At 61.9% G+C, this 57496-nt stretch carries 51 protein-coding genes, 1 rRNA gene and 1 pseudogene (1 of these 53 cut by a window edge); 31 read left to right on the top strand and 22 right to left on the bottom strand.

Features of this window, described 5'->3' with window-relative positions; genetic code table 11:
* From QQL64_RS12075 to QQL64_RS12060, 4 genes are all read left to right on the top strand, one after another.
* Positions 1-195: the final stretch of an SIS domain-containing protein gene (locus tag QQL64_RS12075; protein ID WP_284399909.1), read on the top strand. The gene continues 840 nt to the left of window position 1, outside the view; 195 of the gene's 1035 nt are visible here — the last part of the coding sequence; its start codon lies off the left edge, out of view; its stop codon occupies positions 193-195.
* Complete coding sequence (gene nagA / locus QQL64_RS12070) at positions 195-1355, top strand: N-acetylglucosamine-6-phosphate deacetylase (RefSeq protein WP_284399907.1); 1161 nt, start codon at positions 195-197, stop codon at positions 1353-1355. The genes QQL64_RS12075 and nagA overlap by 1 nt, the downstream gene beginning before the upstream one ends.
* A gap of 119 nt (positions 1356-1474) precedes the next feature.
* Entirely contained in the window at positions 1475-3325 is a 1851-nt protein-coding gene (locus tag QQL64_RS12065) for a M1 family metallopeptidase (RefSeq protein ID WP_284399905.1), read from the top strand.
* Positions 3326-3490: 165 nt separating this feature from the next.
* On the top strand, positions 3491-4480 hold the full coding sequence (locus tag QQL64_RS12060; RefSeq protein ID WP_284399901.1) for an alpha/beta fold hydrolase: 990 nt from the start codon (positions 3491-3493) through the stop codon (positions 4478-4480).
* 113 nt (positions 4481-4593) lie between these two features.
* Here QQL64_RS12060 and QQL64_RS12055 read toward each other — a convergent pair whose 3' ends face one another.
* From QQL64_RS12055 to ttcA, 5 genes are all read right to left on the bottom strand, one after another.
* Positions 4594-5172: a methyltransferase family protein gene (locus QQL64_RS12055; RefSeq protein WP_284399898.1), complete on the bottom strand. Its 579-nt coding sequence runs from the start codon at positions 5170-5172 to the stop codon at positions 4594-4596.
* A 58-nt stretch (positions 5173-5230) separates the two neighbouring features.
* The gene (locus tag QQL64_RS12050; protein ID WP_284399896.1) at positions 5231-5998 is read right to left on the bottom strand and encodes a M48 family metallopeptidase; all 768 of its coding nucleotides are present in this window, start codon (positions 5996-5998) and stop codon (positions 5231-5233) included.
* Between the two features lie 128 nt (positions 5999-6126).
* Positions 6127-7044 (bottom strand): recombination-associated protein RdgC, encoded by a 918-nt coding sequence (locus QQL64_RS12045; protein ID WP_284399894.1) that lies wholly within the window; start codon positions 7042-7044, stop codon positions 6127-6129.
* A 117-nt stretch (positions 7045-7161) separates the two neighbouring features.
* A complete protein-coding gene (locus QQL64_RS12040) occupies positions 7162-8361 on the bottom strand; it encodes an amino acid aminotransferase (protein ID WP_284399892.1) in 1200 nt (399 codons plus the stop codon).
* A gap of 57 nt (positions 8362-8418) precedes the next feature.
* Complete coding sequence (gene ttcA, locus QQL64_RS12035; RefSeq protein WP_284399890.1) at positions 8419-9303, bottom strand: tRNA 2-thiocytidine(32) synthetase TtcA; 885 nt, start codon at positions 9301-9303, stop codon at positions 8419-8421.
* Between the two features lie 104 nt (positions 9304-9407).
* Here ttcA and QQL64_RS12030 point away from each other — a divergent pair, with 104 nt between their 5' ends.
* Both QQL64_RS12030 and QQL64_RS12025 read left to right on the top strand, forming a co-directional pair.
* Entirely contained in the window at positions 9408-9614 is a 207-nt protein-coding gene (locus tag QQL64_RS12030; protein ID WP_284399889.1) for a YdcH family protein, read from the top strand.
* 5 nt (positions 9615-9619) lie between these two features.
* A complete protein-coding gene (locus tag QQL64_RS12025) occupies positions 9620-10216 on the top strand; it encodes a GNAT family N-acetyltransferase (RefSeq protein WP_284399888.1) in 597 nt (198 codons plus the stop codon).
* Here the strand turns inward: QQL64_RS12025 and pssA are convergent.
* Positions 10213-11589, bottom strand: a complete 1377-nt coding sequence (gene pssA, locus QQL64_RS12020; protein ID WP_404600983.1) for a CDP-diacylglycerol--serine O-phosphatidyltransferase — start codon at positions 11587-11589, stop codon at positions 10213-10215. The two genes, QQL64_RS12025 and pssA, sit on opposite strands and share 4 nt — an antisense overlap.
* Positions 11590-12141: 552 nt before the next feature.
* Here pssA and QQL64_RS12015 point away from each other — a divergent pair.
* The 10 genes from QQL64_RS12015 (at position 12142) to ilvA (ending at position 24296) form a co-directional block, all read left to right on the top strand.
* Positions 12142-13749, top strand: a complete 1608-nt coding sequence (locus tag QQL64_RS12015) for a 2-isopropylmalate synthase (protein WP_284399886.1) — start codon at positions 12142-12144, stop codon at positions 13747-13749.
* On the top strand, positions 13746-14684 hold the full coding sequence (locus tag QQL64_RS12010; protein ID WP_284399885.1) for a branched-chain amino acid transaminase: 939 nt from the start codon (positions 13746-13748) through the stop codon (positions 14682-14684). The genes QQL64_RS12015 and QQL64_RS12010 overlap by 4 nt, the downstream gene beginning before the upstream one ends.
* Positions 14681-16093, top strand: a complete 1413-nt coding sequence (gene leuC / locus QQL64_RS12005) for a 3-isopropylmalate dehydratase large subunit (protein WP_284399883.1) — start codon at positions 14681-14683, stop codon at positions 16091-16093. The genes QQL64_RS12010 and leuC overlap by 4 nt, the downstream gene beginning before the upstream one ends.
* Positions 16090-16674 carry a 3-isopropylmalate dehydratase small subunit gene (gene leuD, locus QQL64_RS12000; RefSeq protein WP_284399881.1) on the top strand — a complete coding sequence of 195 codons (585 nt, stop codon included), beginning with the start codon at positions 16090-16092 and terminating at the stop codon, positions 16672-16674. Before leuC ends, leuD begins: the two co-directional genes overlap by 4 nt.
* Positions 16671-17762: a 3-isopropylmalate dehydrogenase gene (leuB, locus tag QQL64_RS11995; protein ID WP_284399879.1), complete on the top strand. Its 1092-nt coding sequence runs from the start codon at positions 16671-16673 to the stop codon at positions 17760-17762. Before leuD ends, leuB begins: the two co-directional genes overlap by 4 nt.
* Before the next feature lie 11 nt (positions 17763-17773).
* Complete coding sequence (gene ilvD, locus QQL64_RS11990) at positions 17774-19489, top strand: dihydroxy-acid dehydratase (RefSeq protein ID WP_284400310.1); 1716 nt, start codon at positions 17774-17776, stop codon at positions 19487-19489.
* Positions 19486-20502 (top strand): ketol-acid reductoisomerase, encoded by a 1017-nt coding sequence (gene ilvC, locus QQL64_RS11985; RefSeq protein WP_284399876.1) that lies wholly within the window; start codon positions 19486-19488, stop codon positions 20500-20502. The genes ilvD and ilvC overlap by 4 nt, the downstream gene beginning before the upstream one ends.
* A gap of 105 nt (positions 20503-20607) precedes the next feature.
* Positions 20608-22470 carry a biosynthetic-type acetolactate synthase large subunit gene (gene ilvB, locus QQL64_RS11980; RefSeq protein ID WP_284399874.1) on the top strand — a complete coding sequence of 621 codons (1863 nt, stop codon included), beginning with the start codon at positions 20608-20610 and terminating at the stop codon, positions 22468-22470.
* 24 nt (positions 22471-22494) lie between these two features.
* Positions 22495-22734: an acetolactate synthase small subunit gene (gene ilvN, locus QQL64_RS11975; RefSeq protein ID WP_284399869.1), complete on the top strand. Its 240-nt coding sequence runs from the start codon at positions 22495-22497 to the stop codon at positions 22732-22734.
* Complete coding sequence (gene ilvA, locus QQL64_RS11970) at positions 22731-24296, top strand: threonine ammonia-lyase, biosynthetic (RefSeq protein WP_404600982.1); 1566 nt, start codon at positions 22731-22733, stop codon at positions 24294-24296. The genes ilvN and ilvA overlap by 4 nt, the downstream gene beginning before the upstream one ends.
* Before the next feature lie 14 nt (positions 24297-24310).
* Here ilvA and QQL64_RS11965 read toward each other — a convergent pair whose 3' ends face one another.
* Positions 24311-24691, bottom strand: a complete 381-nt coding sequence (locus QQL64_RS11965) for a VOC family protein (RefSeq protein WP_284399867.1) — start codon at positions 24689-24691, stop codon at positions 24311-24313.
* Between the two features lie 265 nt (positions 24692-24956).
* Here QQL64_RS11965 and ubiA point away from each other — a divergent pair, with 265 nt between their 5' ends.
* The gene (gene ubiA, locus QQL64_RS11960) at positions 24957-25850 is read left to right on the top strand and encodes a 4-hydroxybenzoate octaprenyltransferase (protein WP_404600995.1); all 894 of its coding nucleotides are present in this window, start codon (positions 24957-24959) and stop codon (positions 25848-25850) included.
* Between the two features lie 3 nt (positions 25851-25853).
* Here the strand turns inward: ubiA and QQL64_RS11955 are convergent, their stop codons facing one another.
* Positions 25854-26567 (bottom strand): ComF family protein, encoded by a 714-nt coding sequence (locus QQL64_RS11955; protein WP_284399860.1) that lies wholly within the window; start codon positions 26565-26567, stop codon positions 25854-25856.
* 15 nt (positions 26568-26582) lie between these two features.
* Entirely contained in the window at positions 26583-26789 is a 207-nt protein-coding gene (locus QQL64_RS11950) for a hypothetical protein (protein WP_284399858.1), read from the bottom strand.
* A 147-nt stretch (positions 26790-26936) separates the two neighbouring features.
* Between QQL64_RS11950 and bioB the strand changes: the two genes are divergently transcribed.
* From bioB to QQL64_RS11920, 6 genes and pseudogenes are all read left to right on the top strand, one after another.
* The gene (bioB, locus tag QQL64_RS11945; RefSeq protein ID WP_284399855.1) at positions 26937-27980 is read left to right on the top strand and encodes a biotin synthase BioB; all 1044 of its coding nucleotides are present in this window, start codon (positions 26937-26939) and stop codon (positions 27978-27980) included.
* Positions 27967-29151 carry an 8-amino-7-oxononanoate synthase gene (bioF, locus tag QQL64_RS11940; protein ID WP_284400303.1) on the top strand — a complete coding sequence of 395 codons (1185 nt, stop codon included), beginning with the start codon at positions 27967-27969 and terminating at the stop codon, positions 29149-29151. The genes bioB and bioF overlap by 14 nt, the downstream gene beginning before the upstream one ends.
* Before the next feature lie 28 nt (positions 29152-29179).
* Positions 29180-29923, top strand: a pseudogene (locus QQL64_RS11935) (sulfurtransferase); the annotation flags it as partial.
* Positions 29924-30117: 194 nt separating this feature from the next.
* Positions 30118-30891, top strand: a complete 774-nt coding sequence (gene bioH, locus QQL64_RS11930; protein WP_284399851.1) for a pimeloyl-ACP methyl ester esterase BioH — start codon at positions 30118-30120, stop codon at positions 30889-30891.
* Positions 30888-31769, top strand: a complete 882-nt coding sequence (gene bioC, locus QQL64_RS11925; protein ID WP_284399848.1) for a malonyl-ACP O-methyltransferase BioC — start codon at positions 30888-30890, stop codon at positions 31767-31769. Before bioH ends, bioC begins: the two co-directional genes overlap by 4 nt.
* Positions 31770-31875: 106 nt before the next feature.
* On the top strand, positions 31876-32586 hold the full coding sequence (locus QQL64_RS11920; protein ID WP_284399846.1) for a DUF899 family protein: 711 nt from the start codon (positions 31876-31878) through the stop codon (positions 32584-32586).
* A gap of 45 nt (positions 32587-32631) precedes the next feature.
* Here the strand turns inward: QQL64_RS11920 and lptA are convergent, their stop codons facing one another.
* The 6 genes from lptA to QQL64_RS11890 form a co-directional block, all read right to left on the bottom strand.
* Positions 32632-33219 (bottom strand): lipopolysaccharide transport periplasmic protein LptA, encoded by a 588-nt coding sequence (gene lptA / locus QQL64_RS11915; protein WP_284399844.1) that lies wholly within the window; start codon positions 33217-33219, stop codon positions 32632-32634.
* Complete coding sequence (locus tag QQL64_RS11910) at positions 33216-33800, bottom strand: DNA-3-methyladenine glycosylase I (protein WP_284399842.1); 585 nt, start codon at positions 33798-33800, stop codon at positions 33216-33218. The genes lptA and QQL64_RS11910 overlap by 4 nt, the downstream gene beginning before the upstream one ends.
* A 70-nt stretch (positions 33801-33870) precedes the next feature.
* Positions 33871-34614 carry an MHYT domain-containing protein gene (locus QQL64_RS11905; protein WP_284399838.1) on the bottom strand — a complete coding sequence of 248 codons (744 nt, stop codon included), beginning with the start codon at positions 34612-34614 and terminating at the stop codon, positions 33871-33873.
* A 26-nt stretch (positions 34615-34640) separates the two neighbouring features.
* The gene (locus QQL64_RS11900) at positions 34641-35444 is read right to left on the bottom strand and encodes a hypothetical protein (RefSeq protein WP_284399833.1); all 804 of its coding nucleotides are present in this window, start codon (positions 35442-35444) and stop codon (positions 34641-34643) included.
* Between the two features lie 212 nt (positions 35445-35656).
* Positions 35657-36607: a threonine ammonia-lyase gene (locus QQL64_RS11895; RefSeq protein ID WP_284399831.1), complete on the bottom strand. Its 951-nt coding sequence runs from the start codon at positions 36605-36607 to the stop codon at positions 35657-35659.
* The gene (locus QQL64_RS11890) at positions 36604-37611 is read right to left on the bottom strand and encodes an aldose 1-epimerase (RefSeq protein WP_284399828.1); all 1008 of its coding nucleotides are present in this window, start codon (positions 37609-37611) and stop codon (positions 36604-36606) included. The genes QQL64_RS11895 and QQL64_RS11890 overlap by 4 nt, the downstream gene beginning before the upstream one ends.
* A gap of 65 nt (positions 37612-37676) precedes the next feature.
* Here QQL64_RS11890 and pepN point away from each other — a divergent pair, with 65 nt between their 5' ends.
* The gene (pepN, locus tag QQL64_RS11885; protein WP_284399825.1) at positions 37677-40322 is read left to right on the top strand and encodes an aminopeptidase N; all 2646 of its coding nucleotides are present in this window, start codon (positions 37677-37679) and stop codon (positions 40320-40322) included.
* Positions 40323-40399: 77 nt separating this feature from the next.
* Here the strand turns inward: pepN and QQL64_RS11880 are convergent, their stop codons facing one another.
* Positions 40400-40585 (bottom strand): hypothetical protein, encoded by a 186-nt coding sequence (locus QQL64_RS11880; RefSeq protein WP_284399822.1) that lies wholly within the window; start codon positions 40583-40585, stop codon positions 40400-40402.
* A gap of 535 nt (positions 40586-41120) precedes the next feature.
* On the opposite strand from QQL64_RS11880, the gene mnmG reads away from it, so the two are divergent.
* From mnmG to QQL64_RS11860, 4 genes are all read left to right on the top strand, one after another.
* On the top strand, positions 41121-42998 hold the full coding sequence (gene mnmG / locus QQL64_RS11875) for a tRNA uridine-5-carboxymethylaminomethyl(34) synthesis enzyme MnmG (RefSeq protein WP_284399820.1): 1878 nt from the start codon (positions 41121-41123) through the stop codon (positions 42996-42998).
* 71 nt (positions 42999-43069) lie between these two features.
* Entirely contained in the window at positions 43070-43834 is a 765-nt protein-coding gene (locus QQL64_RS11870; RefSeq protein WP_284399817.1) for an RDD family protein, read from the top strand.
* A 166-nt stretch (positions 43835-44000) separates the two neighbouring features.
* Positions 44001-46331 carry a Tex family protein gene (locus QQL64_RS11865; protein ID WP_284399813.1) on the top strand — a complete coding sequence of 777 codons (2331 nt, stop codon included), beginning with the start codon at positions 44001-44003 and terminating at the stop codon, positions 46329-46331.
* A gap of 173 nt (positions 46332-46504) precedes the next feature.
* Positions 46505-48355, top strand: a complete 1851-nt coding sequence (locus QQL64_RS11860) for an autotransporter outer membrane beta-barrel domain-containing protein (protein WP_284399809.1) — start codon at positions 46505-46507, stop codon at positions 48353-48355.
* 76 nt (positions 48356-48431) lie between these two features.
* On the opposite strand, the gene QQL64_RS11855 is transcribed toward QQL64_RS11860, so the two are convergent.
* Positions 48432-49295 (bottom strand): YbaY family lipoprotein, encoded by an 864-nt coding sequence (locus QQL64_RS11855; protein WP_284399806.1) that lies wholly within the window; start codon positions 49293-49295, stop codon positions 48432-48434.
* A 487-nt stretch (positions 49296-49782) separates the two neighbouring features.
* On the opposite strand from QQL64_RS11855, the gene QQL64_RS11850 reads away from it, so the two are divergent.
* On the top strand, positions 49783-50361 hold the full coding sequence (locus tag QQL64_RS11850; protein WP_284399805.1) for a helix-turn-helix domain-containing protein: 579 nt from the start codon (positions 49783-49785) through the stop codon (positions 50359-50361).
* A 73-nt stretch (positions 50362-50434) separates the two neighbouring features.
* On the opposite strand, the gene glyS is transcribed toward QQL64_RS11850, so the two are convergent.
* Both glyS and glyQ read right to left on the bottom strand, forming a co-directional pair.
* A complete protein-coding gene (gene glyS / locus QQL64_RS11845) occupies positions 50435-52582 on the bottom strand; it encodes a glycine--tRNA ligase subunit beta (protein WP_284399804.1) in 2148 nt (715 codons plus the stop codon).
* Positions 52579-53505 carry a glycine--tRNA ligase subunit alpha gene (gene glyQ, locus QQL64_RS11840; RefSeq protein WP_284399803.1) on the bottom strand — a complete coding sequence of 309 codons (927 nt, stop codon included), beginning with the start codon at positions 53503-53505 and terminating at the stop codon, positions 52579-52581. Before glyQ ends, glyS begins: the two co-directional genes overlap by 4 nt.
* 98 nt (positions 53506-53603) lie before the next feature.
* On the opposite strand from glyQ, the gene tfpB reads away from it, so the two are divergent.
* Positions 53604-55427, top strand: coding sequence for a type IV pilus assembly ATPase TfpB (gene tfpB, locus QQL64_RS11835; RefSeq protein WP_284399801.1), 1824 nt, complete (start codon positions 53604-53606; stop codon positions 55425-55427).
* A gap of 30 nt (positions 55428-55457) precedes the next feature.
* Positions 55458-56186 carry a glutamine amidotransferase gene (locus QQL64_RS11830; RefSeq protein WP_284399798.1) on the top strand — a complete coding sequence of 243 codons (729 nt, stop codon included), beginning with the start codon at positions 55458-55460 and terminating at the stop codon, positions 56184-56186.
* Positions 56187-56193: 7 nt separating this feature from the next.
* On the opposite strand, the gene QQL64_RS11825 is transcribed toward QQL64_RS11830, so the two are convergent.
* The 3 genes from QQL64_RS11825 to rrf form a co-directional block, all read right to left on the bottom strand.
* Positions 56194-56517 carry a DUF1820 family protein gene (locus QQL64_RS11825; protein WP_284399797.1) on the bottom strand — a complete coding sequence of 108 codons (324 nt, stop codon included), beginning with the start codon at positions 56515-56517 and terminating at the stop codon, positions 56194-56196.
* 9 nt (positions 56518-56526) lie between these two features.
* A complete protein-coding gene (locus QQL64_RS11820; RefSeq protein WP_284399795.1) occupies positions 56527-57210 on the bottom strand; it encodes a rhomboid family intramembrane serine protease in 684 nt (227 codons plus the stop codon).
* 206 nt (positions 57211-57416) lie between these two features.
* Positions 57417-57496 (bottom strand): 5S ribosomal RNA (rrf, locus tag QQL64_RS18270); the annotation flags it as partial.

The raw sequence follows: 57496 nt of genomic DNA, 5'->3' as shown, positions 1-57496 counted from the left end.
GGCGTGCGCGTGTGGGTCGCTGCACCCGGCGTGGAAGGCGCCGACGCCCTGCCGCTACCCACCGGTATCGAACCTATCGTGACGCCGCTACTCGCCGTGCAGAGTTTTTATCGCGCCGCTAGCGCGCTTGCGCTTGCGCGCGGTTACGATCCGGACGTACCGCCGCATCTGCGCAAGGTCACGGAGACCGTGTAATGCCCGCGAATCCGCTGATTGCTCTGGTCAATGGACGCGTGCTCGGCGATCACGGTCCGCGCGAAGGCCTGGCCGTGCTGGTGCGTGGCAAGCGCATTGTCGCCATCGTCGCGCACGACGATGCGCGCATGGCCGACGCGCAACGACATGATCTGCAAGGTCGCCTGCTGCTGCCTGGCTTTATCGATGTGCAAGTGAATGGCGGGGGTGGCCTGTTGTTCAACGATGCGCCGACGGTGGAAACGCTGCGCGGCATCGCCGAAGCACATCGCAAGTACGGCACTACCGGCATGCTGCCCACGCTGATTACCGATACTGCCGAGCAAATGCACGCCGCACTCGCCGCGGTAGATGAGGCGATCGAGCAGCACATTCCCGGCATTCTAGGTATTCACGTGGAAGGCCCTTTTCTTGCCACAGCGCGCAAGGGTATCCATAACGCCAATCTGTTCCGTCAGCCCGACGCCAGCGATATCGAAGTGCTTACCGCACCGCATCGCGGCGCAGTGATGCTTACGCTGGCACCGGATCAGGTTCCCCCGTCGATCATCGCGCGTTTGAGCGAAGCCGGCGTCATCGTCGTGGCCGGCCATACCGGCGCTGACTACGCCACTACGCGCGCCGCGCTCGACGCTGGCGTGTGCGGCTTCACGCATCTGTACAACGCGATGACACCACTGAGCAGCCGCGATCCAGGCGTGGTCGGTGCGGCGCTTGACGATCCGCACAGCTGGTGCGGTTTGATCGTTGACGGTCATCACGTGCACCCGGCGACGTTGCGCGTAGCGATCGCAGCGAAAGCGAGCGGTAAATGCGTGCTTGTCACCGATGCGATGCCGCCCGTAGGCAGCGACCGGCCCGATTACGTACTCAATGGGCAGACCATCGTGATGCGCGACGGCATTTGCCAAAGCGAGGACGGCGTGTTGGCCGGTTCCGCGCTCGACATGGCTGGCGCCGTGCGCAATACGGTAGAACTGCTGGGAATACCGTTAGCGGAAGCCTCGCGCATGGCGAGTAGTTATCCGGCGGAGTGGATCGGGCTCGGCCGCACGCATGGGCGGATTGCAGCAGGCTATCGCGCGGATTTCGCGGTTTTGGACGACTCGCTGACCGTGCACGAGACATGGGTGGGCGGCGCGATTTATCCCGTGGGCTAATGGGATGAGGTGGGTTGGGGAGAGCGTTAGCGAACCCCGGCCTTGTACCTTCGCCATAGGCCGGGAGCCAGGCGGGAGTGGCATACTCGCCGCTCCCTATTCCCCTCGGAAGCCGCACGATGTTCCCGCTCCGTACCCTGGCCCTGGGCGCCCTGCTGTTGCCTTTGGCAGCCTACGCCAACGATCCCTATTCCTACGCCCAGCCGGACGAGGTGCGCGTCACCCATCTGGACCTGACGCTGAAGATTGATTTCCCGCACCGCCAGCTCGATGGCCAGGCCACGCTGACGCTGGACTGGAAGGATCCCAAAGCCACAGCACTGACCCTGGACACGCGCGATCTGAACATCGCCAGCGTGGAAGCGGTCGATGCCAAGGGCAAGACGTCACCGCTGCAGTACGCGTTGGCGCCGCGCGACAAGCAACTGGGTAGCGAGCTGACCATCCAGACGCCGCAGCGTCCGCATGAAGTGCGCATCGTCTATACCACCTCGCCGGACGCCTCCGGCCTGCAGTGGCTGCCCCCCGCGCAGACGGCGGACAAGAAGCAGCCCTTCATGTTCTCGCAATCGGAATCCATCCACGCACGCTCCTGGGTGCCGCTGCAGGATTCGCCGGCGATCCGTTTCACGTATGACGCCCATGTCACCGCACCACAGGATGCTCGCGTGGCGATGAGCGCGCCGAATAATCCCAAGCATCCGTTGAACGGCGATTTCAGCTTCAACCAGACGCATCCGATCCCCTCCTACCTGCTGGCGATCGCCGCGGGCGATCTTGCGGTGAAAGAAACCGGCCCGCGTTCGGCGGTGTATGCCGAGCCGTCGGTAGTCGGCAAGGCCGCGCACGAGTTCGAAGACACCGAGAAGATGATTCAGACGGCGGAGAAGTTGTACGGTCCCTACCGCTGGGGCCGCTACGACATCCTGGTGTTGCCGCCGAGCTTTCCGTACGGCGGCATGGAAAATCCCAACATGACCTTCGCCACGCCGACTGTGCTTGTCGGTGACAAGAGCTTGGTCTCGCTGGTAGCGCATGAGCTGGCGCACTCGTGGTCGGGCAACCTGGTGACGGCCGCGTCGTGGCGCGACATCTGGCTCAACGAAGGCGTGACCACCTATGTGCAGGGCCGCATCACCGAAGCGCTGTACGGCAAGCGTCAGGCCGACGAGGAAGCCCTGCTCGATATTCATACCTTGCAGAAGGAAGTCGGCACGCTGCCCGCAAACGCGCAGCGCCTTGCTCCCAAGCCAGGCGGTATCGATGCCGACGATTCGCTCTCCGACGTCGCCTACAACAAGGGCTCCTGGTTTCTGCGCACGCTGGAGCAGCGCTTCGGCCGCGATACGTTCGACAACTATCTGAAGGGCTACTTCAATCACTTCGCGTTCCAGAGCATTACCACCGAGCAGATGCTCGACTACCTGAAACCAAACCTGATCGACAAATACCCCGGCAAAATGAGCTGGGATGAAGCAAGGGAGTGGGTCTACGACGCCGGCATTCCGAAAAATGCACCGATCCCTGCTTCGCCGCGCTTCGACGCCATCGACAAGGAGCGCAGTGCCTTTCTAGCGGGCACGCTGACCGCCGACAAGCTCGATGCGAAGGGTTGGAACACGCAGGAATGGATGTACTTCCTGGACGGCCTGCCGGATGTGCCGCCGCTGGACAAAATGCAGGCGCTCGATGCCGCGTGGCATCTCACCGGTACGCCGAATGCGGAAATCGGCATGCGTTGGTACGTTCACGCCATTGCCGCGGGCGACAAGGCCGCGTGGCCGGACGCCGCCGAACATATGACGCGCATCGGCCGTCTGTACCTGACGATGCCGGTCTATGCCGCGCTGAGCAAGACGCCGGACGGTCTTGCTTTCGCCGAACAGGTGTATGCCAAAGCGAAGGATGGTTATCACCCGCTGACACAGCAGGCTGTCGAGGCATTGTTTGCGAAGGCCTCAAAGAAGTAAGCGCTTTAGCCCCTCTCCCTTTGGGAGAGGGGTTGGGGTGAGGGTGCGGAGCTTGCGCGATATTGAAGTTTCCCGCTTCTAGGCTCCGCTCGTACCCTCATCCGCCCCTTCGGGGCACCTTCTCCCGGTGGGAGAAGGATTCACAACCTGCATCCGGCACTAGCTATGACCACATCCGCATTGAACCCATCTCGCCCCCTATGGCAACGCTTGCTGATACGTCGCCTGAAATTCCTCGGCATCGTTGCCGCGCTGCTGGTCGTTTCGCTAGGCGGCAGTTATCTGTTCGCGCCGCAATGGCTGCTCCAGGCCAACTCGATGCGCGAGGCGATGAATGCGCAGCTGGAAAAGCGTTCCGTGCAGGCCGGCGATACGCAGTGGGTGTATTACGAAGGTGGCCAAGGGCCGACCATCGTCTTGCTGCACGGCTTTGCGGCACGCAAGGAAGTGTGGCTGAAGGTCGCGCCCATGCTCACCGCGCATTTCCACGTGATCATTCCCGACCTGCCGGGTTGGGGCGAGTCCTCGCGCATTCCCAACGCCAGCTACAACATCGACAGCCAGGTCGCACGCTTCAACGATTTCGTGCAGACGCTGCACCTCCAGCACTTTCTGCTCGTAGGTCATTCAATGGGTGGCGCGATTGCCGGCGTGTATGCCGCTGAGCATCCGGATGATGTCAGCGAATTGGCGCTGATCGATTCGTTTGGCCTGAATTTCAAGGAAAACGACTTCGCCAAGGAAGCGCGGAGCGGCAAAGATCCCTTCATCTACGACGACCGTGCCGGCTTCCTGCGTGCCAATGCGTTGGCATTCGAGCATGTACCCAATATTCCAGGGCGCTTTATCGATGTGTTCGTGAAGGACAGCATCAAGAATCGCGCTTTCATCGAAAGCACCTTTCACGAATTGGACGAAGACTCTCAGGTGCTGTCGCTGCAGAGCCGCCTCGACAAGCTGACCATGCCGACGCTGGGTCTGTGGTGTCACGACGACAAGATCATCGATATCTCCGCACTGGACAGCCTGCGCAACGGCCTCACCCATGCGCCGGCGATCAGCACCAGTGTGCTCAATGGGTGCAATCACATGCCGCAGATGGAGAAGCCGCAGGAATTCGTACAAGTGCTGACCAGCTTCGCACTGGCGCACTGACAGTGCCCGCTTGCGCTAGATAAGCTTAAAACAACCTTTAAAACGTCATCCTGACGAAAGTCGGGATGACGTCGATTTATTTAGAGTGTCCGCCGAAATCAGGCCATGGGGAATCACAACACCCAAGGCACCAGCGCTTTGACGCGCTGCATGTACGCGCGATATTGCTCACCGAAGAGCTCGCACAACCAACGCTCTTCCATTCGCAGCTTGCGCCAGAACGAGGCCGCGACAATCGCAGTGGCGAGCAATCCGCGCCACTCCCCGATCGCCAGAGCGCTGCCGAGAAAGGCGAGCAACAAACCGGTGTAGATGGGGTGGCGCACGATGCTGTAAGGGCCACGGACGATCAGTTCGTGATCCTGTTTCAGCTGGACCACGCCACTCCAGTTGCGTCCGAGAATCACGCGCGCCCAGCAGGCGAAGGCGAGCCCTGCAAGCGTGAGGATGAAGCCAAGCCACACCACCCATTCGTCGGCCGGCATAAAGCGTTCGCGCAGCACGGTGCCGTTTAACCAGCCGGTATTCATCATCAACAGCACCGCGACGATCAGTGGCAAGCTGTATTTGCCAAAGCGCGACAGCGGGGATTCGACGCGCACGGCTTGTTTCACGTTCGCCGCGCTGATGCCCCAGTACATGAGCCACAGCAGCCACGCACCGCCAAACAGATACCCGAACGGAATCGACATCGCCATCCCCTTGCGTCGGAAAACTCTGTTTATCCCCAAGCGGCGGTGTGGCGCGCCATCAATCGGCGACGTCGGCGATCAGCCTGTCCAGTTCCGCCTTCAGCGTCGCACCATTCTGGCGCAGCCAGTCGCGCTGTTCGCGCCAGTCGGGGAAGATCGATTCCACGTGCGCCCAGAAGCGCGGCGAGTGGTTGCGTACTTTCAGATGGCAAAGCTCGTGTGCCAGCACGTAGCGCAGGGCTGCGGGCGGTGCGAGCGCGAGTGCGAGATCGAGATTGATGCGATCGCGCGTATCGAGGCTGCCCCACAAGCTTTTCATCGGGCGAATGCGTAGCGCAGTCGGCGCCAGACCAAGCTGCGGTACGTAGCCGGCCAGCCAGCGCGAGACATCACGGCGGATCTGATTTTCGAAATACGAAGCAAGCAGGCCGCGCGCGACCGGCAATGCACGGCTGTGCGGGCGCGGGATTTCCAGCGTCAGGCTGTTGTCGTAGGCGACAACACGCGGATAGACACCTTCGGCCCAATACAGCGTGGCTGTTTCACCGCGCAACGGAAAGTCGATGGGTGTGCCCACGCGCAATGGCGGCAGCGGTTCGACGAAGAGATTCAGTTCGTCGAGTTTCTTCTCCAACCAATCGGCGTTGTGACGTAGAAAGGCGTTGACTTGCGACGGATGCGTGCCTTGCGGATACGTGATGCGCGCGCCCTTGGGCGACACGGTCAAGCGCAGCCGTCGCGCCCGTGGGTGTGCTGCTTTGAGCACACGAATGGTGTTGCCGCTGAGTGTTGCCAACTCCAGCCAGTCGCCGTCGAGGTACGCCATGATTCTGCCTATCGGTACTACCGCCGGGGGCCAAAATGGCCCCCGAGCCCAGGCAGAATGTGGGGCGGCGACGCCATGCGCAAGGGCTTTTTGACCTGACCCCCGGGAAGCCCGATCTGGCGCGCGTCTCAATTCTCCTTGGGACGCGGGAGGCCGAACCATTCCTCGAGTTTGGCCAGCAAACGCTCCAATTCCAGGGTCAGCAGGGCAAACCGGGCGTCCAGCTCGGCGGCCGCGTCTTGCTGGCTGTCGCCCAGCTCGTCCAGCACGACATCGAGGAATTTCAGCTTGCGCAGCACCAGATCCTCGCCCAGCACGAAGCTCATGCGGTCATCGAACACCAGTCCCAGCTGGAACACTTGCTTGCCGTTGCGCAAATGCTCTTTTACTTCTTCGGCATCGAGATCCTGACGACGGCAACGCGCGATGGCACCGGTAGCAGTGGCCGGATCGCGCAGTTCGCATTCGTCGCCGAGTACGAGACCGCCCGGCAGCTTGCCGCTGGCGAGCCAGTCGGTCATCAACACGCGCGGACCCTCTTCCGGCGCGAGCGGTACGGCGGGAAAGCTGCCGAGCGCTTCGCGCACTTGCGTCAGCGCGTTCTCCGCTGCTTTACGGCTGGCGGTATCGAGCACCAGCCAGCCGTGCTTGCGGTCGACGTAAGCCGACATGCGCGAGCTGCGCACGAAGGCGCGCGGCAGCAGTTCGGTAAGCAGATCTTCTTTGATGCGCTTGCGCTCGCGACCGCCAACCTTGCGGCCTTCTTCCTCGGCGATTTTTTGCACTTTGCGTTGCAGCTCGTCGTTCACCACGGCCGCCGGCAGCAGTTTTTCTTCGCTGCCCACGGTGAGCAGCGTGCAGGCGTTCACAGCGTGCGTGAGCGCGGCCTCTTCGCCGCGACCGACCGGCGGCACGAAACCACGCGTGCCCATTTCCAGCGGACCACAGGGACGCAAGCGATGGTCGCCTAACGCCTCATCGAGGCGCTTCAGATCTTCGGCAACAGCGGGAGAAAAGCGGAATAGCGTGAGGTTGCGAAAAAACATGAAGGATCCGATTGAAGGGTCATGCCGTCGCCCCGGCGCAAACCGAGACCCAGTGACTTATCGGCAGACAAGACGCTGAGCCCCGGCCGTCGCCGGGGCGATGATATTTATGGAGGTTTAGCGGCTCACCGCAGCGACTGCAGCAACCACCGTATCGAGATTGGCGCGATTGAGCGCGGCCACGCAGATGCGGCCGGTGCCGATGGCGTAGATCGCATGTTCTTCGCGCAAACGATCCACTTGCGCCTTGCTCAGACCGGAGTACGAGAACATGCCCGCCTGCTTCTGGATAAAGCCGAATTGCGGCGCGCCGTTGGCGGCCAGCTTTTCCACCATGCCGGCACGCATCGCGTGAATGCGCTCGCGCATCTCGGTCAGCTCCTGCTCCCATACCGCACGCAGTTCCGTGCTGTTGAGCACGCCTGCCACCAGTGCGCCGCCATGCGTAGACGGACTGGAATATATCGAGCGGATGATGCGTTTGACCAGCGATTGCACGCGCAGCGCCTCGTCGCGGTTGGCGCCGACGATGGAAAGCGCACCCACGCGCTCGCCATACAACGAGAACGACTTGGAATAGGAATTGGCGACCACGAAGGATTCGATGCCCGATTCGGCGAACAGACGCACCGCTGCAGCATCCTCGTCGATACCCTTGTCGAAGCCCTGATAAGCCATGTCGATGAAGGGCAGCAGGCCGCGATCTTTCACCAGCGCCACCACTTGCTGCCATTGCTCGACGGTGAGATCCACGCCGGTGGGGTTATGACAGCAGGCATGCAGCAGCACGACGGTGCCAGGTTCCAGTTTGCCGAGGTCGGCCAGCATGCCTGCGAAATTGAGACCGTGTGTTGCCGCGTCGTAATAGGTGTAATCCACCACCTCGAAACCGGCGGCGTTGAATACCACGCGATGGTTTTCCCAGCTCGGGCTGCTGATCGCCACTTTCGCTTTCGGCAAAGCTTTCCGCAGCAAATCCGCACCCACGCGCAGCGCGCCGCTGCCGCCGACCGTCTGCGAGGTCGCCACGCGACCGGCCGCCAGCAGCGGGGAATCGGCGCCGAAAACCAGCTTCTGCGTCGCCTGGGTATACGCCGGCAGACCATCGATCGGCAGGTAGCCGCGCGGCTTCGCCTCACGCGCCAGCATCTCTTCCACATGGCGCACCGCGCGCAACAGCGGAATGCGGCCGGATTCGTCGTAATAGATGCCCACGCCCAAGTTGACCTTGCCCGGACGCGTATCGGCCACAAAAGCTTCGGTAAGTCCCAGGATCGGATCACCCGGGGTCATTTCAACAGATGCAAAGAGGGACACGGCTGTACTCGACAATGGGTAGATGGAGGTATGGACGTCCAGACGTCCGCCGGGATGCTAACGGTTGCTGTCGCCTTCGGTTCCGGCAAGCCAGCCATGCACGTCGACGCGCTGAGCACCTTCGCGAGCACCCAGCGCAGCGAAATCGAACAGCTGACGATCGGCCAACTGCGAGGGTGCCACATTACCCAGCGCGCGAAAAATGGTTTCGCTGCGCCCGGGGTGCTGGCGCTCCCACTCGTGCAACATGCGGCTGACGGCCTTGCGCTGCAGGTTCTCCTGCGAGCCGCAGAGATTACAGGGAATGATCGGAAACTGCCTGTGCGCGGCGTAGTCGGCGATATCGCTTTCTTTGCAGTACGCCAGCGGTCGGATCACCACATGACGTCCGTCGTCGGACCGCAGCTTGGGCGGCATCGCCTTCAAGCTGCCCTGATAGAACATGTTGAGGAAAAACGTACCCAGAATATCGTCGCGATGATGCCCCAGCGCGATCTTGGTGATGCCGTTGGCCGCCGCCCAGTGGTACAGCGCGCCGCGCCGCAGCCGCGAACACAGGCTGCACATGGTCTTGCCCTCGGGAATCACCCGAGTGACGGTGCTGTAGGTATCTTGTTCGATGATATGAAAGGGCACGCCGCGCTCGGTGAGATACTGCGGCAGCAGGTATTCGGGAAACCCCGGCTGCTTCTGATCGAGATTCACCGCGATCAACTGGAAACGCACCGGCGCCTTCGCCTGCAACGAGAGCAGGATGTCCAGCATGGTGTACGAGTCTTTGCCGCCCGAAAGGCACACCATGACCTTATCGCCGTCCTCGATCATGTTGAAGTCCGCGATCGCCTGACCGACCTGGTGGCGCAGGCGCTTGGCCAGCTTGCCGGCCTCGTAAGCCAGCTTGCGGGCAATATCGGGTTGGGCGACCTCGGGGGGAGCGGACATGGCGGTGGTATCGAACGGGCAAGCGGCTATTGTACCCGCCTCACCTGCCGCGATCTGGCGCGCTACAATCGGCGCTCTACCGCCGCCTTTGCGACTTGTCCGCCATGCAGGCCCAGGACCCGACTCAAATCGCCCATCTGCTGGCCGAACTCCGTCAGGAGCATCGCGACCTCGATGCAGCGATCGCGCAGCTGGCCGCGTCGATCGGCCGCGACGAGCTGCAGATCACCCGCATGAAGAAGCGCAAGCTGCTGTTGAAAGACAACATTGCGCGACTTGAAAGCAAGCTGATCCCCGACCTCGACGCCTGAATCCGATGCCGCTTACCCCGATTTCTCTACAGGACGATCACGTCCTGCTCGAACCCCTCGGCCTGCAGCACGCACCCGATCTCGAAGCCGCCGCGGCGGATGGCGAATTGTGGAAGCTTTGGTTTACCAGCGCGCCGGCACCCGGACAGGCGAAAGCCTATATCGAGAAGGCACTCGACGGCCTCGCCGCGAACAACATGCTGCCGTTCGCGGTGCGTGAGAAAAGCAGCGGAGACATCGTCGGCACTACCCGGTTCTATGACTTCGACCCTGCCCTCCCACGTATAGCGATTGGCTATACCTGGTATGCGAAACGCTGGCAGAAAAGCCATTTGAATACGGCCTGCAAGCGACTGCTGCTCGGATACGCGTTCGAAGCGCTGCAATGCGTCGCCGTGGAATTTCACACCGATGGCCGCAACCTCGATTCGCAGCGCGCGATCGAACGCCTCGGCGCGCACCGCGACGGCGTGCTGCGCGCCCACAAGCGCCGCCCGGATGGCACGCTCCGCGATACGGTGTGTTACTCCATCATTGCCAGCGAGTGGCCGGATGTGTCGCGCTGGCTGACTATGCGGCTGACGCGACTCAGCGCCCACTAAAGCAATCGATTGAGCAGGCGATCCAACCGCACCCGGCTAAGTCGCCGTAACAGTCTGCGCACCTCGGCCGGATAGCGACGAGGGTTATCCAACGCATGGTAGTCGTCCAGCCGCGCGGCATGGCTGCGCAGCGCGGCCCATTCGGCCTCGTGCCTCGCCGTGAGCAGACACGATGGGTCGCGCAACAGCAGCCCGTTTTCCAGATCCAGCGCCCACGCGCGAGGATTCAGATTGTTGCCGGTCAATACGGCGATCTCGTCGTCGATCAACAAACCCTTGAGGTGATAACTGTTGTCGCCATCGCGCCATAGCCAAAGGTTGAGCTGGCCGCGAGCGATATGCGTACGGTGGGCACGCGCAAACCGTCGCAGGTTGCTTTCGTAAAGATACGGCAGCAAACCAATCTTGCGAAAGGGCTCCTGCGGCGGGATGTAGAAATCGTTGGCGGTCTTGTCGCCGACCATGATGTCGATGACACAGCCGCGACGCAGCAGGTTGCCGAGCACCGCACGCACAGGACGCGGCAGATTGAAGTATGGCGTGAAGAGGATCACCCGCTGCCGAGCATCGCGCAGCAAGCTCAGGAGGGTATCGTTGAGCTGATTGTCGCTGCGGCCGAAACCGAGCAGCGGCGTAACCGCCACCGCACCTTCAGGTAGCGGTTCGCGCGGCACCTGGTAACGCGCGTGCTGCAGCTGTCGGCGCAGATGACGGATCGCATGCTGCAAATCGCGCGTAGCCGGTAACGGTCTTTGATCGACTCGCCTGACCGCTTCGTTGTCGCGCAGATGATCGTGCACGAAGGCGGCCATGCTGTCGGCCAGCCCGCCATGACGGATAAGGTGATAGCGATCGAGCCGATAACGTCCGTGCCGGGCAAGGTAGACGTCGTTGATGCTCGCCCCGCTGTACAACACGTCCTCATCGATCACGAAACCCTTCAGATGCAGTACGCCGAACAGCTCCCGGTTCTGCACCGGCACACCGTAAATCGGCACGTCATCACCAAACCGCGTCGCGTACTGGCGATAGAGCGCCGCGTTTCCTTCACTGGCATCCTTGCCGATCAGGCCGCGCCGGGCGCGGTGCCAGTCCACATAGATCTCCACCTCGAGCGATGGATGGTTTCTGCGGGCGGCATAGAGCGCATCGAGTACTTCACGGCCGGCGTCGTCATCCTGCAAGTACAAGGCAACGATCACGATGCGGCGCGTGGCCTGTGCGATCAGCTCGAGCAGGGTCCGGCGGAAGGCAATCGGATCGTCCAGCACCCGGATGCCGTCGGCGTGCACCGCAAACGCCTGCAAGGCCTCCCGTTTCGGCCGCATGAAACGGCCCAATGGCAGCAGGCGCAGGGGAAGACGACGAGGCATCAGTAGGTTTCGGGCGTTCATGACGCCATGGTAGCGGGTCGCTTACCGCGCCCAGAATTCTGCGCCAACAGGGCATCGTCGGCTTTGTGATGTCGCTTTTCGCTCGTCTGCGTTGCTTGATATTCGTAGAAGCACACGTCACCGGGAACATCGGCATTGGTTGCTAATGAAACGAATTGATACGAAATGCGTTGATACATATGGACGTCCATCCGTCCGTACGCGAACGAATTGGCATTCGGAAAATTTTTCATAAAAAAAAGATTGACACGTCGTTACAGCGTGCCTTAGGGTCGACGACATGCCGCAGCGCAACAGCCACCGTTATGTGACCCGTGCGATCCGTCCACCGACGGACATGGATCTGCTGCCCTTCGGTGGCCTGCTTCTTCTTCCCCTCGTACTCGTACTCCTTATTACCAACGGAGGTGCGGGCTGAGGGCGCGTGTCAAGGTAAAGCAAAACTAACCTAGATACCCCGAAGAACCCCGCACCCGATCAGGATGCGGGGTTTTTTGTTGCCCCTCGGCACCGCCCCAAACGGAGCCAGGCATGACCCCCGAAACAGCACAACCGAACGACAACGACCAAGGTGGAGAAAGCGCCGAAGATCGCGTACGCATCTTCGACACCACCTTGCGCGACGGCGAGCAAGCGCCCGGTTTTTCCATGGACCGGCGCGCGAAATTGTGCATGGCACAAGCGCTGGAAGCGCTAGGCGTGGATATCCTCGAAGCCGGTTTTCCGCAGGCTTCCCCGGACGATTTCGCCGCTGTCGAAGAAATCGCGCGCACGTTGCGCAACACCACGGTGTGCGCACTCGCACGCTGCCAGAACGGCGATATCGACACCTCTGCACGTGCACTCGAACGCGCACGGCACGCGCGCATCCACCTGTTTCTCTCCACCAGCCCGCTGCACCGCGAGCACAAGCTGGGCATGAGCAAGGCACAGGTGCTGGATACGGCTGTCGCGTCCATCGAGCGCGCCCGCAAATACTGCGCGGATGTCGAATTTTCCGCGGAAGATGCACTGCGCACCGAGCCGGAATTTCTGGTCGAAGTGTTCAGTGCCGCGATCGCCGCCGGCGCCACCACGCTCAACGCGCCTGACACGGTGGGCTACACCACGCCTGCCGAAATGGTGGAGTTGTTCACCTACCTGCGTCGCCACGTGCGCGATGCGCATAAGGCCGTGTTCTCCACGCATTGCCATGACGACCTGGGCATGGCCGTGGCCAACAGCCTGGCCGCAGTGAGTGCCGGCGCGCGGCAAGTGGAGTGCACCATCAATGGCATCGGCGAGCGCGCCGGCAATGCGGCGCTGGAAGAAATCGTGATGGCGCTGAAGGTGCGCGCCCCGCATTTCGGCCTCCATACGCGCATCGACACGCGCAAGCTGTATCCCACTTCGCGCCTGCTGACCCAGGTGACCGGCCAGGCCGTGCCGCGCAACAAGGCAGTCGTGGGCGAAAACGCGTTCGCGCACGAGTCGGGCATTCACCAGCACGGCATGCTCAAGCATCGCGGCACCTACGAAATCATGCGCCCGGAGGACGTCGGCATTGCCGCGACGACCCTGGTGCTCGGCAAGCATTCCGGCCGCCATGCGCTGCGTCAGCGTCTGGAAGCACTCGGCCACTCGTTGGACGACGCGGCCCTCGACGGCGTTTTCAAGCTTTTCAAAGCACTCGCCGATCGCAAACGCGATATTCGCGACGAGGATCTCGAGGCATTGGCCCTGGGCTTGGATCCGGATGCCACGGGCCCGTGGCGCCTCGATCAGCTCAACACCAGTTCGCACTTGGGTAGCAGCGCTTCGGCGACGGTAAAGCTGATCCATGACGACGGCCGCAAAGTCGGCGAAGCCGCCATCGGCGATGGTCCGGTGGACGCTGTGCTGCGTGCGATCGAGCGCGCCACCGGCACCGACATGGTGTTGACCCGTTTCCAGGTCCGCGCAATGAGCGAGGGCGGCGATGCGCAAGGCTATGCGCAACTCACCGCGCGCCACGCGAGGCACGACTGGAACGGCAGCAGCGTGAGCACCGACATCATCGAAGCGACCGCGCATGCCGCGCTCGCCATCGTCAATCGCATCGAACGGCAAGGCATCGAACGACACGCCAATGCCGCGCCATTGCAAGGAGTTTCCGTATGAGTACGCCCTTTCTTTGGCACAACGGGCGCATCAAGCCCTGGGCCGAAGCCACGGTCCACGTCAGCACGCATGCGCTGCATTACGGCTCATCCGTCTTCGAAGGCGAGCGCGTGTATGCCACGCCCGACGGTCCTGCGTATTTTCGCCTCGCCGATCACACGCGCCGCCTGTTCGAATCGGCGCGCGTGTACGAGATCGAGATCGGTTATAGCGAACAGCAGATCGATGAAGCCTGCCTGGAATTGATTCGCGCCAATCGGATGGCATCCGCTTATGTACGACCGATTGTCTTTCGCGGCGCCGGCGGGCTCGGCGTTCTCCCCAGGGACGGTGCGCCCGTCGACGTCGCGATCATGGCTTTGGAATGGGGTGCTTATCTCGGCGAGGCAGCCGAAGTCGGCGCGGACGTGTGTGTTTCGTCGTGGCATCGTCCGGCGCCCAACACGATCCCTAGCTGGGCGAAAGCAGGCGGTAACTACCTCAGCAGCCAACTGATCGGACTGGAGGCGCGCCGCGGCGGTTTTGACGAAGGTATCGCGCTGGGGCACAACGGTTTGCTCAGTGAAGGCGCAGGCGAAAACCTATTCCTGGTCAAGCGCGGCAAATTGCTTACGCCGCCCTCTAGCGCGGGCATTCTCGCCGGCATCACACGCGACACCGTCATCACGCTCGCCGGCGATCTTGGCCTTTCCGTCGAAGAACGCGATCTGCCGCGCGAAGCGCTCTACAGCGCCGACGAAGTGTTCATGACCGGCACGGCTGCGGAAATCACACCCGTACGTTCGGTCGACCGCAAGAACGTTGGCAGCGGCACACCTGGCCCGATCACGCGCGCGCTGCGCGATGCCTTCTTCGGTTTGTTCAACGGCCGCACGCAAGACCGTTACGGCTGGCTTACCCATGTAGAAACCAATCGCGCCGAGGAGGCCGCATGAGCGCGCGCACGCTATTTGAAAAAATCTGGGACGCTCATGTCGTCGCGACCGAAACCGTCGACACACCGGCGGTGCTCTACATCGACCTGCACTTGGTGCATGAAGTCACCTCACCGCAGGCTTTCAGCGAATTGCGCGAGCGTGACCTGAAACTGCGTCGTCCCGATCGCACGCTGGCTACGCTAGATCATTCCACCCCAACGTTGCCCGCGCAGGCAAACGGCGAACGCCCCTACGCGAACGCCGAAGCCAAAGCGCAGGTCGCGCAGCTGGAAACGAACTGTCGCGAATTCGGCGTAAAGCTCTATGGCTGGGATAGCAGCGATCGCGGCATCGTGCACGTGATCGGTCCCGAACTCGGCGCCACCCAGCCGGGCATGACGATTGTCTGCGGCGACAGCCACACCTCCACGCACGGTGCATTCGGTGCGCTGGCCTTCGGCATCGGCACCACCGAAGTCGGCCATGTCATGGCCACGCAATGCCTGCTGCAACGCAAACCGAAAACCTTCGCGATCCATGTCGACGGCAAACTGCCGCGCGGCGTGGGCGCGAAGGATCTGATCCTGCACATCATCGGCGAGATCGGCGTCGACGGCGGCACGGGCCACGTACTCGAGTATCGCGGCGCAGCCATCGAGGCCTTGTCGATGGAAGAGCGCATGACGATTTGCAACATGTCGATCGAAGCCGGCGCTCGTGCGGGATTGATCGCACCGGACGAAACCACCTTCGCCTGGTTGAAGGGACGTCCCAACGTACCGCAGGGCGCGGCATGGGACGCCGCCGTGCAGCGTTGGCGCGGCCTGCATAGCGACGTTGACGCGGTGTACGACCGCGAAGTGCGCATCGATGCCAGCCAAGTACGCCCCACGGTCACCTACGGCACGCATCCGGGCATGGCTATTGCGATGGACAAGCCCATCCCCGCCGCGCGCAACGCACAGGAACAACGTGCGCTGGATTACATGCAAGGCAAGCCGAACCAGCCGATGCAAGGCACCGCTGTCGACGTCGTATTCATCGGCAGCTGCACCAACTCGCGTCTGTCGGACCTGCGCGAAGCGGCGAATGTGCTGCGCGGCCGACACATCGCCAGCGGCGTGCGCATGCTGGTCGTGCCGGGCTCCGAAGCCGTGCGTCGCGATGCGGAACGCGAAGGCCTGCATGACGTGTTTCTCGCTGCCGGCGCGGAATGGCGCATACCGGGCTGTTCGATGTGCATCGCGATGAACGGCGATCTCGCACAACCGGGCCAGCTCGTCGTCAGCACGTCCAATCGCAACTTCGAAGGCCGCCAAGGCAAAGGTGCGCGCACCGTGCTGGCAAGCCCCGCTACGGCGGCCGCTTCCGCGATTGCCGGCGCGATTGCCGATCCACGCGAATACCTGACGGAGGCCGCCGCATGACATCCGTAACGCGCATTCATTCGCGCACCGCCGTGCTGGTCGACGAAAACATCGACACCGACCGCATCATCCCCGCGCGCTTTCTTACCACCACCGAACGCAGCGGCCTGGGCAAGCATTGCTTCCAGGATTGGCGCTACCTCCAGGACGGCAGCGACAACCCCGATTTCCCGCTCAACAAACCGGCAGCGCGCGGCTGCGGCATTCTCGTCGCCGGCCGCAACTTCGGCTGTGGCTCCTCGCGCGAACACGCACCGTGGGCGCTGCTCGACTATGGCATCCAAGCGGTGCTGTGCAGCGAGATCGCGGACATCTTCCGCGGCAACGCGCTGAAGAACGGCCTATTGGCCATCGTGCTCGACGACGCGGAGCACAACTGGCTGCTCAAAAACCCCGGCATCGAACTTTCCATCGACGTGCGTGAACAGGCCATCGAGCTGCCGGATGGCGGACGCATCCACTTTCAGCTGGAACCGTTCGCGCGGCATTGCCTGCTCAACGGTGTCGACCAGCTCGGCTTCCTGCTGCAACAGGCCGACGCAATCACTCATTACGAACAGCAACAGGAGAAAGCGGCATGAAGGCGCGCATCGTTACCCTGCCCGGCGACGGCGTAGGCCCGGAAGTTATCGAAGCGGCAGTCGCCGTACTGGAAGCCGTTGCGGAGCGCAGCGGTCATACGTTTGAGTTTGAAGCGCACGCCATCGGCGGTTGCGCGATCGACGCGACCGGCGAGCCGCTTCCGGCAGCCACGCTGGAAGCCTGCAAGCACGCCGATGCGGTGCTGCTCGGCGCGGTCGGCGGCCCGAAATGGTCCGATCCGCACGCACCCGTGCGTCCGGAACAGGGCCTGCTCGCACTGCGTGCCGCGCTCGGCGTCTTCGCCAATCTGCGTCCGCTGCAGGTGCATCCCGCACTGGCCTCGCTGTCGCCGTTGAAGAACGAGAAGTTGAAAAACGTTGACGTGCTGTTCGTGCGCGAACTTACCGGCGGCGCTTATTTCGGCGCCAAGACGCGCACCATCGATACCGCGACCGATGAGTGCAAGTACACCGTGGCCGAAGTCGAGCGCGTCACGCGCCGCGCGTTCGAGCTGGCGCGCGATCGCCGTCAGCAGGTGACGTCCGTGGACAAGGCCAATGTACTGGAAACCTCGCGTCTATGGCGCAGCACGGTGACGCGCATCGCCGCGGAGTATCCGGACGTAAAACTGGAACATCAGCTGGTCGATTCGATGGCGATGCTCTTGCTGACGCAGCCATCACGCTACGACGTGATCGTCACCGAGAATCTGTTTGGCGACATCCTCACCGACGAGGCCGCCGCGCTGGCCGGTTCACTCGGCCTGTTGCCATCCGCGTCGCTGGGTGAAGGCAAGGTTGGCTTGTACGAGCCAATTCACGGCTCGGCGCCGGACATCGCCGGACAGAGCGTCGCCAATCCGCTGGGCGCCATTCTTTCCGCAGCGCTGCTGCTGCGCCATTCGCTGGGACTGGACATCGAAGCGACGACCATCGAAGCCGCCGTCAGTCATGTGCTGACCAATGGTCCGCACAGCCGCGATATCGGCGGCAAGGCCAGCACCGGCGACATGCGCGATGCGGTGATCAAGGCGCTGGACGACGTGGCCACACCCGCCTTTTTGTGCGGTCTGCGCGCGTGCGGATGAGCGAGGGCATGATGCGTAGCGATCTGATCAAAACCGGCCCCGACCGTGCCCCGGCGCGCGCCATGTTGCGTGCTACCGGCCTGCAGGATAGCGATATCAGCAAGCCGCTGGTGGCGGTGGTGCACACCTGGTCCAATGTCAGCCCGTGCAATCTCAATCTGCGTGAATTGGCCGAGCATGCGGCGGCCGGCATTCGTGCGGCGGGCGGCACACCGATCGAGTTCAACACGATTGCCGTGACCGACGGCATTGCGATGGGCACGCCAGGCATGCGCGCATCGCTGATCAGTCGCGAAGTGATCACCGATTCGATCGAGTTGGCCGTCGATGGCCATTGCCTCGACGCGATGGTGGTGCTGTGCGGCTGCGACAAAACCATTCCCGCCGCGGCGATGGCGATGGCGCGCTTGAATATTCCCGCGGTCGCGCTGTATGGCGGAAGCATCGCGCACGGCACGCACAACAACCATCCGATCACCATCCAGCAGGTGTTCGAAGCCGTCGGCGCACACGGTGCGGGCAAGATCGACGATGCAGAACTGGCCGCGGTCGAAAAGGACGCCTGCCCCGGCGCCGGCGCCTGTGGCGGCCAGTTCACCGCCAACACGATGGCGATGGTGATGCAGGCCTTGGGCCTGTCGCCGATGGGCTTCAATGATATTCCCGCAACGCACCCGGCCAAGGCGCATGCAGCCTTCCGTTGCGGCGAGCTGGTGATGGATTGCCTGCGCCAGCAGCGCAAGCCACTCGGTATTCTCGACCGCACCGCGTTCCAAAACGCCGCACGCATGGTTGCTGCGACGGCGGGTTCGACCAATGCCGTGTTGCATTTGCTGGCGATTGCCCGCGAAGCCGGCGTGCCGTGGACGATCGAGGATTTCGAACCCGCCTCCGTGCACACGCCTGTGATTGCCGACCTGTTGCCGGGCGGTCGTTACACGGCTGTCGAGTTGTTTGGCGCTGGTGGTAGCGCACGCGTCGCGCAGGAATTGATCGCCGAAGGCATGCTCGAAGATCGTCCCACGGTTACCGGCCGCAGCCTGTACGAGGAATGCGCCGCTGCGCCGCGCGCCGAGAAACAGGACGTGGTGCATCCGGTGAAACAGCCGCTGAAACCGCGCGGAGGCTATTCGATCCTATACGGCAATCTCGCACCGGAAGGTTGCATCCTGAAACTTGCCGGCAAAGGCGCCAATCACTTCGAAGGTGTCGCGCGCGTTTTCGAAAGCGAGGAAGAAGCTTTCGCCGCGGTGCAGGGCGGCAAGATCAAACCCGGCGATGTGATCGTGATCCGCAACGAAGGCCCCGCCGGCGGCCCGGGCATGCGCGAAATGCTCGGCGTCACTGCTGCACTCGTGGGTCGCGGCCTCGGCAATGACGTCGGTCTCATTACCGACGGGCGCTTCTCCGGCGCCACGCATGGCTTCATGGTCGGCCACATCGCGCCCGAAGCGGCACGCGGCGGCCCCATTGCACTGCTGCACGACGGCGATCGCATCTTCATCGACGGCGACCGCCGTGAACTGCGCACCGACGCCGATCTTGAAAGCCGCCGCGCCGGCTGGAAAGCACCCGTTGCGAAAGTCACGCACGGCGCGCTTGCCAAGTACGCGCGTCTGGTCGGCTCCGCTTCCGACGGCGCCACCACCCATCCGAATACTGCCGTGTCCCCACGGCCGCAAGCACAACACACCACGACAAAGACCACCGCAGGAGTTACCGCATGAGCAGCACCGCCACCACCGATACGCTCGCCAAGGCGCGCATCGCCGTTCTCGGCTACGGCAGCCAGGGCCGCGCCCACGCCCTCAACCTCAAGAACTCCGGCCTGGATGTCGTGGTCGGTCTGCGCCCGAATGGTCCCACCTGGCACAAGGCCGTGGCCGACGGTTTCCACGTGGTCGAACCTGCCGAAGCCGTACGCGGCGCGGATCTGGTCGCCGTGCTGACGCCGGACATGGTGCAGCCCACGCTGTACAAGCAGTCGATCGAACCCAACATCAAAGCGGGTGCCGCGTTGCTGTTCGCACACGGTTTCAACGTGCACTTCAAGCAAATCGAGCCGCGTGCGGATATCGACGTCGTCCTGGTCGCACCGAAAGGTCCCGGCGCACTGGTGCGCAGCGAATACGAACGCGGTCGCGGCGTGCCCTGCGTCTACGCCGTGCATCAGGACCAGAGCGGTCACGCGGAAGAGAAGGCCAAGGCCTATGCGGCCGGCATCGGCGGTGCGCGTGCGATGCTGATCAAGACCGACTTCAAAGAAGAAACCGAAACCGATCTGTTCGGCGAACAGGCTGTGCTATGCGGCGGCGCCAGCGAACTGGTGCTGAAGGGTTTCGAAACCTTGGTCGAAGCCGGCTACCAGCCCGAGATCGCCTATTACGAAGTACTGCACGAACTGAAGCTGATCGTGGATTTGTTCTACGAAGGCGGCATCACTCGCATGCTCGAGTTCGTCTCGGAGACCGCGCAGTACGGCGACTACGTCAGCGGTCCACGCATCGTGGATGCCGCGACCAAAGAGCGCATGAAGGCTGTGCTGAAAGACATCCAGGACGGCACCTTCGCGCGCAACTGGATCGCCGAATACAACGCGGGTCTACCGAACTACAAACGGCTGAAGCAGGCGGACCTCGATCACCCGATCGAGCAAGTCGGCGCGAAGTTGCGCGCACGCATGCCGTGGTTGCAGACCGGCGCAAAGTCCGAACCCGCGCCATTGAAGAAGGTTGGTTAACCCCATGCGGCGCTCCCCCACGCCCCCATCCTCCGGCGGGGGAGCGCTGCATGGCTCTTATCGGCACATTCTGATCATCGCTAAGGGACCGTAGTGAACATGCCAATGCTGAAACCATCATTCGCAGCCGGCGCCGACATCGGCGCCGCGCGTCACCCACTGGCAGGAAAGAGCCTGAGTGGTGCGGATGTCCTCGTACAGGTATTGGCTGACGAAGGTGTCGACGTACTTTTTGGCTATTCCGGCGGCGCGATCCTGCCGGTCTACGATGCGGTGTTCCGTCACAACGCGGAACATTTAAAACCGGACGGTAGCGAACCGATGCCGCTGATCGTGCCGGCCAACGAGCAGGGAGCAGGTTTCATGGCGGCCGGCTACGCGCGCGCCTCGGGCAAGGTCGGCGTGGCGGTCGTCACCTCCGGCCCTGGCGCCACCAACATGGTGACCCCGGTGCGCGATTCGACGGCCGATTCGATTCCACTGGTCGTCATTTGCGGACAGGTCGCTACGCAGGCCATCGGCAGCGATGCGTTCCAGGAAGCACCGATCAGCAACATCATGGGCGCGTGCGCCAAGCATGTATTTCTGGTCACCGACGCCGCACAGCTGGAAGCGACGTTACGCACCGCATTTACCATCGCACGCAGCGGACGGCCTGGGCCGGTGGTGGTGGACGTACCCAAAGATGTGCAGAACGCCACCCTCCTTTTCGAGGGCCGGGGCGAATTGCCGCTGCCGGGCTATCGCGCCCGTTTGCGCGCCGTGGAGCAGGCGACGCTTAGCGATACCGAATGCGCAAACTTTTTTGTTGCGTTGTCGCGCGCGAAGCGTCCGCTTATCTACGCCGGAGGCGGCATTGTCGCCGGCGGCGCGGCACCCGCGCTGCGCGCCTTCGTCGAGGCGTTTGGGTTGCCCGTCACCACTACGTTGATGGGCATCGGCGGCTACGACACTACGGAACCGCTGGCGTTGCATATGCTTGGCATGCACGGTACGGCTTACGCCAACTATGCCGTGGAAGATTGCGACTTCCTGTTCGCCTTGGGCGCGCGTTTTGACGACCGCGTCGCTAGCGTGCCCACGCAGTTCGCACCACGCGCAAAATTTGTGGCACATATCGATATCGACCCAGCGGAAATCGACAAGGTCAAGCATGCCGATTGGCATCACGTAGGACCGCTCGATCGCGCGCTGCAGCGACTCACGCAGTACGGCAAAGCACATCTTCATCAGCCGGCGCCGAGCGAGTGGCATGCCCACGTACGCGCACTCAAGCAGACGTACGCCATGAACTACGACCGCGATAGCGCACTGATTCAGCCCAACGCGGTGCTGGAAGAGATCAATCGACATACCCAGGGGCGCGCGATCATCAGCACCGGTGTGGGCCAGCATCAGATGTGGGCGGCGCAATACCTCGACTTCTGCGCGCCACGTCATCTGCTGACCTCCGGTTCGATGGGCACGATGGGCTTCGGTCTACCCGCCGCAATCGGCGCGCAGTTCGCACGCCCCGATGCGCTGGTCATCGATATCGACGGCGATGCCAGCATCCGCATGAACCTCGGTGAGCTGGAAACCGTCACGACGTATGGCTTGCCGCTGAAGATCGTCGTGCTCAACAACGTCGGCGACGGCATGGTGCGGCAGTGGCAGAAGTTGTTCTTCAAGGGCCGCTTCGCGTCATCCGATAAAAGCCTTCATCGCAAGGATTTCGTGCGCGCCGCTGAGGCGGACGGTTTCGCATGGTCGCGTCGGCTGGAGCAGCGCGACGAGCTGGCCGCAACCATCGCCGAATTTTTAGCGTTCGACGGCCCGGCGTTCTTGGAAGTGATGATCGACCCGGATGCCGGCGTGTATCCCATGGTCGGTCCCGGAGCCAATTACTCGCAGATGATCACCGGCGATTTCATTCCCGCGCGCGAAGCCCCGCATCTGGGCGACACCGCGGCCACCGATAGCTTCTGACACCGACCGAACCTGGAATCTGCCATGCAACACACACTCTCCATTCTGCTGCAGAACGAAGCCGGCGCCCTGGTCCGCGTGGCCGGACTGTTTGCCGCGCGTGGTCACAACATCGATACGTTGACGGTCGCCGCTACCAACGATCCGGCGGTATCGCGCCTCACCCTGACGGTGCGCGGCGACGATGCCACGCTTACGCAGATCCTGCAGCAAACGCGCAAACTGGTCGATGTGCTGCAAGTTGAACATCCGGCACAGGCATGAACGCCAGGTTGGCGCAAAACGATAGCGATATGGCGCTTACGGCGGCGTCCGTATTACGCCTGGCCGAGGCCGCACGCGTTTACGAAGTCGCGCAAAACACCGCGCTGGAACCCGCTTCGCTGCTCTCGGCGCGGTTAGGCACATCCGTGTTGCTCAAGCGCGAGGATCAGCAACCGGTGTTTTCATTCAAACTGCGCGGCGCTTACAACCGCATGGCGCAGCTCGATGAGACGCAACGCGCACGCGGCGTCGTCGCCGCTTCGGCCGGCAATCACGCGCAGGGCGTAGCCTTGGCGGCATCGCGCCTGGGTATACGCGCCACTATCGTGATGCCGGTCACTGCGCCGCAAGTCAAGGTCGATGCCGTGCGTCGCTTTGGCGGCAGCTACACCGATGTTGTTCTTGCGGGTGATTCTTATAGCGAGGCGCAGGCCGAGGCCCTGCGTTTGCGTGAGGCGCTCGGCGCAACGTTTGTACACCCGTTCGATGACCTCGATGTGATCGCAGGCCAAGCAACCATCGCGCTCGAAATGCTGGCCCAACATCCCGGACCGCTGCACTCGGTGTTCGTTCCCATCGGCGGCGGCGGATTGATTGCCGGCATCGCGTCCGTGATCAAAGCGCGGCGACCGGAGGTACGCGTGATAGGTGTGCAGGCCAGCGATGCCGATTCGATGGCACGAGCGCTCGATGCAGGTACTCGCGTGGCGCTGGACGAGGTCGGCCTGTTTGCCGACGGCACGGCGGTCAAGCAGGTGGGTGCATTGACCTTCTCGCTATGCCAGCAATACGTCGACGATGTGCTGCGCGTGGATACCGATGCCATTTGTGCGGCGATTCGCGATATTTACCAGGATACCCGCAGCATTCCGGAACCTTCCGGCGCGCTGGCGCTCGCGGGACTCAAACAATACGTCGCTGCCCACGGCGCATGCAGCGGCTCGCTTGTGGCGATAGTCTCGGGCGCCAATATGAATTTCGATCGCCTGCGCTTCGTCGCTGAACGCGCGGAAGTCGGCGAACAACGCGAGGCGGTGTTTGCAGTCACCATTCCCGAGCAACGCGGCAGCTTCCGACGCTTCTGCAATGCGCTTGGCCAGCACTCGATTACCGAATTCAATTACCGCATCGGCGACGCCCATGCGGCGCATATTTTCGTGGGCATCCAGACCGCGCAACGTGGTGAGCGCGAGGCGCTGACCGATGCGTTCCGCGCCAATGATTTCGGCGTACTCGATCTTACCGACGACGAACTGGCCAAGCTGCACCTGCGCCACATGATCGGTGGCCGTTCGGCGCTTGCTCGCGATGAGCGGCTTTACCGCTTCGATTTTCCCGAACGCCCAGGCGCTTTGGCGCGTTTCCTGGAACGCATGCATCCGGACTGGAACATCAGCCTGTTCCATTACCGCAATCACGGCGCCGACTATGGACGGATTCTGGTCGGAATGCAGGTGCCACCCAACGAGCTTTCGCTGCTGCGCGATTTTCTCAACACGCTGGGCTATCCACACGTGGACGAAAGCGACAATCCCGCCTATCGATTGCTGCTGCGCGCGTAACGCATCCCGGCACGCTATGCGTGGCCGGCGAGCATCTCATCCATCGAACCACCGGCATCCAGTTCGAACACATGGTTGTCGTAGTCCATGAAATACAGCGCGGTATCCTTGCGCGCCATGAAATGCTCGACGTCGAACGTGGCGAGTTTGCCGGCACATGCCATCAGCTCGTCGTGGCTGACCTCGAGCGCGATGTGATCGCCGGTGCGGCAAGCAGGGCCGGTTCCCTGCACTATGACGAACCACACCCCGCCGAATTTCGCAAAGGTTTGCGGATGACCTTCATCATCCGGGCGGTCGGCGATGACCTGGGCGCCAAGCACCCCGGAGAATAGGGCGGCAGTGCGTGCGGGATCGCGCACGATCAGTGCAATATGACCGATGGACATAGTCATGGATGGTTCCTGCCGCCGTTTGCCATGCCGGATGCTAGACCGATCCCCAGGCACGGGCAATCGGCGCGCCGGCAGCAGCCAGGTGGTATTGCGCACAGTTTCGGCGTGGGGATGGCACGCTACACTTGAGGGTATGGCTCCGACCTCTCGCAAGCGCCAGCGGCGCACTCCTTCGGCGCCGGCCGTCACTCGCACGCGTCCCGCCACGGCACCATCGGCGAGTCGCACGCAACGGCCGGCCGACAGCTCCACGCGCGCCTCGCGCGTGCTGGACTGGTTGCTGCAGAAATTGCCCGAACAACATCGGCAGAAGGCACACGACATTCTGGTGCTCACACGCATGGATCGCCCGATCGGTGCCCTGTTGCTGCTATGGCCGACCTGGTGGGCGCTATGGCTGGCGGCGAACGATTTTCCACCCTGGAAGATGCTGGTGATCTTCACGCTGGGCGTGTTCGCCATGCGCGCGGCGGGCTGCGCGATCAACGATTTCGCCGATCGCAAGCTCGATCCGCAGGTGGCTCGGACGGCGGGACGGCCGATCGCTTCCGGACGGGTGACACCACGCGAAGCCCTGATCGTTTTCGCCGGCTTGCTGGTGTTCGCCTTTCTGTTGGTGCTGCTGACCAATCCGTTGACGATCAAGCTGTCCTTTATCGGCGCGGTGCTGGCGGCGCTCTATCCCTTCACCAAACGCTACACGGATATGCCGCAAGTGGTGCTGGGCGCGGCGTTCGGCTGGTCGATACCGATGGCCTTCGCCGCCGTGCAAAACAGTGTGCCGCCCCTGGGCTGGCTGCTGTTTATCGCCAACATCCTGTGGTCGGTGATCTACGACACCGAATACGCGATGGTCGATCGCGAGGACGATCTCAAGGCCGGTGCGCGCTCTACCGCCATTCTGTTTGGCGATGCGGATGTGCCGATCATCGGCGTATTGATGGGCACCTTTGTGGTGGCGATGGTGATGGTCGGCACGCGCGCCAAGCTGGGTTGGCCCTATTGGGTGGCCGTACTGGCCACGATCGGACTGTTCGGCTGGCAGCAATGGCTGATCCGCAACCGCCAACGCGACGCCTGCCTGGCTGCGTTTCGGCACAACAATTGGCTTGGCCTCACGCTGTGGATCGGTATTGCCCTGGCGCTTGCCGTGCGCTGATGCTCATCGACCCGGTATGGGTGCTCGCGCCAGCGCCCATACATCGACCCGCTCGACACCGGCGCGTTTCAGCACCCTGGTGCATTCGCTCAACGTGGTGCCGGTGGTGAAGACATCGTCCAGCACGGCGACGTGGGCAGGTAAAGCGACGTCACCGCGCAAAGCGAATGCGCCGCGCAGATTGCGGCGACGTTCGGTTGCGTCCAGTGCGGTCTGGGCGTCCGTGTGACGAACGCGGCGCAGGACATCGTGCGCACAAGGAATATTCAATGCGCGCGCTAGCGGTCGTGCCATTTCCAGCGCCTGGTTGTAACCGCGCTCACGCAGGCGGCGTCGATGCAGCGGCACGGGAAGAATCAGTTGCGGCAACGCGGGCGGGTGGGGTTGACGCTGCCACAGCGTAGCCAGCACACGACCGGCGGCAAGATCGCGACTGAATTTGAAACGTGTTTCCAGCCGATCCAGTGGCCACGCGTAACGAAAAGGCGCCCAGGCCGCATGCCATTGGGGCGCCTTGCGCAGGCAACGGCCGCACAGTGGCGCCGACACGGGCAGCGGTAAGGCACAGCGCTCGCAGCAGTGCGTATTGCGCGGCAATTCCTCGATGCACGCCGCACACAGGTCGACCCCTTCCGCGCCCGCATCGCCGCACAGCAAACATCGCCAGGGCAATAGCCAGCGATGCAGCACGGTGAGGAGGCGTTTCGGCGCATCCATGCGCGGATGGCGGGATTAGTTGCCCGGCTTGAACAACGCCGCGTCGAGGATCGACCAGAGGTGGATGATCCAGCCCATCCAAACGATCCACAGCGCCGCGGCCAGCACGAACATGACGACCGCTTTCAGCAATCGCCCCTGCACCAGCTGGCCTAGGCCTGGAATAAAAAAGCTGCATACCGCCGCGATGACGTTGCCACTGCTGCCCTGTCCTGCACTCATGGATCGCTTCCCTCGATAGTGGAGAGCAAATGGTAATGGGTCCGGCGGCCCTTCGGCTCCGTCAACCATTCTCGCGCGTATCCAGTTGACAGCCTTCCAGGCCACTTCCACACTTATATGCCGCGTGTTTTCTGGAACCCCAAGCCCATGTCTGTAGCCGCTTTTCGCCATGACTGGACGCGCGACGAAGTCGCTGCGCTGTTTGCCTTGCCGTTCAATGAACTGCTGCATCGCGCGCACAGCGAGCATCGCGCCCACCACGATCCGAACGCGGTTCAGGTCTCCACCCTGCTTTCGATCAAGACCGGCGGCTGTCCCGAGGACTGCGGTTATTGCCCGCAAGCAGCCCGCTACCACACCGGCGTGAAAGCCGAAAAGCTGATGTCGGTGGACGCCGTGGTCGCCCGTGCCCAGGCCGCCAAGCATGCCGGCGCCAGCCGTTTTTGCATGGGCGCTGCGTGGCGCAGCCCGAAAGATCGCGATGTGGTCAAAGTGGCCGAGATCGTTTCCGCCGTAAAAGCGCTGGGCCTGGAAACCTGCGCGACGCTCGGCATGCTCACCGATACGCAGGCACAAACGCTGAAACACGCAGGCCTGGACTACTACAACCACAACCTGGATACCGCGCCGGAGTTCTACGGCGAGATCATCCACACCCGCGAATACCAGGACCGCCTGGACACGCTCGAGCACATTCGCGAAGCCGGCCTGAAGACCTGCTGCGGCGGTATCGTCGGCATGGGCGAGACGCGCACCCAGCGCGCCGGCCTGCTGCAGACGCTGGCCAATCTGCCCGAGCATCCGCAGTCGGTGCCGATCAACCAATTGGTGCAGGTGGAAGGCACGCCTCTGCACGGCACTGAAGCGCTGGATCCGTTCGAGTTCGTGCGCACGATCGCCGTGGCGCGTATTTTGATGCCAGCCTCGATGGTGCGTCTGTCCGCCGGCCGTCAGGAGATGGACGATGCCGTGCAAGCGCTGTGCTTTTTCGCCGGCGCCAATTCGATTTTCTACGGCGAGAAGCTGCTGACCACCGGCAACCCCGACGTGGAACACGACCGTGCGCTGTTCCGCCGCCTCGACCTGCACCCGCTGGAAGTGATCGAAGAAGCCGGCACCGTACATGCCGACATCCTGGAAACGGAAGCGAACGGATGCGGCCAAGGTTGTGGCTGCAGTGCCGCGGCCTGACCTGCTCGAACGACTGGCCGTCCAGACGGCCGAACGTTCGCAGGCTCAGTTGCAGCGGCGATTGCGCACGATTGCGCACACTGACGGCCCCTGGGTAGAGAGCAACGGGCGACGCTTGCTTGCCTTTTGCAGCAATGATTACCTGGGCCTAGCGCAACACCCGAGTCTGATCGCCGCACTTAAAAAAGCCGCCGATACAAGTGGCGTCGGCAGCGGCTCCGCGCATCTGATTTGCGGCCATCGCCGCGAACACGCCGCACTGGAAGAAGCGCTGGCCGAATGGACCGGGCGCGAGCGTGCGCTGTTGTTCTCCACCGGTTACATGGCCAATCACGGTGTGATGCAGGCGCTGCTACAACGCGGCGAACTGTGCGTGCAGGACAAACTCAACCACGCCTGCCTGCTCGATGGCGCGCAGCTTGCCGGAGCCACGCTGAAACGGTATCCGCACGGGGACATCGATGCTGCGGCACGTCAGTTGCGCATCACCACCGAAGGCTGCGCACTGCTTGCCACCGATGGCGTATTCAGCATGGATGGCGATATCGCGCCGCTGCGCGATCTGGCCGCGCTGTGCGATAGCGAAGGCGCCACGCTGATGGTGGACGATGCACATGGCCTAGGTGTGCTCGGTAACGACGGCGCCGGCAGCGTGGCCGAAGCCGGCCTGGGTGAACGCGACGTGCCTGTCCTTATGGCGACGCTGGGCAAAGCCCTTGGATGCAGCGGCGCCTTTGTCGCCGGCTCTGCCGCGTTGGTGGACGGGCTTATCCAGTTTGCACGCACATACATCTACACCACGGCCATGCCGCCGGCGCTGGCAGCAGCGGCTCATTGCGCTGTTGCCATGGCACGCAGCGAGAGCTGGCGGCGCGAGAAGCTCAACCATCTGATCCAACGCTTCCGGCGCGGCGCGACCGAACTCGGCTTGCCGCTGATGCCGTCGCGCACGGCGATCCAGCCACTGTTGCTGAGGGATGCGCAGCGCGCCCTGGAAGCCTCGCAGGCTCTGGAAGCGCAGGGTTTGCTGGTGGTGGCGATCCGCCCGCCCACCGTGCCGCAAGACCAGGCGCGACTGCGTATCACGCTGTCGGCAGCACATGAGGAGGCCCATGTTGATCGGTTGCTGGAAGCGCTGGCGTCCCTGCGCCTGGCGGATGCCCCGGTATAATTGCCCTTCGAGCGCCCCCGGCTTGCCTATGTCGATCCTCAACATCTCCGCCTATCGTTTCGTCAGCCTGGACGACCTGCCAGCGCTGCGCGAACGCGTGCTCGCGCAATGCCATGCGCTGGCGCTGAAAGGCACCATTTTGCTGGCGCCGGAAGGGATCAATCTGTTTCTGGCCGGCTCGCGCGAAGCGATCGACGCATTCATGACCTGGCTGCGCAACGACTCGCGCTTTGCAGATTTGCAAGCGAAGGAATCGCTTTCCGACGACGTGCCTTTCAAGCGCATGCGCGTGCGCCTGAAGAAGGAAATCATCACGCTGCGCCAGCCGACGATCCGTCCTGAAGGCGGTCGCGCGCCAGCGGTGGATGCGGCCACGCTCAAACGCTGGCTGGATCAGGGACATGATGACGACGGTCACGAGGTCGTGCTGCTCGACACCCGCAATGACTACGAAATCGACGTCGGCAAGTTTCCGCAAGCGGTCGATTACCGGATATCCAGCTTCACCGAATTGCCGGTGGCGCTAGCGGCCGATCAGGCGCGCTATGCCGGCAAGACCGTTGTCTCGTATTGCACGGGTGGCATTCGCTGCGAGAAAGCCGTGTTGCATATGCAGGACGTCGGCATGCAGCGCGTATATCAGCTTGAAGGTGGCATTCTGAAATACTTCGAAGAAGTCGGCGGTACGCATTGGCAGGGCGACTGCTTCGTATTCGATGAACGCGGCGCCGTCGATAAGTCGCTCATACCTTCATCTTTACCCCCTCTCCCCTCCGGGGAGAGGGCTGGGGTGAGGGGACAATCTTGCGCTATTGGCCGTTCGGGGCCTTGCTCTGAACAGAGATCAGAGCAAGCACCAACCCCTCACCTCAATCCTCTCCTCGCTCCTCAGAACCGAGTACATCCATGTACTCTCCCCGCGTGCCCCGGAGGGGAGAGGAAGCAAACGCAAAAGGCTCGTTCTTAATGAGCCTGCATATCGAGGTCCACGGCAGCGGCCCGATGCCGCTGGTGGTGATTCACGGCTGGGCGATGCACGGCGGCGTGTTCAAACCTCTGGTCGACGCCCTTGCCGAACACTGCACCATGCATTTAGTCGATCTGCCGGGACATGGCTTTTCACGCGATTGCGACCTTCCCCTGGAACCGGCGGCTTGCGCAAACGCCATTGCCAAGGCAACACCCCCAGCCGCATGGCTGGGTTGGTCGATGGGCGGACTGGTCGCGCTGCGCGCGGCAGTGGATTTGCCGCAACATGTGCGCGGACTGGCCATGCTATGCGCCACGCCGCGCTTCGTCGCTGATTCGGATTGGCCGTACGGCCGGGATCCCGCACTGGTGCAACAACTCGCTACCGATCTGGAAACCGACTACCACGCCACGGTGGATCGCTTCCTGACGCTCGAAGTGATGGGTAGCCCCGATCCACGCGGAGATCTGCGCCGATTGCGCGCCGAAGTGTTTTCGCGTGGGCAGCCCAGCCTACGCGTGCTGCAGGAAGGTATCCGCCTGCTCGATCAAACCGATTTGCGCGCCTGCCTTCCACGATTGAACACCAGCCGCAGCTGGTGGAGCGCAGGGCGGCTCGATCGTTTGGTCCACCCCGACGCCATGCAATGGTCTGCTTCGGCGTGCAACGGTGAATTCCACGAGATCGCGCACGCCGGACACGCACCCTTCCTCAGTCATGCCGACGCCGTCGCGCAGACGCTGCTGCCCTGGCTCGAGGCCAACCGATGAGCGACTTCCACGTCGACACCCGTCGCGTGCGCGCGAACTTCAGCCACGCTGCCGGCAGCTACGAACAGCACGACGCGCTGCAGCGCGAGGTGCAGAAACTATTGCTTGAGCGCCTGGATTTCTATCTGCAGCAACCCGCGAGAATCATCGATGTCGGCGCCGGCACCGGCCGTGGCAGCGCCTTGCTGAAGAAGCGCTACGCCAAGGCGCAGGTGATCGCCGTGGATGCGGCAGTGCCGATGCTGCGTGCCGCGAAGGCGCACGCCGGCTGGCTCAGACCTTTTATTCGTGTATGCGGCGAAGCGACTGCATTGCCTCTGCCCGATCACAGCGTCGATGTACTGCACTCCAATCTTTGCTTTCAGTGGATCGACGATCTGCCCGCGCTGTTCGGCGAATGCGCACGCGTGCTGAAACCCGGCGGCATGCTGTTGTTCTCCACCTTTGGCCCGGATACCTTGCGCGAACTGCGGGCAGCATGGGCCTCCGTGGATCAGCATTCCCACGTCAGCCGCTTTCTGGACATGCATGATCTGGGCGATGCCATGATCAACGCCGGTTTGCGCGATCCGGTGCTGGACGTCGATCGCTATACGCTGACCTACAGCGAACCGAAAGATTTACTGCGTGAACTCAAAGGCCTTGGCGCGACACATGCCGATCGCGCGCGCGAACGCGGCTTGACCGGCAAGCATCACTTTCAACGCATGCTGGCCGCGTATGACGCTATGCGTGTGGATGGCCGCATTCCGGCCACATGGGAAGTCGTGACGGCGCACGCTTGGGGCCCACCACCGGGACAATCGCGTCGTGCAAAAGACGGCGGAGAAATCGCCAGTTTTTCGGTCGACAGTTTACGCGGTTCGCGTCGCCGGTAACCGCGGCGCGGGCGCTTGCGCGCGCTTACGGTTTTTTTATCCATCGCCAACTAACGTGGCGACTCCGGATTTATCGCTCTACATCGATCGAGCCACCGGGGGACCTATGAATCAGTCACTGCATGACACTCGCTTTCCACAGGAAAGTGGCGCTTATCGCACCGCACGGGATCAACTGTTAAAAGCCGAGATCGAACTGCGCCGACAGATCGAAGCCGTCGCGACGCTGAGGCGCGCGCTACCGTTGGGCGGTGAAGTCAAGGAAGACTACGTATTTGAGCAGGGCAATGCCGACCTGCACGCTCCGGATAACGCCAAGCAGGTGCGTTTGTCGGAGTTGTTCCGTAACGGCAAAGACAATCTGATTATCTACAGTTTCATGTATGGCCCGGCGATGCAGCAGGCCTGCCCGTCTTGCACGTCGATCCTCGATGGTTGGAACGGCGCAGTCCATCATCTGCTTCAACGCGTCAACGTGGCAGTGGTCGCCAAATCGGCCATCGAGCGCATCCGCGAATTCGCGCGCCAGCGTGGATGGGTGAATTTACCGCTGCTCTCCTCCGCTCACAATCGCTACAACGCCGACTATCACGGCGAAACAGCTGACGCGAAGCAGATACCGATGTTGAACGTCTTCACACGACGCGACGGTCGGATCTACCACACCTATGGCACCGAGTTATTGTTTACACCGTCCGAGCCGGGCCAGGACGGGCGTCATGTCGACATGGCATGGCCGCTGTGGAACATGCTCGATTACACGCCCGAAGGGCGCGGAACGGACTGGCGGCCGAAGCTTTCGTATGACGCGGCGTGACGCCATACCCGTCATCGACGGGTTGGCGATGTAGCGACAAAATCTTCAGGTGCTCGGCGCGGGCGCAGTTGTACCGGTAGCGGGCTGTGGGTTCGCCGGTGCGGCCGTCGCCGGCCTCTGCTTGGCCAAGTACGTCGCGCTGACGTTGCCTACGCCGGTGAAGTGCGTGGTTTGGGTGTCGTAGGTGATTTTGTCGGCGTGTGCATCGCCGGTTCCCTGCTCGGTCACGACGGCATTGGGCGTGAGCACGGCAACGCCGTTGATATTGTCGTAGTCGAGCGTGGGCGCTTCGCCGGTCATGAGATTGTTCTTGTCGTCCATCTGCTGGATATGCGCTGGATTTCCGGTCAGCACGATCCGGCTGACCTGGGAGTCGGCGTCCAGGTAGATCTTGCCGTCATTGCCCGTGGCCTTCATGGTCCCCTGGGCGATGACGATATGGCCAGTCAGCGTCGTGACGGTGTTGGGCGCATTGAACCCGCTGACGGAGTCCTGTTTCGTCACCATCGGCTGATTGCGGTCGCCGGTCTTCGCATGCGCGGACGGCATGAAAAGGACAAGGGCAACGGCGGCGCCCGCCAGGAACCCGCGATGGGCGGGATGTGCGAAAGAAGCGGAAATAGAAGTAGTCATGGCTTGTGCTTTCCTCCGCATGCCTTATGCCTGAAGCACTCTACAAGATGATCGTTGACCATGCCGGTGGCCTGCATAAAGGCATAGCAGATGGTAGTACCGACGAAACGGAATCCACGCTTTTTTAGCTCTTTGCTCATCCGATCCGACAGCGAGGTGCTCGCTGGCACGTCGCCCTTGGCACGCCAGCTATTCTGGATCGGCTTGCCGTTGACGAACGACCACAGATACGCATCGAGGCTGCCGTGTTCGTCGATCGCTTCCAGGGCGGCCGCTGCGTTGTCGCGTGCGGCGGTGACCTTGAGGCGATTGCGGATGATTCCGGGATCGAGCAGCAGCTTTTCCAGCTCCCGATCCTTCATCGCCGCGACGCGCGCGATATCGAAATCATGGAATGCACGTCGGTAGTTGTCGCGCTTGTGCAGCACGGTGCGCCATGACAACCCGGCTTGCGCGCCTTCCAGACACAGAAACTCGAACAGGGCGCGATCGTCGTGCAACGGCACGCCCCATTCGGTGTCGTGATAGGACTGCATCAACTCGCCGTCGGCTGCCCAATGGCAGCGAATGCGTGACGTCACCGCCGCTTCTCCCGGTTTCCACTGATGAACAGGATAACCCAGGACCTTTGGCGGTAATGCCGGCCTATCCTCAAATGTTGAGGCTGGAACGGTAGCGCTGGCGCCAGTAATAGAGCACCAGCATCAGCACCAGCAGGGTCGCCACGATGACGAAGATGGTCAGGCCAAGATTGTCGCCGCGCAGGCCGGTGGCGTAACCGTCCGGCAGTTGCCCGCCGTTGTCTTCGAAACGTGCCGCCGCCATGCCGGTGTAATGCATGCCGCAAACCGCCATCCCCATCACCAGCGCGCTGGTGATCATCTGCAAGGGGCCGCGCAGATTGAACGCGAGCCAAAGCGCGACCATGGATGCAACGACAGCAATGATCAGGGAAATAATGACCAGGCCCATGTTGTAGCTGGTGACTGCGGGCATCATCATCGCGGCCATGCCGAGGTAATGCATGGAGGCGACGCCTAATCCCATGCAGGTACCGGCCGCCAGCAACCGCAACCAGCTGAACAGGCCGCTGCCGACCAGCATCAGTCCCGCCGAGCAGGCGGCGAAGGCAACCAATGCCGACAGCGCGGTAAGCGCAGGATCGTAAGTCACTTGCATGCTGCTGTCGCACGCAAGCATGGCAATGAAATGCATGGCCCAGATCGCCCCCAGCCCCATCGCACCACCTGCCATGGCGACCGCGGCCGTTTTCTGATGATGCGTGGTTGCCACCGGAATGGCGACGGCCAGTTGCAATGCCGTGAATGAACCAAGTACGGATACGGCGTATGACAGCAGAACAAGCAGCCAGTTGTAGCTAAGTTGCATAGGCATGTCGGCTCCCCCTGAAGTGGCGTCGATTAATGTGAAATTTCCAGACTGCAATGCGCAGCGCCGCTGCTGCGGCAACTGAGATGGCGCACGAATACTTTTTTGGGTGTGACCGACGCGCCCAGCAAGCCTTCCAGATAACCACCGTAGAACTTGCAACCGGAGTGAACACCGGGCGCACAGAGCGGACTATTGAGGATATGCACATGCACGCCGTGCTGCTCGATATCGGCAAGCGCGCGCAGCGCAGGCATGCCGATGCGCTTGATGGCGTCGGCCAGGCCAAGCTTGGCGCCGAGTGCGTAATCGCGTTTGTACACCCATGTGCCGGTGCGTCGTCCGGCCAGCATCAACGACGACTCGCGCGCTGGTTCGGCCACGCTGTTCTCCAGCGCGACCAGCCACGGATAGATCTGCGGATAGTCGTGGGCAAGTTTGGGCAGGGTGTGCTCGACCTGGGATACATCCGGCATGGCCGCCGGTAGCGGTGCTACGGGTTGCGCAGGCGGCGACATCGCTTCTACGGGAGATGGCTGCAAGGTTCTCGGCGCCATCTGCGTGGGAACGGAAACGGGAGCGGCGGCGATGGCGCCGGCCTCGCCGAACAATGCAGCCTCAAAGCTCAACACCCGGCTATGCGTGCCCAGCATTTCCTCCAGCGCCAGGCGTTGCTCCATCGGACCACGCACGATCATCGACAGCCAGGCACCACGACTGTCTTGCGTCAGCCGCTGACGTATGAGCGAAAAGCTGTTGGCGGCAACGACGCGTCCAAGCTCGGCGAGAAGGCCCTCTCTTCGATCGGAGAAGACCTGTATTTCCAGCTCGACCATAAGGCCCCCCCTGTTGCTCGATGCTGGTCATCAAATTGTGAGCACGCAGGATGAGCGATTTCGAAAAATCAAAGCGTGATTGGCATCATGGTTCGTTGAGTACACATGCATGCGGCATCACATTTGGCGCGATTCATGCTTAAATTTTTGCGCGCATACGAGACTTATTCGTTGTACGCACGCAAGCACGTTAGAGCGTGATCGACGTGTCGCTACCAGGGCAACGCATCCAGATCCACGTTACCGCCGGTCAGCACCAGACCCACACGCTTTCCGGCGAAGCGCTCGCGTTGCTTGAGCACTGCGGCGAATACCGTGGCGCTCGACACCTCCACGACAAGCTTGAGCGCATGCCACAGCTGTTTCATGGCGGCGATGGTTTCTTCGTCGCTGACGGCAATGACGTCGACGCGATGTTCGCGCAGCGCGTCGAGGTTCGACTCGCCGATCAAGGCACGCAGTCCATCGCAGACGGTATCAGGCGTGAAATTGTCGACGCGCGCACCACGCGTCAGCGATTCAGCGGCATCTGCAGCACCGGCAGGTTCCGCGCCATACACCGCAATCGCCGGACGTATGCCATGCGCGGCAATCGCGCATCCCGCCGACAAGCCTCCACCGCCAATGGGCGTGACGAGCGCATCCAGTCCATCGCATTGTTGAAACAGCTCAAGCACCACCGTGCCCTGCCCGGCCATGACGCGCGTGTCTGCATAGGGATGAACCATGATCGCGCCGGTAGCACGTTGCAGTTCAGCGGCTTTGGCTTCACGTGCCGCGATGGTCGGTGCGCAGCGATGCAGTATGGCACCGGCTTGTTCGATGGCTTCGAGTTTTGCACGCACTGCGCCGTCCGGCACTACGACATGCGCGGCGATGCCGCGCGTTGCCGCAGCCATGGCGAGTGCGTTGCCGTGATTGCCGGAGGAATGCGTCACGACACCACGCGCAGCCTCTTCCTCCGTTAACGACCACACCGCGTTGCAGGCACCGCGGAATTTGAATGCACCGCCACGCTGAAGATTTTCGCATTTGAAGTACAGCTGCGCGCCGACTGCCGCATCGAGCGCATCGCTGCGCATGACCGGCGTCAGGGTTGCGTGCGGCGCGATGCGCGCTGCAGCATCGCGAATTTGATCGAGGCTAGGTAACGGCACACTCATACGGAATCGATCTCCACGCCACAACGAAATTGTCTTTCTTCGCCCGGTCCAAGACGAATGGCGTCAGCGCAGTCGGGTCGATTGAAGGCATCGGACATGCTTTCCATCGGCTCCAAGGCGATCGAGCGACGCACATCGCGCGTCACCGTGTCGGCAGTGAACGCCAGCATGATGCCGTGCTCCTGCCAGAGGCTGATACCCATGCCGCTGACCGGATTGCGCAAGCGCGTGCGTGCGCGCCCGTCTGCATCACGCACAAGGTTGGCGTAAGCGTGATTGATCTCGGTGGCACCGATGATTTTGGCGCGACGAAAGTCCAATGCGGGCGGTGCTTCGTCCAGCGGCTGATAGGCCACTGCGCCCGGCAGAGGGATGAAATCGGCATCGGTGCGTACTAGTGTCGTCGCGGGGATTTGCAACTCCCACGTATCGACGGCACCGTCGCCCACTCGAAAGTACGGATGCCAGCCGAAAAAACAGGGGGCTGCGGTGTCGCCAACGTTGCGCATGCTCGCCAACAGCGAAAGCCCATGTGCATCGAGCATATAAGTCACCGCCAGATCGATCGCAAACGGATAGCCAGCAAAGGCGCCGGGCCGTATGGCCGACGTCACGAATGTCGCCTGCGCTCCGCCCGCATCCGTGTGTTGGCCCGCCATGTCGAAATCCACGCCGCGCACGAAGCCGTGCCGGCTGGCGCGCTGGGCGCCTTCCACTCCCGGTTGCAGGTCGTGCGATTGGCCGTCGAAGGTGTAGCGGGCGTCGGCGATACGGTTGGCGAACGGCGCCATGATCGCAAAGCGCGAGCTGGGGCGACTTTCCAGTTCCGCGCTGTCGCGATAACCGTCGGCGAGCTGCCGCACCGTGCCGCGCGCCACCTGCTCCAAGCCGATCAAGGCGGCGCCGCGGCGGGCCAGGCGCACGCAACGCCCGCGGTCGGCATCGCGCAGGACAACGAGGTCATGTGGTCCCAGCCGCGCCTGTTCGATGCTGAATGCGGTCATCCGCTTGTCCTACGGGGAAAGAGCCGCATGTTAGCCTGATCCGTCTTTGCCTTCCCCTGCACCGAATGACCCTCGTCAACGAACCCGCTGCCACACCCATCCGTCTACGTGAATATCGCCGTCCCGCGTGGACCGTCGACACTGTCGAACTTGATGTCGATCTGGGCATCGACACGACAGATGTCACCTCTCGGCTCGTGTTGCGCCGCGACCCTGCGCAGATGCTTCCGCTACGCCTGGATGGCGAAGGGCTGGAGCTGCTGGCAGTCGTACTCGACGGCCGCGCGCTCGACGCCAAAAGCTACCGGCACGAAAACAACGTGCTGGAAGTCGATGGCGCGCACGACGGCAGCGTGCTGGAAACGCGCGTGCGCATTCGGCCGGCGGCGAATACTGCACTGGAAGGCCTGTACTTGTCGGGGTCGCGGGAAACGGGTTTCCTGCTGACCCAATGCGAAGCGGAAGGTTTTCGCCATATCACTTTCTTTCCGGATCGCCCGGATGTGCTGGCCCGCTATACCGTGACCCTGCGCGCCGACCGTGCGCGCTTTCCGGTGCTGCTGGCCGGTGGCAACCCTGACGGTGCCGGCGAGCTCGTGGACGGTCGTCATTGGGCTCGTTTTGTCGATCCGCATCCCAAGCCCTGTTATCTCTTTGCACTGGTCGCCGGGCGGCTGGAAAGCATCCGGCGCGACTACGTAACGGCCGACGGTCGTGCCGTAGAGCTGGTGATGTGGTCCGAGGCCCATGTCATCGACCGTTGCCATTACGCGCTCGACGCGCTGGAACGCTCGATGCGTTGGGACGAACGCACGTATGGACGCAACTACGATCTGGATGTGTTCCATGTCGTCGCCACGCACGATTTCAATATGGGCGCGATGGAGAACAAGGGTCTCAACATCTTCAACGCGAAATATTTGCTGGCCGATCCTGACAGCAGCACCGATGAGGAATACCGCGCCGTCGAAGCCGTCGTGGCGCACGAGTATTTCCATAACTGGAGCGGCAATCGCGTGACCTGCCGCGACTGGTTCCAGTTGTCGTTGAAAGAAGGACTTACCGTATTCCGCGAACAGCAGTTTTCCGCCGAGATGAATTCGCTGTCGCTGAAGCGCATCGAAGACGTATCGCTGCTGCGCCGCACGCAATTTCCGGAAGACGCCGGCCCGCTGGCGCATCCGGTGCGTCCGGCCGAATACCGTGAGATCAATAATTTCTACACGGCGACCGTTTACGAGAAAGGCTCCGAGCTGGTGCGCATGATTGCCGGCCACCTCGGCGAGGATGGTTTTCGGCGCGGCATGGATTTGTATTTCGAACGTCACGACGGCCGCGCGGCAACCATCGAGGATTTTCTTGCCGCGCTGGGCGAAGCCAACGCCATCGACCTGAAATCTTACCTGGCATGGTATGCGCAATCGGGCACACCGCGTTTGCATGCCAAAGGCGAATACGATGCGGCGCAGCGCGAATACACACTGACCCTTTCCCAGCAAACGCGCGCGACACCGGGGCAGCCAGAGAAAGTGCCGTTGCCCATTCCGGTGAAGTTGTCGTTGTTCGATCGCGGCGGAAAAGTGCTGCCATTGCACGTGGACGGAGAAGCAGCCGAGACCGAGAAAGTGTTGGTGCTCGACAAGACTTCGCAGCGCTTCGTTTTCCGCGAAGTGGACGCTCCGCCCGTACCCTCGCTGCTGCGCGGCTTCTCGGCGCCCGTCGTGCTCGAATACGACTACACCCCGGAAGAACTGGCCTTGCTGTTGACGCACGATGCCGACGGCTTCAATCGTTGGGAGGCCGGCCAGCAACTGGCCATCCTCGCCTTCGACGCATTGCAGGGCACTGGCGAGTCCGCCGCATGCAAGGCGTGGTGCAACGCGCTGACCGCGCTGTTCGAGAATGATGCGATCGACGATGCACTTCTGGCGGATCTGCTGACGCCGCCGGGTGAAATCGAATTCGCCGACCGCCAGGGTGAAGTGGACCCGGTAAAGATTCACGCGCAGCGCCAGGAGCTGCAGCGTCGATTGGCCGGTCGTTTGGGTGCGCCACTGTTGCTCGATCGCTATCGCGCCTTGGCCGCGGATACCGACCAGAAACTCGATGCCGCCAGTCAGGCCAAACGGCGACTCAAGCGTCGCGTGCTTGAATTGCTCGCCTTGCTGGAAGCGGATCAAGCGCATGCGTTGGCGGCACGGCAATACGGGGCCGCGTCAGGCATGACCGATCGTCTCGCGGCTCTCGGAGTGCTGGTGCGGGGTCGCGCATCTCAGGCTGCCGCTGCGCTTGCGGATTTCCGTCAACGCTATGCGGACAATCCGCTGGCGCTGGACAAATGGTTTTCGGTGCAGGCGCAGGTGCCTGGCGAACCGGCGCTCGCGGCGGTGATGGCGCTGGAAAGCGATCCGGCGTTCACATTGAAAAACCCGAATCGCACGCGTGCTTTGTTCGGCGCGTTCGCCAGTACCAACCCCAGCGGGTTCCATCGCACGGACGGCGCCGGTTATCGGCTGCTGGCCGAACGGCTAGGACAATTGGATGCGCTCAATCCGCAGATCGCGGCGCGCCTGGCGACAGCTTTCAACGGATGGCAGCGGTTGGAACCGGTTCGCCGCGAAGCGGCTCGTCTCGCCCTGAATGGCCTGTCTCAGCGGGAAGACCTGTCAGCCAATCTCAGCGAGATCATCGGCAACGTGCTGCAACATTGATCTTTCTCGCTGGCGGCGACCCCGAAGGGTCGCCGTCACGGGGCGGTTCTAAAAATGGTGGTATGAGCGGGCACCGCTCAAGCCGGAAGATGATCCAGTTCGCTAAGCAGATGGGTCATGCGCGACTCGAGGCGCGGACGCAGTTGCTGCTGCTGCTGTGGTTCACGCTCGACGAGATGATCCATCGCCATTTCGAGGCGACCGATCTCGATCATCAAGTCATGACGCATGTATACCGGTGCGAAGTCGTTACTGTTGTCCATGACACGTCCTCTTCTTTTGCCTGCACCCATGTGCTGCAACAGCCGTGCCAGTCCGTGATATAGATCACACAATACTTTTGCTCCAAATCACGCTGTGACCTTTTGTGTCAGCAGCTGCCGTTTACCGGCATATTTTTCCGTTTCAGTCACCCCGTGTTCACGCGTTCGGAGCCATGATCAGCCCACGTTACGGGGGTGCGGCAGTTGCCGTGCGACCCGAATGAATTACCAGTTTCTGGCGCCCGGCAATACGGTCATCCTGGATTCCCCCTGTTCCTGAGACCGCCGGGCGCCAGATCTCTCTACAGAGATCAAAAACAACGACGGCGCCCCGAAGGGCGCCGTCTTGCTTCCTATCCCGGTACGCGAATGGACCCCTGTCGTCCTTTCTCAGCGCGCGTGTCGCGCGGCATCTGCCCGTGAGAGTGCGGTGATTTCTAAAGCAGAAAACATGCCATGTTGATGTAAGGGATGCCCCACAGCGCCGACCGCATTACCATAAGCCTTTGTCCAACCCTCGATTTTGTCCATCCTGATGCTGCATCCAACCTCCTACGATGTGATCGTGATCGGCGGCGGCCACGCCGGCACTGAGGCTGCGCTTGCCGCGGCACGGTGCGGAGCGCGCACGCTGCTGCTGAGCCACAACATCGAGACGATCGGCCAGATGAGCTGCAATCCGGCCATCGGCGGCATCGGCAAGGGCCATCTGGTCAAGGAAATCGATGCTTTGGGCGGCGCTATGGCCCAGGCGGCCGATCGCGCGGGTATCCAATGGCGCACGCTGAACGCGTCCAAGGGCCCCGCAGTGCGCGCCACCCGCTGCCAGGCAGATCGGGTGCTCTACAAGGCAGCGATCCGTCGAATGGTGGAGACCCAGCCCCATCTGGACCTGTTCCAGCAAGCGGTGGACGATTTGCTGATCGAGCAAGGCCGCGTCACCGGCGTAGTGACGCAAATGGGCCTTTCTTTCCGCGCTAGGTCCATTGTGCTCACGGCGGGCACCTTTTTGGCCGGCAAGATCCACATCGGCCCCGCTCAATATGCCGGCGGCCGCGCGGGCGACCCGCCCGCCACCACCCTGGCGCAGCGTCTGCGCGAGCTGCCGGTGGCGGCGGACCGACTGAAGACTGGCACGCCCCCGCGAATCGACCTGCGCAGCATCGACTTCAGCCATCTGGACGAACAGCCGGGCGACGATCCGACGCCGGTGTTCTCCTACCTGGGCTCGCGCGAGGACCATCCGCGCCAGGTCAGCTGCTGGATCACCCAGACCAGCGAACGCACCCACGAGATCATCCGCGGTGCCCTGGACCGCTCGCCGCTCTATACCGGCCAGATCGAGGGCATCGGGCCGCGCTATTGCCCCTCGATCGAGGACAAAGTGGTGCGCTTTGCCGACAAGGGCTCGCATCAGATCTTTATCGAGCCGGAGGGGCTGGACAGCTTCGAGATCTACCCCAACGGCATCTCCACCTCGCTGCCGTTCGACGTGCAGCTGGAACTGGTCCATTCGATCAAGGGTTTCGAGCGCGCGCATATCACGCGACCCGGCTACGCGATCGAATACGACTATTTCGATCCGCGCGGCCTGCATCCGTGGCTGGAAACCAAGAACATTCCCGGCCTGTACTTCGCCGGCCAGATCAACGGCACGACCGGCTATGAAGAAGCCGCGGCGCAGGGCCTGATCGCGGGGCTGAACGCCGCGCTGGCGACGCAGGGCAAGGCACCGTGGTACCCGCGTCGCGATGAGGCTTATATCGGCGTGCTGATCGATGACCTGACCAGCAACGGCACCATCGAGCCCTACCGCATGTTTACCTCGCGCGCCGAATACCGGCTGCATCTGCGCGAAGACAATGCCGACCTGCGATTGACCGAAACCGGCCACGCCCTGGGTGTCGTACCGCAAGCACGTTTCGACGCGCTGCGCGCCAAGCGCGACGCCGTCGAACAAGAGCTTCAGCGCCTGGGCGCACTGTGGGCTGCCCCGAACAACGCACTGGGTGCGGCCATCGAACGCCAGCTCGGCGTGGCAGTGAGCCGCGAAACCAACGCACTGGATCTGTTGCGCCGCCCCGAACTCAATTACGCCAAGCTGACTAGCGTGACCGAACTCGGGCCCGCGGTTGCGCACGAAGACGTGGCCGCCCAGGTCGAGGTGCAGACCAAGTACGCCGGTTATCTCGAGCGCCAGCGCGATGAGATCGAGCGCCAGCGGCGTCACGAAAGTACGGCGATTCCCACCGGCTTCGACTACGACAAGGTACGCGGCCTTTCCGCCGAAGTACTGCTGAAGCTCAAGCGCAGCCTGCCGGCGACCATCGGCCAGGCGGCACGCATCAGCGGTGTGACGCCAGCGGCGATTTCCTTGTTGCTCGTCCACCTGAAGCGACGCAACGCCGCTTAAGGGCAGACCCTCGTGTCCAATACCTCGCAGGCGCATGGCATCATGCGCTTCTGCTTAGCGAGGAATAGGCGATGGAAGTCTGGATCGGTCGACAGGGCGAACGCCACGGCCCCTATCAGGAAAAACAGGTGCGGGAGTGGCTGCGCAGCGGTCAACTGGGCCGCGACGACCTCGGCTGGTACGACGGTCTCGCAGACTGGCAGCCGCTATCGGTCCTGTTTCCCCAAGAGACACCCGCCGCCGCACCGACACCCAGTATGTACGCGCCGCCACCGCCGCTGCAGCAGCCTGCAAGCGCGACGCGCATCGACTACGCAGGTTTCTGGCAACGCTTCGGTGCATGGATCATCGACCTGATCATTCTGACGATCCCGTCGATGATCGTTATGTACCTGCTCGGCGGCATGGAAGCCTACAAGCATCTGCTTGAGCAAATGCAGGGCAACGGGGACATGAGTGCCGCGCTTCGCGAATATGCAGCCGCGACGGAGAGTTCGTCCGTCGCATCGGTCGTTATCGGCTTTGTCTACTACGCGCTGTGTGAAAGTTCGAAGTGGCAGGCGACACCAGGCAAGCTGGCTCTGCGCCTACGCGTTACCGACATGAACGGTCAGCGCATCACACTGGGACGTTCAGCCGTGCGCAATGCGGTCCGGTTGACGACACTGGTGATCGCACTGATTCCCTTCGTCTGCTACATCGCCGTGGCGTGGACGCAGCGCAAGCAAGGTCTGCACGATCTGATGGCCAGCACGTTGGTGCTCAATGGCAGCGCGCAGGAACAGCCGCCACAACGACCGCAATCTAGCAGCGACCACGGCAGCTTCAACGCTTGATCGGTCCAAAAACGGATGGTGCGCCCCTGTGGGTTTGCGCCGCCTCTTTCGCCATGCCTGCGTATTGACGCCATTTAGCGCGACCATCGCACGCCGCTTGATATCATGGCGAACTGAAGTCGCCTGAATCACCGCAACACGAAAACCAAGGAATTCTTTCAGTCTCATGCTCAGCATCGAACAACGCATTGCCCAGGACATCGTCGCCAAACCGGAACAAGTACGCGCTGCAGTGGAACTGCTCGATGGCGGCGCTACCGTGCCGTTCATCGCGCGCTATCGCAAAGAAGCCACCGGCGGTCTCGACGACACGCAACTGCGATTGCTTGAGGAACGTCTACGCTATCTGCGCGAGCTGGAAGAGCGACGCGATGCGATCCTCGCCAGCATCGAGGAACAAGGCAAACTCACCGATGCATTGAAGGGCGACATTCTCGCCGCCGACACGAAGGCGCGACTGGAAGACCTGTACCTGCCGTATAAGCCCAAACGGCGCACCAAGGCGCAGATCGCACGTGAGGCGGGTCTTGAACCCCTTGCCACTGGCTTGCGCGAAGATCCCACACAATCACCCGACGCCTTCGCCGAATCGTTCGTCGATGTCGAAAAAGGCGTACCTGACGTACGCGCCGCGCTCGATGGCGCACGCGCGATCCTGATGGAAAGCATCGCCGAAGACGCGGGGCTGGTCGGCGAATTGCGCGACTGGTTATGGGACAAGGGTCAGATCCGCGCCAAGCTGGTCGAAGGCAAGGAACAGGAGGGCGCGAAGTTCCGCGACTACTTCGACCACATGGAAGCGATCGGCAAAATTCCATCGCATCGCTTGCTTGCCCTGATGCGCGCGCGCAACGAAGGTGTGATCGAACTCGAGCTTGCACCTTCAACAGAGGCCGAGCAGGGTCATCTCGAAGGCGAAGGTCGCGTCGCGGTGCACGCCGACATCATCGATCGCGGCCGCGCCGCGGATGCGTGGCTGCGCGAAACGGTACGCATGACCTGGCGCGTGAAACTGCACCTGCATCTGACGCTGGATTTGTTCGGTCGCGTGCGCGAGGGCGCCGAGGACGAAGCCATTCGTGTATTCGGCGACAACCTCAAGGACCTGATGCTGGCCGCACCGGCCGGCGCGAAGACAGTGATGGGCCTGGACCCCGGCATCCGTACCGGCGTGAAGGTGGCGGTGGTCGATTCCACTGGCAAACTGTTGGCCACCGACACCATCTATCCACATGAACCGCGCAAGCAGTGGGATCAATCGCTCGCTCGCCTTGCTGTGCTGAGCAAGCAGCACGGCGTAAACCTGATTGCGATCGGCAACGGCACGGCTTCGCGCGAGACCGACAAGCTGGCCGGTGAGCTGATGAAGAAGCACGCCGAACTCAAGCTTTCCAAGATCGTAGTGAGCGAAGCAGGCGCGTCGGTGTATTCCGCGTCCGAAGCGGCCGCCAAAGAATTTCCCGATCTCGACGTGAGCTTGCGCGGTGCCGTATCCATCGCTCGCCGTTTGCAAGATCCGCTCGCTGAGCTGGTAAAGATTGAACCAAAGGCCATCGGCGTAGGCCAATATCAGCACGACGTGAATCAGGTAAAGCTTGCGCGCGCACTCGACGCGAAGGTGGAGGACTGCGTGAACGCCGTTGGCGTCGACGTGAACACAGCGTCGGCCGCGCTGCTTTCGCGCGTGGCGGGTTTGTCCGCCAGCGTCGCTGAGAACGTGGTAAAGCACCGCGACGCCAACGGTCCATTCGCCAATCGCAAAGCATTGCTCAAGGTGCCGCGTTTAGGCGACAAGGCATTTGAGCAATGCGCAGGCTTTTTGCGCGTACCCAGCGGCGACAATCCCTTGGACGCGAGCGCCGTGCATCCGGAAGCTTATCCGGTCATCGAGCGCATCATTGCCCAATGCGGTCGCGAGGTGAAAAGCATCATCGGCGACACCAGTTTCCTGCGTGGCTTGAAGCCAGAGCAGTACACCGACGAGCGCTTCGGCGTGCCGACCGTGCGCGACATTCTCAAGGAGCTGGAAAAGCCGGGCCGCGATCCGCGACCCGAGTTCGTCGCGCCGAGCTTTGCCGAAGGGGTGGAGGATCTGAAAGATCTCAAGCCCGGAATGATTCTTGAAGGCCGCGTCACCAACGTGGCTGCGTTTGGCGCCTTCGTCGACATTGGCGTGCACCAGGATGGATTGGTGCACGTCTCCGCGCTGTCGCACAGCTTCGTAAAGGATCCGCGCGACGCCGTGAAAGCTGGCGATATCGTCAAGGTGAAGGTGATGGAGGTGGACATTCCGCGCCAGCGCATCGGCCTTTCCATGCGCCTGGACGACGAGCCGGGTCAGGCTCGCAGCGGACGACCCGTCAGCGGCAAAGAATCGCGCCCTGGCTCGCGTGACAATCGCAGCCCTCGCCCGGGCGCTGCCGCGCCGGCGAAACCCTCTGCGGCGCCCGGCAACAGTGCGTTTGCAGATGCCTTCACGCGTGCCCTGAAGCGTTGAACTGTTAGGGATCAAGCACCGACGTGCTTGATTTGAAGGCCAGGCAAGGTGAGAACGTGCAGCCCGGCACGTTCTCACGACCCCATGACGACGTTTGCTTGCAGCGCAGCATGCGCTGACGTATGGCATGCATTAACGTAACTTCCCTATAACAAACGCAGGAGCAGGAACTCATGTTTCACCCGCGCAAGATTGCCGGCGCTGTTGCGCTGGCCCTCGGCCTCATTGGCGCCGCCCATGCCACTGGCAATCCCACTCCGACTTTCAGCAATGTCATCACGTTCGGCGACAGCTTGAGCGACGCGGGCAACCTTTCGCTGTCCATCGACCCGAGCTTCCAGCCGCCACAGGAGTTCACGACCAATCCTGGCGCCGTGGTGGTGCAGAACGTTGCCGCCGCACTCGGCCATCCGCTGACGGCCTCGCTCACCGGCGGCAACGACTTCGCCTGGGGTGGCGCCGGCATCTTCAACAACTCGCCCGGCACACCGGCCGGCGTGCCCACGATCACCAGCCAGATAAACACGTATCTGAGCAGCCATCCCACCCTGGACAGCCACGCGCTGTACACGATGTGGGGCGGCGCGAATGACATTTTCTACGCGACGACCACGCCAGCCACCGCGCAGGCGCAGATCGTCGCGGCCGCACAGCAAGAAGTGAAACTGCTGGGCGAATTGCAGGGTGCGGGTGCCAGGAACATCCTGGTGTTCAATCTACCCAACATTGGCCTGACGCCCGAGGCTACCGCGGCCGGCGCTTCGGCGGCCTCCTCGCTAACGACGCTCAGCGCGATCTACAACGGTCAGCTCAATGCCGGCATCGGGCAGCTGGGCAAAGGCATCATCCCGGTCAATGCGTTTGCATTGCTCAGCCAAGTCATCGCCAATCCAGGTGCCTACGGCTTCACCAATGTCACCACACCGGCGTGCGGCGCGGGTTCCAGCTCGGTACTTTGCGGCCCGCAGGGTTCGGGTCTGCCATACACCTATGCGCCAGGCACCAATTACAGCTACCTGTTCGCTGACGGCGTACATCCCACCACGGGAGCGGACAAGATGCTCGCGCAAGTGGTGCTGTCGGAATTGGCGGCTCCCCAGCAGATTTCGCTGTTGCAAGAAGCGCCACTTGCTGCCGTCACCACGCAGACCGCCGCCGTGCGCAACCAGATGATGGCGGACAATTTGGGTAGCGATACACGCGCCTTTGCCAGCATCAACTACTCCAATCAACAGTTCGACCAGAGCGCAGGTGCACCCAAGACCACCAGCAACAATGTCGACCTGACCGTGGGTGCGGACGTACGCGCCAGCGACAGCATTTCGGCAGGTGTCGCGCTGGGTATCGGCGAGCACTATGCCGATGTCAGCGGCGGTGGCGGCTACGATTTGCAGGCCATCAGCGGCCTGGGTTACCTCACTTGGCATTCGGGTGGCGCCTACGTGGGTACCTATGGCGATTTCGGCCAGGCTAGCTATACCGACATCAATCGCGTGTTTCAGGTCGGCAACTATCGCACCCATGAAAGCGGCAAGACCGATGGTTCATACCTGGGCATGGGTCTGCATGGCGGCTACTTGTTCGATGTCGGCGGCTTCAAGACCGGTCCGTTTGCGAACTTCGAATATCAGAACATCAAAATCAACGGCTACAGCGAAAGCGGTAACGATGCGACGGCCATGTGGTTCGGCCGGCAGGAGCGCAACGCTTTGATCAGCACGCTGGGCTGGCGCCTGCAGGGGCATTGGCAGTTCCACGATATGGATCTGTCACCGTATGCCGAGCTGGGCTGGAACCACGATAGTCGTGCCAGCACGGACATGGTGACGGCGGGTCTCAACAGCATGAATGGCAGCTTCGAGATGGCAGGCTTTACGCCCGACAAGAATTGGGGATCGGCCAATGCGGGCGTGATGGCGCAGATCATGCCTAACGTTTCGGGCTGGATCGCTTACAACGGTCACTTCGCCGACAACAGTCAGCGCTACAACAGCATCAACCTGGGAGTGAAGTTCGGCTTCTAAGCCGACTTCATGCGCAACAAAAAAGCCGTCCGCAATGCGGACGGCTTTTTTAATCTTCCGGTTTCGCGCGAAGGGCTTACTTGCCCTTGCCACCCGTTGCCAGGTTGAGGATCGCCTTGGACTGCTGCTGCAGGTTCGCAGCATCGTCATCGCCCAGCGATTGAGTGCTGCCGCCGGCTTCGTGAGTCTTTAGCACCAGCGAACCATCGTCGCCCCAACCGGCGGTATCCACCGACGAAGGCTTCGCAGTCTGGCCGGACTTTTTCTGCTGCTGCACCACCCACGGCTTACCATCCTTGTAGGCGTAGTCGGTGCTGGTGAAGCCCTTGTCGCCGTAGTCGACCAGTTCGCGGATGAACTTCACTTCGCCGCCGTCGCGGAACACTTGCCAAGCGAGCGACGCATCTTTTTGAAGCTGAGTACCGCTGGACCGCTTCATGCCGCCAATCTGCTTCTGCACGTCCTGGAATGCGACGAGCATCTTTTCGCTCGGCGTTTGCTCAGGGGCAAGTTGCACCGCGACGTTTGTCGTCGGATGGCCCTGGGTCAGCACGGGCGCTTGCAACGGCATGACGTAGTGACGATCGCCATCGGTCAGTGTGGCTTGCACGATGTACAAGTCATTCGGCGCCACATTGGCCGGATTGAAATCCAACTCGTACGTCATGGGGAACGTGGTGGCGGGGGCAATCGTCTTGGTCGCTAGCGGAGCGGAGCCCTGTGCCGTTACATCGATCAGGCTGATGTCGAGCTTGTCCTGGGCGGACGGCTTGATATCGCCACGAAGAGTAATGGTGCCCGAAACGCTAGTGGCCGGGCCGGTGGGCGCCGTTGCCTCGGTACTATCCGCACCGGTCGACGACGACGGATTTGAAGAATTACTGCAGCCGGCCAGTGCTACCGCTGCCACTGTCATCAGCGACCAAACAACGCTGCGCATGGGATTGAAACCTCAAGGTTTGGATCGATTCGAACGCAAAGTTTGGTAACGCGCCGGCGTCACAAACAAGCGCGGGGGAGCCTCAGAGAATAGCCCAAACTTACGGCATGGAAAAGCTAACCTAGCGAAAACTCCATTCGGCAGCGTATGTAACTATCTGAATCGTACGGCTTCATGCCAACGAGGTGCCGGACGGCCTCATTCGTTGGCTAGGTCGGGAGCCGTTTTGATCGCCGTATACGAGCGGCCCTTTCGGCGGCCGCAGTTTCTTGCCCTGTTGGCCTAACTACATGTCAACCCGCTCTGAACTCACGCGTTTATGCGCCAGAGGATGACTTGAAGAGCGCTACCATTCGCAAAATAGTGCGAATATCGGTCATCGGATTATTACCACCCTCATGCTTGTAACTGAGGGTTTACCTAGAAAAACAAGGCAGCCAGTAAGAATTTGCCGGCGCTATATCAGAAATAACTGCGGAAATTTTCGATGAATCTGCACGTAAACTCGATTACCGAGCCCTCCTCGACCTTCTCCGATCGCATCAAATTGCTGATTCAGCGCGTCGGTAGTGTCACGGAGATCGCACGCATGTGCGGTTTTTCAGAGGGCGTCGTGCGCAGTTGGCGCGACGGAAACACCGACCCGTCGCGCGCGCGCTGCGTGACATTGGCACGTACCTTGGGCATTTCCCTGGTATGGCTGGTGGCCGGCGAAGGATCGATGCAGGTCGACCCGAATACCCTGGTTTCCGATGACGCCAGCGCCGACAACATCGCATCCCAGCGTCACCGCTCCAAGCTGCGCAACGCTCCCGATTCACTGGAAGCGGGCGGCGTGGCCATGGATGCCCAGCGCCTCAATACTGCGCTGCGCATCCTGCAATCGGAGCTGGATCTGGCAGACAGTCGCCTGACCTTGGCTGAGAACTCCGACATGCTGGCGGAGCTTTACCAAATACTCGGCCCGGGCGGTAACGACGTTGATGCCACCGCGATGGTCGCTTTCAATCATCGCCTTGCCGAGCGGCTGAAGGGCAATCGACCGATGGGTCGCCTGACATCCTGAGCGACTGTTTGATCGATCACTAAAAAAGGCAGCCACATGGCTGCCTTTTTTAATTGCAACGTGATCGGATGCACTACAAACGCGCGATGTCGGCGATAGCCGTGAACTGCGCCTTGAGACGTCCCAGCAAGGCGAGTCGGTTGGCGCGGACCGCAGGGTCCTCGGCATTCACCAGCACATTGTCGAAAAACGCATCGACCGGGGCCCGCAATTGGGCAAGGCGTGAGAGAACCGCCGTGTAATCGCCGCGCTGCAGAGGACCGGCGTTATCCGCTTGTGCGGCCTCCAGCGCTTGCGCCAAAGCACGTTCGGCATCCGCTTCGAAATGCGCAGGATCGACGTGGCTGCCGATGCTTTGCACGCCGTGCTCCTCTTGCTGCTTGCGCAAAATGTTGGCGACGCGCTTGTTGGCACCTGCAAGACTTGCCGCTTCAGGATGACGACCGAACTCGACGACGGCACGCAGACGATGGTCGAAATCGACCAGGCTGACCGGGGCAACGGCCAACACGGCTTCGTACTGCTCGATGGTGAATCCCTGTTCGGCGTAGTAACCGCGCAAACGCTCGAGTACGAAATCGTTGAGTTCGATGACCAGGCTGGCGCGGCGCTGTCCGGCATCGAAAGGAGGCGTTTTCCCATCCTTTGCTGGCTTCACTCCCGCAGCAAGTGCGGCCTCCGGCAACAATTCCAGAGCTTCGGTAAAGAGCGCCTTGTGATCGAGATCGAGACCGCCTTCGATCAGCGTACGCGCCAGGCCCAAGGCAGCGCGGCGCAAGGCGAACGGATCCTTGTTTCCGCTGGGCTTCAGACCGACAGCGAAAATACCGGCCAATGTGTCGACGCGTTCGGACACCGCGAGCACTTGTCCCACTTTGCCCGCGGCAATGCTGTCACCGGCAAAGCGGGGCTGGTACACGCTGTCCAGCGCATTGGCGATTTCGGCGGGCTCGTAGGCGTGCTGCGCGTAGTAGCGCCCCATCACACCCTGTAGCTCAGGAAACTCGCCAACCATCCGAGTAAGCAGGTCGCACTTGGCCAAACTGGCAGCACGCGTTGCCTGGCCAGCATCGACACCGACGCGATTGGCCGTGATTCGGGCTAACTCCGCAACGCGCACGCTCTTGTCCCACAGGCTGCCGAGCGCCTGCTGGTAGGTAACGCCCTTGAGCGCTTCCTTATAGTCCTCGAGCGGAGTTTTCAGGTCTTCGTCCCAGAAGAACTTCGCATCGGCAAAGCGCGGACGAATGACGCGTTCATAGCCGTTGCGAATCTCGTTCGGCTGTTTGCTGTCGACGTTGGCGATGCCGATGAAGTGCTCGGTCAGCGTGCCTTTCTCATCGAACACCGGCACGAACTTCTGGTTTGCCTCCATCGTGGTGACGAGGGCTTCGGGCGGCACACTGAGGAATTCGCGCTCGAAGGTGCAGGCGATCGCCACCGGCCACTCGGTGAGATTGGCGATTTCGTTCAGCAGTGCTTCGTCGAGTCGCGGCTTACCGCCGGTTTGTTTTGCCGCGCGTGCGACTTCATCGCGAATGCGCTGGCGGCGCTCCATCGGATCGGCCAGCACCTTGGCCATGCGCATGGCATCCAGCCAGCTGTCCGCATCGGCCACATGCACAGGCTGTGGATGCATGAAGCGATGACCGCGGGATTTGCGGCCGCTCTTCAGGCCCAGCACTTCACCATCGACGATGTCCGCACCATGCAAGATCACCAGCCAATGCACGGGGCGCACGAAGGTGTACTCGTGGCTGGCCCAACGCATGGGCCTGGGAATGGGTAGTCCTTTGAGCGCCTCGTCGATGATTTCCGGCAACAGCGAAGCTACCGGCTGACCCGGCTTCACCGTACGGAAGACAAACCATGCGCCCTTGTCCGTTTCCAGCTTTTCCAGCTGCTCGACGCCGACTCCGCACGATTGCGCAAAGCCGATCAATGCCTTGCCGGGATTGCCTTCGGCATCCATCGCGGCGTTGATGGCAGGGCCGCGGCGCTCGAGCGACTGCTCCGGTTGCGTCATCGCCACCTGTGGAATATGGACGGCCAAACGCCGCGGCGTAACGTAGAGTTTCGCCTGCTCCAGCAGTGCGGTAATGCCGCGCTTATCCAGTCCGTCGCAGATGCCGCGCAGAAACGACGCACCAAGTTCATCCAGTGCCTTCGGCGGAAGTTCTTCCGTACCCAGCTCGATGAGCAATGACTTGGCGGCGCTCATGCGACGTGCTCCTTTCCGCTCTTGGAGAGCGTTTTATGCTTTAAGCCTGGAAAACCAAGCTTTTCACGCTGCGCCACATAAGCTTCCGCCACGGCGCGCGACAAAGTACGCACGCGTAAGATGTAGCGCTGACGCTCCGTAACACTGATCGCGCGCCGCGCGTCGAGCAGGTTGAACGTGTGGCTGGCTTTCATCACCTGCTCGTAGGCCGGTAAAGCTAAGCCTGCCGCGATCAGCTTGTTGGCTTCTCCCTCGCACACATCGAACCAGCGCAACAGCTCGGCAACGTTGGCGTGTTCAAAGTTGTAAGTGCTCTGCTCCACTTCGTTCTGATGGAACACGTCGCCGTAGGTGACTTTGCCCTGCGGACCTTCCGCCCAGATCAGGTCGTAGACGTTGTCGACGTTCTGCAGGTACATGGTCAGCCGTTCCAGGCCATAGGTGATCTCCCCAGTCACTGGCCTGCATTCCAGACCGCCGGCCTGCTGGAAATAGGTGAACTGGGTGACTTCCATCCCGTTGAGCCAGACTTCCCAGCCCAGACCCCAGGCCCCCAGCGTGGGCGACTCCCAGTTGTCTTCCACGAAACGCAGGTCATGCACCTGCGGATCGAGGCCGAGTTCCTTCAGCGAGCCGATGTAGAGCTCGAGGATGTTCTCGGGATTGGGTTTCATCATCACCTGGTACTGGTAGTAATGCTGCAGGCGATTCGGGTTTTCGCCGTAGCGACCGTCGGTGGGACGACGCGAAGGCTGCACGTAAGCGGCCGCCCATGGCTCAGGACCTAGCGCACGCAGAAACGTAGCGGGGTGGAAGGTACCGGCGCCTACCTCGGTATCGAGGGGCTGCAGCAGTACGCAGCCCTGCGCCGCCCAATAGCGGTTGAGGGACTGGATCACATCCTGGAAAGTAGGCGCAGACATCGCTTTCCGTAACCATGTTTAAAGCGCGCTAGTATAGCCGCAGCGCATCTTTCCGCCGTTTTTCTCGGCAATCGATGCCCATTAGGGGTCCTTGGCAAATGGCAGCAACTCCACAAATTGCCTCCATGCTCGGCCGCCGCGGCCGGTTGGCGCTCGATGACGTGTTGGCCGCCCTGGTGGTCGACGGTCACCTTTTGGCCGACGATGCCAAACAATTGCGGTTAGGGAATCGTGCCGGCCGCAGCACGGTGGAACTGAACCCGCTGGTGGTCATCGCCAACGCCAAGCTCACCAATCAGCGTGATCCAGGGCGACCGCTCAGCCTGGAAGGGTTGACCGAATGGCTGGCCGGGCAGGCGGGCTTGCCGTATCTGAAAATCGACCCGATGAAGGTCAACGTGGCCGTGGTCACTCAGGTGATCAGCCACGCCTACGCCCAGCGCCATCGCATCCTGCCGGTGGCTGCGACACCGGGCGAAGTGACGTTCGCGACGGCCGAGCCGTTCGACAATACATGGGCTAAAGATCTTGCTCAGATGTTGCGACGGGATGTGCATCGTGTGGTGTCCAGCCCGATCGATATCAACCGCTATCTGCAAGAGTTCTACGGCGTGCAGCGCTCGATCCAGCTGGCACGGGATGCCAAGAGCCAGAGCGGCTACGATCCTTCCGCGATCCTGAACTTCGAGCAGTTGCTGGAACTCGGCAAAACCGGTGAAGTGGGCGCGGATGACCGGCATGTCGTGCACATCGTCGACTGGTTGCTGCAATACGCGTTCGAGCAGCGCGCCTCGGATATCCATCTGGAACCGCGACGCGATGCAGGCATCATGCGTTTCCGCATCGACGGTGTCATGCACAAGGTGTTCGAGCTGCCGCCGCCGGTGATGACGGCCGTCACCTCGCGTATCAAGATCCTTTCACGCATGGACGTCGCCGAGAAGCGTCGCCCACAGGATGGCCGCATCAAGACGCGCGCCACATCCGGGCGCGAGGTGGAACTGCGTATTTCCAGCATGCCTACTGCCTTCGGCGAAAAACTGGTGATGCGTATTTTCGATCCGGACATCGTCGCGAAGGACTTTTCGCAATTGGGTTTCTCTGCATCGGAAGATGCATTGTGGCGCGGATTGGTGGAGCGTCCGCACGGCATCGTGCTGGTGACGGGGCCTACGGGTTCGGGCAAGACCACGACGCTGTACTCGACACTCAAGCATCTCGCCACGCCCGACATCAACGTTTGTACGGTCGAAGATCCGATCGAAATGGTCTCGCCTGAATTCAATCAGATGCAGGTGCAAGCCTCGATCGACCTGGACTTCGCCTCCGGTGTACGCACGCTGCTGCGCCAGGATCCTGACATCATCATGATCGGTGAGATTCGTGATCTGGAAACGGCGCAAATGGCGGTGCAGGCATCACTGACCGGGCATCTGGTGCTATCTACACTGCATACCAATGACGCGCCAAGCGCCGTGACGCGTCTACTCGATCTCGGTGTGCCGCATTATTTAATTCAGTCGACACTGTCCGGCGTCGTTGCGCAACGCCTGGTGCGCACGTTGTGCCCTCACTGCAAACTTGAGACGCAACAGGAAGCGCACGAATGGGCGGTTCTGACGCACGGCTGGTCGATCCCGATTCCCGAACGCGTGTTCAAACCCGTCGGCTGTCTGGAATGTCGCAACACCGGATTCCTGGGACGTACTGGCATCTATGAAATGATGGAGCTGAGTCCGCGACTGCGCGGCTTGGTCAGCGCTCAACTTGATTTGATCCGTTTTGGCAAGGCCGCGCTGACGGAAGGTATGCGGCCGCTGCGTATCTCCGCAGCCGACCAAGTCGCGCGCGGGTTGACTACGGTACAAGAGGTGTTGACCGTACTGCCTCCCGTTGAACACATTGAAGACACCCTGCCCTGAACGCTTTCGATCGAGTTGTCATCTCGCTACATGAAACCTGTCCTGATCATCCGCACCGGCCAAGCTCCCGAAAACATCCGCGCGCGTCACGGTGATTTCCCGCACTGGTTCCGCCTAGGCACGCAGCTGATGCCGCATCAGCTGCATGTCATTGACGTGGCTGCCGGCGAAGCGCTACCAGCGCCGCACGACGTTTCTGGCGCACTGATCACAGGATCGGCGGCCATGGTCACCGAGCGAGCGCCCTGGAGCGAGCGCACCGCTGGGTGGATTCGCAGCGCGATGGATATCGATCTGCCGCTGCTGGGCGTGTGCTACGGCCATCAGCTGATGGCTCATGCACTGGGTGGGCGCGTCGATTATCTGCCCGGCGGTCGAGAGATCGGCACCTTGCCGATCGAATTGCTGCCCGGCGCGGAGCAAGATCCACTTGCTGCGCATCTCCCGGCCAAATTTCGCGCGCACACCACACACGAACAGAGTGTCCTCGACATTCCCAAAGACGCTCAGGTGCTGGCGCGGTCAGCGCGTGATCCGCATCATCTGCTTCGCTATGGCCGCAATGCGATCAGCGTGCAGTTCCATCCGGAATTCAATGCCGACGTCATGCGCGCCTATATCCGGCGCAAGCATCACGACATGCGCCGCGAAGGTTTCGACCCTCATCATGCGTTTCAGCAAGTCGCGGCCACACCAAGCGCGCGACGGTTGCTAAAGATGTTCGCGCGGCATCACGGGCTCAACCGCGGGTCACGCTGAGCGGTGCTCAGCGGCTGCGTGGCGGCATCGGGAATGGGGTCACTTTCTGGCCATCTGCCGCGTCGCGGATGGCCAATGCACCTTTGCGCTCCACTTCCTCGATGCGCACCACGGCCTGCATCGGCAAATGCAACACGCGCGTGTCCTTGAACTCTTCGCGCAAGCGCTCTTCGGTGGGATCGACCACCAAGCCTTCACCAGCGGGCTCAAACACCAGATCACCCACTTCGGTGAAGCCCCATAGGCCGCTCGACGCGACATGCTGGGCATAAAGTTCGTAGCACTTGCCCAGGTGCAAAAAGGTCACTTTGTAGAGTTTCTTGTTACGCATAGCGCCATTTTAGCGCCGCATGCGGCGCATGATTGCACCGCGTGACGTCCACGCGAACACCGCGCCGAACAGGAAGCCTGCCACGTGGGTCCACCACGCGTAACCGCCATAGCTGGGGCCCACATAACTGAAGAGCAACTGCAAGAGAGCCCAGATTCCGATCAGCAGGAATGCCGGCACACGCACGAATTCCAGATAGAACCCAAGTGGCAGCACCAGGCCCAAGCGCGCGCGCGGAAACAGCGACACGTAAGCACCCAACACCGCTGAAACGGCGCCACTGCATCCTATGATCGGCCTAAGCACGCCGGCCAGCGATAGCGCTCCGGCCAAGTTGGCCACTACACCGCCCAGCAGAAATAGCACTAGAAAGCGCACTGACCCCAAGGTGCGCTCCGCCGGGACACCGAAGATCATCAAGAACAGCAGATTGCTCAGCAGATGAAGCCAAGCGACGTGAATGAATAGCGCGGTAATCAATCGCAACAGCGCCGGATCGCGTAGCTGCTGCCAGATCGGTTGATGGGCGTCGAAAATATTCGCGGGAATGGTTCCCCATTCCAAGAGAAAAGTGATGCGGCGCGGCGGCGGCATCAATGCCAACACCACGAAGGTCACCACACACAAGCCAACCAACAGGCTCGCGGCCCAATGCAGGCGTGGTTGACGTCGGGTTTCGACATTGACGAACAAAGCTCTTCTCCTCGACGAATGCGCCGGTCGAGCTGACCCGATGGCGCATCATAGGTGGTAAGCGAGCCTCGATTTTGTTCGTCCGGCTGCACTTCCAGATGGTAATCATCCAGGCTTCGCGATCTTACGTATAGCGCTTAGATCAGGATTTTCGGCGCCCAAGAAAAAACCCCCACCGATGTCGGTGAGGGTTTTTAGGATAAAGCCCCTGGCGGTGACCTACTCTTGCATGGGCAATGCCACACTACCATCGGCGCAGCTGCGTTTCACTTCCGAGTTCGGGATG

The sequence above is a fragment of the Dyella lipolytica genome, assembly GCF_030160075.1.
Lineage (GTDB): Bacteria > Pseudomonadota > Gammaproteobacteria > Xanthomonadales > Rhodanobacteraceae > Dyella_B > Dyella_B lipolytica.
This window is presented reverse-complemented; position numbering and strand designations above follow the sequence as displayed.

Excerpts from the sequence above, each read along its gene's own strand:
- QQL64_RS12060 (WP_284399901.1), top strand. The coding sequence starts at position 3,491 with ATGACCACATCCGCATTGAACCCATCTCGCCCCCTATGGCAACGCTTG.
- ilvD (WP_284400310.1), top strand. The coding sequence starts at position 17,774 with ATGCGTAGCGATCTGATCAAAACCGGCCCCGACCGTGCCCCGGCGCGC.
- tfpB (WP_284399801.1), top strand. The coding sequence starts at position 53,604 with ATGGCAGCAACTCCACAAATTGCCTCCATGCTCGGCCGCCGCGGCCGG.
- bioH (WP_284399851.1), top strand. The coding sequence starts at position 30,118 with ATGAGCCTGCATATCGAGGTCCACGGCAGCGGCCCGATGCCGCTGGTG.
- lptA (WP_284399844.1), bottom strand. The coding sequence starts at position 33,219 with ATGACTACTTCTATTTCCGCTTCTTTCGCACATCCCGCCCATCGCGGG.
- pssA (WP_404600983.1), bottom strand. The coding sequence starts at position 11,589 with ATGCCTCGTCGTCTTCCCCTGCGCCTGCTGCCATTGGGCCGTTTCATG.
- pepN (WP_284399825.1), top strand. The coding sequence starts at position 37,677 with ATGACCCTCGTCAACGAACCCGCTGCCACACCCATCCGTCTACGTGAA.
- QQL64_RS12015 (WP_284399886.1), top strand. The coding sequence starts at position 12,142 with ATGACCCCCGAAACAGCACAACCGAACGACAACGACCAAGGTGGAGAA.
- QQL64_RS11950 (WP_284399858.1), bottom strand. The coding sequence starts at position 26,789 with ATGAGTGCAGGACAGGGCAGCAGTGGCAACGTCATCGCGGCGGTATGC.
- leuB (WP_284399879.1), top strand. The coding sequence starts at position 16,671 with ATGAAGGCGCGCATCGTTACCCTGCCCGGCGACGGCGTAGGCCCGGAA.
- bioB (WP_284399855.1), top strand. The coding sequence starts at position 26,937 with ATGTCTGTAGCCGCTTTTCGCCATGACTGGACGCGCGACGAAGTCGCT.
- QQL64_RS12030 (WP_284399889.1), top strand. The coding sequence starts at position 9,408 with ATGCAGGCCCAGGACCCGACTCAAATCGCCCATCTGCTGGCCGAACTC.
- glyS (WP_284399804.1), bottom strand. The coding sequence starts at position 52,582 with ATGAGCGCCGCCAAGTCATTGCTCATCGAGCTGGGTACGGAAGAACTT.
- ilvB (WP_284399874.1), top strand. The coding sequence starts at position 20,608 with ATGCTGAAACCATCATTCGCAGCCGGCGCCGACATCGGCGCCGCGCGT.
- ttcA (WP_284399890.1), bottom strand. The coding sequence starts at position 9,303 with ATGTCCGCTCCCCCCGAGGTCGCCCAACCCGATATTGCCCGCAAGCTG.
- QQL64_RS11830 (WP_284399798.1), top strand. The coding sequence starts at position 55,458 with ATGAAACCTGTCCTGATCATCCGCACCGGCCAAGCTCCCGAAAACATC.
- QQL64_RS12065 (WP_284399905.1), top strand. The coding sequence starts at position 1,475 with ATGTTCCCGCTCCGTACCCTGGCCCTGGGCGCCCTGCTGTTGCCTTTG.
- QQL64_RS11865 (WP_284399813.1), top strand. The coding sequence starts at position 44,001 with ATGCTCAGCATCGAACAACGCATTGCCCAGGACATCGTCGCCAAACCG.
- leuD (WP_284399881.1), top strand. The coding sequence starts at position 16,090 with ATGACATCCGTAACGCGCATTCATTCGCGCACCGCCGTGCTGGTCGAC.
- QQL64_RS11825 (WP_284399797.1), bottom strand. The coding sequence starts at position 56,517 with ATGCGTAACAAGAAACTCTACAAAGTGACCTTTTTGCACCTGGGCAAG.
- QQL64_RS12050 (WP_284399896.1), bottom strand. The coding sequence starts at position 5,998 with ATGGCGTACCTCGACGGCGACTGGCTGGAGTTGGCAACACTCAGCGGC.
- bioC (WP_284399848.1), top strand. The coding sequence starts at position 30,888 with ATGAGCGACTTCCACGTCGACACCCGTCGCGTGCGCGCGAACTTCAGC.
- QQL64_RS12045 (WP_284399894.1), bottom strand. The coding sequence starts at position 7,044 with ATGTTTTTTCGCAACCTCACGCTATTCCGCTTTTCTCCCGCTGTTGCC.
- mnmG (WP_284399820.1), top strand. The coding sequence starts at position 41,121 with ATGCTGCATCCAACCTCCTACGATGTGATCGTGATCGGCGGCGGCCAC.
- ilvN (WP_284399869.1), top strand. The coding sequence starts at position 22,495 with ATGCAACACACACTCTCCATTCTGCTGCAGAACGAAGCCGGCGCCCTG.
- nagA (WP_284399907.1), top strand. The coding sequence starts at position 195 with ATGCCCGCGAATCCGCTGATTGCTCTGGTCAATGGACGCGTGCTCGGC.
- QQL64_RS11965 (WP_284399867.1), bottom strand. The coding sequence starts at position 24,691 with ATGACTATGTCCATCGGTCATATTGCACTGATCGTGCGCGATCCCGCA.
- glyQ (WP_284399803.1), bottom strand. The coding sequence starts at position 53,505 with ATGTCTGCGCCTACTTTCCAGGATGTGATCCAGTCCCTCAACCGCTAT.
- leuC (WP_284399883.1), top strand. The coding sequence starts at position 14,681 with ATGAGCGCGCGCACGCTATTTGAAAAAATCTGGGACGCTCATGTCGTC.
- QQL64_RS11880 (WP_284399822.1), bottom strand. The coding sequence starts at position 40,585 with ATGGACAACAGTAACGACTTCGCACCGGTATACATGCGTCATGACTTG.
- QQL64_RS11890 (WP_284399828.1), bottom strand. The coding sequence starts at position 37,611 with ATGACCGCATTCAGCATCGAACAGGCGCGGCTGGGACCACATGACCTC.
- QQL64_RS11955 (WP_284399860.1), bottom strand. The coding sequence starts at position 26,567 with ATGGATGCGCCGAAACGCCTCCTCACCGTGCTGCATCGCTGGCTATTG.
- QQL64_RS11905 (WP_284399838.1), bottom strand. The coding sequence starts at position 34,614 with ATGCCTATGCAACTTAGCTACAACTGGCTGCTTGTTCTGCTGTCATAC.
- QQL64_RS11870 (WP_284399817.1), top strand. The coding sequence starts at position 43,070 with ATGGAAGTCTGGATCGGTCGACAGGGCGAACGCCACGGCCCCTATCAG.
- QQL64_RS11920 (WP_284399846.1), top strand. The coding sequence starts at position 31,876 with ATGAATCAGTCACTGCATGACACTCGCTTTCCACAGGAAAGTGGCGCT.
- QQL64_RS11860 (WP_284399809.1), top strand. The coding sequence starts at position 46,505 with ATGTTTCACCCGCGCAAGATTGCCGGCGCTGTTGCGCTGGCCCTCGGC.
- QQL64_RS11855 (WP_284399806.1), bottom strand. The coding sequence starts at position 49,295 with ATGCGCAGCGTTGTTTGGTCGCTGATGACAGTGGCAGCGGTAGCACTG.
- QQL64_RS12025 (WP_284399888.1), top strand. The coding sequence starts at position 9,620 with ATGCCGCTTACCCCGATTTCTCTACAGGACGATCACGTCCTGCTCGAA.
- QQL64_RS12010 (WP_284399885.1), top strand. The coding sequence starts at position 13,746 with ATGAGTACGCCCTTTCTTTGGCACAACGGGCGCATCAAGCCCTGGGCC.
- QQL64_RS11850 (WP_284399805.1), top strand. The coding sequence starts at position 49,783 with ATGAATCTGCACGTAAACTCGATTACCGAGCCCTCCTCGACCTTCTCC.
- ilvC (WP_284399876.1), top strand. The coding sequence starts at position 19,486 with ATGAGCAGCACCGCCACCACCGATACGCTCGCCAAGGCGCGCATCGCC.
- ilvA (WP_404600982.1), top strand. The coding sequence starts at position 22,731 with ATGAACGCCAGGTTGGCGCAAAACGATAGCGATATGGCGCTTACGGCG.
- QQL64_RS12055 (WP_284399898.1), bottom strand. The coding sequence starts at position 5,172 with ATGTCGATTCCGTTCGGGTATCTGTTTGGCGGTGCGTGGCTGCTGTGG.
- QQL64_RS11900 (WP_284399833.1), bottom strand. The coding sequence starts at position 35,444 with ATGGTCGAGCTGGAAATACAGGTCTTCTCCGATCGAAGAGAGGGCCTT.
- QQL64_RS11895 (WP_284399831.1), bottom strand. The coding sequence starts at position 36,607 with ATGAGTGTGCCGTTACCTAGCCTCGATCAAATTCGCGATGCTGCAGCG.